The organism is Parabacteroides sp. AF48-14, assembly GCF_003477465.1.
In the GTDB taxonomy this organism is placed as follows: domain Bacteria; phylum Bacteroidota; class Bacteroidia; order Bacteroidales; family Tannerellaceae; genus Parabacteroides; species Parabacteroides acidifaciens.
Genome location: NZ_QUDI01000028.1, coordinates 1 through 57,671 on the forward strand (window position 1 = coordinate 1; position 57,671 = coordinate 57,671).

The following is a 57,671-nucleotide window of genomic DNA, read 5'->3' on the forward strand; positions in this document are numbered from 1 at the left end:
GGGCTTACAGCCCTAAGACAACGTTGCCATTCGGGCGGTTCGCGAACCGCCCCTACGAGGCCTCTGCTGCTCACCGATAAATCTTCATTTATTGGTTCATATTTGCCAAATTATGAAACAACATTTCCTCTGCACTGTCCAACAATTAGACAATTTCATCCTTATCCGGTGAAAAAAGCGGTTGATTGTTTGGGGTGTCCGACAAAAGGGGATAGTTTTGGTTCATTAATCAAGAGATAGTCATGAAAGCAGTTGCACTTAAACTTGTCCTCCGCAGTTGGTGGCGGAACAAGACGTTTTCCATTATTTCAATCGTCAGCCTTGCCATCGGGATTGCCTGTACAAACCTGTTGGCGGCCTTTGTCATTTATGAATTCAATATAGAGGCAAGTAATCCGGATAAGGACAAGATTGTCTATATGGCGCAAGACTCGCCGATGACATCCGGGGAAGAAGTGTCCTACACCGTAGGCTCTATTGCTCCCCAATTGAAGGAACAATATACGGAGGTGGAAAATTACCTGCGGTTCACGACCCTCTCATGTAAATCCGTAACAATCGGCAACAAACAATATGCCCCTCTGCTCATTCTGACAGCCGATACGACTTTTACGGATTTCTTCTCCTACACGGTACTATACGGAGATCTGCGGACAGCTTTATCTGCGCCTGACAAAGCAGCCATAAGCGAAAGTTGCGCACGCAAGCTATTCGGAAAAACAAATGTAACCGGACAAATCATCACGGCAAACCTGTCTTGGGGAACTCCCGCGACCAGAAGTTTCCAAATAGCCGCAGTCTTTAAGGAGTATCCGCAATCTTTTTTAACCTTCGACATGCTGACCGTCAATGAGCCGGATTTCAATGGCGGTCCCACCCTGCTCAAAGTCACGTCCTCTTTTGATAAAAAGAGCTTTCCTGATAAGTTGAAGAAGGATAAGGTCCCGACCCTCCAGATGGAGAAAGGAAGTTACCATTTCTATTCCCTTCAGGAATCTTATTTCCGGAATTATCCGCAGGAAACAATCCCGTTCATCAACCGGGGCAAGCAAATGCTTCTATATGTAGGACAGATCTCGGCGCTGCTCATCCTGCTGATTGCCTGTTTCAACTATATCAACCTGAGCTTCTCGCGCGTCCTGCAACAGATCCGGATGGTACATACGCAAAAGCTGATGGGAGCAGGACGTCGTGACATCAATCTGCAATTGTTTACCGATACATTCCTGACAGTTCTGGCTTCCTTTCTACTATCCTTACTACTCTCGCATGACCTGATGCCGGTTTTCAACCATATCATGTCGAGCCGGCTTTCTTCCGGGTTCTTTCTGAACGGGCAGGTTCTACCCGTTATTGTCGGACTGATATTGCTACTCTCAACCATTCCGGCACTTTATATGAGCCGGAAAATAACGCGGATGACAGACAGCAGTTACCGCCTCTTTTTCACCGGAAACAAAAAAAGAAGAATTGTAACCCTGCTGTCCATTGCTCAATTCATGATTTCGATAAGCCTGATTATTGCCACCTTCACAGTCCATGCACAGGTCGGACTGGTCCAAAAAAACGGTGACCGTTTTCGTAATTTGATCGAGCTGGGCGACTACTCAACGGATTTTAAATACAGCCAACCTATGTTAGAAGAATTAAAAAGAAGCCCGAACATCCGGGAAGCAGCTCCGGCTCTCGGTTCTATCTACCATGCCATGCTACGGCAAATCATTATCCATAATCCGGACGGCACCGAGAGTTACCAATCCGATATACAGTATATGGGAGATGAGCATCTGCTCCAAACCTTGCAAGTGGACATCAAACAGGGAATGGATCCGCACGAAGCCGTAGAGAAATACGGTACACCGCTTTATATAAACCAGAAGTATGCCGATGTCCTAATCCCGAAAGGAGAAGATCCGGTCGGACAGCCCGCCAGCAAATATGACGAGATGTTTAAAGATACGGATAAGGAAGGAGAAACATCCATCATCTGCGGCATTACGGAGAATATGTATATCAATTCGATGGAAAAAGACGCCTTCCTGACTATTTTCTATCTGGATAACAAAAAGGCGGAAAAGGCTCAATTCATTTATATTCGTCTGGACAATGACCACAAGAAACAAGGATTAGCGGATATAAAAGCGGCATGGGAAAAAGTAAATCCCGGCGAATATTTCACCTACGAGGATGTCTATGCCGGCTTCATGCAACGCAACCGGAAAACCACCGATATGGCGAACCTGCTGTTGATGTATGCCATTATCAGTATATTCCTGACTTGCTTCGGGCTGTTCGGCATGGCGCTGTATGCGACCGAACAACGAACCAAGGAAATAGGAATCCGGAAGGTGAACGGGGCCAGTACAGGAAATATCATGCTGCTGTTGCTCAAACAGTTTGCAGGATGGATTGCGATTGCTTTTGTGATTGCCGTTCCTTTCACCTGGCTTTTGCTGAACCGCTGGCTGGAAGGGTTCGCCAACCGGGTCAGTGTCACGCCGATCCATTTCCTGCTGGGCGGACTGACGGTTCTGGTCATCACTCTGTTGACGGTCGGCTGGCACAGCTACCGGGCGGCATCGGGCAATCCGGTCAAGAGTTTGCGGAGCGAATAGCCTGCCTTAAAATTCGAACCGCACACCGGCCCCGACACCAATCAGTGTCGTATTCTCGGTACGGTAGCTCACCGGCTGGTTGTTGTCGAAATAGTAGGAATAACGCGGTTCCAGGTAAAGGTTCCAATCGCGGTAGACACGGTAAGAGACGCCGATGGAAAGGTTCAGCGATCCTTGCAGGCCGTGGATGCCGGAACGGACTGTTTCCGCTTTGTGTTCATCCAGACGATAAGCTTCCAGGTGGTAAAGGGAACGTAATCCCTTTTCCACCATAAACCTCCGGATACATATATATTCCAATTCGGATTGTCCCACAACTTGACCACCAGGTTAACCGGAATACCTAAATAGTGCAATCCCAACGTAGCCTTATAGCTGACAGCCCCGCTCTCGTTCATCTTGGAATACAGGTAGGTATAGACAAGCCCGCTCTCGAGTGCGATACGGTTGTTCAGGTTCTTCCGGACAGTAAAACCAAATGATAACGGCGGTGCACAATCGACATTGGAGAACGATTCCGGCCCGCGGTCCATATTCCAGTCCGGTTTCTCTTCGATAGGAGGAAAAGGATAGCCGGGATTCGGGTCATTACTGTCTATTCCACCTTGAGATTCGTCCCCCTGCAGGTTCAACCCTAAAGAGACATGTCCGCCCGTTCCCATATTCGCCCCGACTTGCCATTTGCCGCCTTTTGCCTTCGGCTTGTCCACTACAGCAATCAAGTCTCTTGTCCGGCGCCTTTCCGGCTCCGGTCCCTGATGGCGCACGGAAGGCGTTTTAGCAGCCGGCTTCGAAACCGCTGCTTCTGCCGGAAGCCCGACTTCCGCCTCATCGACAGAAGTATCTTCCCAGGCAATCGTGTCTATACGGGCTATCACATCCATCTTCTTCATCGGACGAGCCACCCGTTCCCGCGCCTGACGCGGGATCGCATCTACTCCTGCCGTATCCGGTAAATCTACTTTGCCCGGTTCGGCTTGTTCCACTTCCGACTCAACCTTATCCGCCACTAATCCGTTCGCTTGCGATCCCGCGTCAGGCGCGGGAACGGGTGAGCCAAGACGGATCAGAAGCAGCAATGCAATAACAGCGGCAGCAGCAGTCGCCCAGCCCCCGATCCGCCACAAAGAACGGCGTGGACGTTCGGACACCTTCGCTTCGATCTGTTCCCAGCACCCGCTGTCGACAGGCAGCCGGTGATCTTCCAGTTTTTGCTTCACCTTCAAACTGAACAGGTCTAATTGCTCCTTATGTTCTGTTTCTGCTGACATCGTCTTGCGTTATTAAAGATTGAACCATTTCCTGTAAAGCTTTCCGCGCCCGTGTAAACTGCGAACGGGAAGTGATCTCCTGGATATTCAGCATGGCTGCTATTTCCTTATGCGTATATCCTTCGATAGCATACAGGTTGAAGACTGTCCGGTAGCCGTTAGGCAGCCGGGAGATACATTCCAGCAAATCATCTGCCGAAAGGCGATCCAATACGGATGCATCCGCGTCTTCAACCTGTTCGCCATATTCATCAATCGGGGCACTCAACCGGAGAGCATCGTATTTACGGAGATATTCGAGTGCCGTCGTTACAAAGATCCTTCGCACCCAGGCGCCAAAAGGACCTGTGGCCGAATAGGTCTGTATCTTGGTGAATATTTTGATAAATCCATCCTGAAGCAAGTCACGGGCCGTTTCCCTGTCACGGACGTACCGGGCACATACGCTCATCATGGCAGGTGCGTACAGCTCGTATAATTCTTTACGAGCCGATGTTTCGCCACGCTTACATCCGTCGATTAACAGTTGTTCGTCCATAAATACTTGCTACTCTCTGATTGTATGATGAAAAAGGTTTTCGAATAGTTGCACCAATCTCGATTATTTATACACAAATATCTAAATTTATTTTTATCTTCGCATTATTAAAAGAGTTGATGTATGAAGCGGGGAATAAGTTTAATCATATTATTATTGTGCGCATTCTCTATGCAGGCACAATCGGATCTGACCTGGATCAGAACCGCTGAAGGGAGAATGGTGGTAGTGCCCAAACGGGCGGTATTCGACCTGAACCTGCCCAAGTTCGCATACAGGAATTTCACGCCTTCGGACAGGCAACTGATCGAAGCCAAGTTGCGTGAGTTCATTCCCGACCTGCCGACTTCATCTGTCTTCGACCAGGAACGGCCAATGGATATGATCATTTCATCTTCGGCCTACCAACCTTTTTTCAATCCCTACACGCCGATGCTGCGACGGGTATCGCCGATGGCGCTCGATTTCCACGAGGTATCGGTTGTCCCTGTCAGCGAGCAGTTGGCATTCATCACGAGCGGACAACAATACACATGGCCGGGCGTAGGCGGTCTGACCCGCATTAATACGGAATTGTTATGGACTCACGACCGCTTCTCCCTCTCTGGAGGAGCTTTTGCCGGGCGCTATTTTACGCCTTTCAACCCTTCCCCGCAATTTATGGGCGGCTTCAATGCGATGGCAAGTTACGACGTAACGGACTGGATGACGGTCAGGGGATGGGGGCAATATACCTTCTATGAATCCAAAGAGAAAAACAACCCGCACCTGATGTTGAACCCGTTCTACAACCACACGAATGTGGGCGGAGCGTTCGAATTTAAAGTGAACGACAACGGTTTCAGGGTCGGAGTAGGAATCAACTACGAATACAATCCGATTCGCGGAAAGATGGAACGCCAGTTCATGTTCTATCCGGCAGGTAAAATCGGTACCTTCCGGATCGGCAACTAAAAAGAGGCATAATTAAACAAATAAACACACAATCAACATGAGAAAAGACAATCTCAGAGCAACATTCCTGTTGCTCCTGATGCTGGTTTTCGGGCTGTCATCCTGCCAGAAAACAGAAACATTCAAAGTATTACAGTTTAACATCTGGCAAGAGGGCACCGTCGTAAAAGGCGGTTTCGACGCACTGGCGGACGAGATTGTCCGCAGCGATGCCGATTTCGTGACCCTGAGTGAGGTACGCAATTACCACAACACCCGCTTTTGCGACCGGATCGTGGAAGCTTTAAAGGAGAGAGGACAGACGTATTATTCTTTCTACACGGAAGATTCGGGACTGCTCAGCCGTTACCCGATTTCGGACAGTACGACCATTTATCCTTTAAACGATGACCGGGGAAGCATGTACCGCCTGGTCACGAAAAAAGGGGAGCAGGAGTTCGCCGTCTACACCACCCACCTGGATTACCGCAACTGCGCTTACTATGACGTTCGCGGCTACAACGGGAATACTTGGGAGAAAGAGGAAGCGGTGACAGACATAGACTCCATCCTGTTCTTGAATCGGGCTTCCGTACGCGATGACGCCATTGCCAAATTCCTGGTCGAAGCAAAAAAAGACCGCGAAGCAGGCCGTATCGTTATCTTGGGCGGCGACTTCAACGAACCTTCGCACCTCGACTGGACGGAAGCGACAAAAGATATGTTCGACCATCACGGCGTTGTCGTTCCCTGGGACTGTTCCATGATGCTGGCAAAAGCAGGTTTCAAGGATTCATATCGCGAAATGTACCCGGACCCGGTCCGCTATCCGGGATTCACCTGCCCGGCAGCCTGCCCGGATGTCGACCTCAAGCGTCTGGTCTGGTCGCCGGAAGCAGACGACCGCGACCGCATAGACTTCATCATGTATGCGCCGTTTGAAGGCCTGTCGCTCACAAACGTTAGCATCATCGGCCCGAAAGGCGATATCCTTCGGGCCGAACGGGTAACGGAAGAAACTTCCGATCCGATCATCGAGCCCCTTGCCATCTGGCCGACCGACCATAAAGCCGTATTGGCGACTTTCACCCTGACCAAATAACACATATAAGCCACGAACAAAATGGACAGACTTAGAAACATCCTCCTTTTCTGCTTTATCTCAGTAGCAGGATTTTCTTGTAAAGAGGCGCAGCAACCCGACTGCAAGATCGACATCCGCTGGAATGACGAGAAACAGGTGATAGACGGTTTCGGCATTGCACAGGCCGGCTGGTCGGACAAGCTCTACGCCCACTTCAAGCGGGAAGAGGTGTTGCAAAAAATGTTCGGGAACGACGGCCTTCGCCTGAGTATCCTACGGGGAGAAATCTTCCCCCATTACTGGGAAAACCGACAGGATAAAGATTTCAACATCGATGACAACATCGACCTTCCCTTGACGGACGGCTTCTTCACGGAAGAATCGGACGATATAAAGCGGCGCGGACAATTATGGATCAGTCGTTATGTCAAAGAAAAATGTAAAACAGATAAGCTGTTCTTTTCCGTCTGGAGCGCTCCGGCTTATATGAAAAGTAACGGAGAGGTTTCACAAGGCGAACTGAATCCGGCCTATAATCAGGCATTTGCCGATTACCTGGTGGCTTTCTATGAAGCCTACAAATCGGTCGGACTGGAACCGTATGCGATCTCGCCCGCCAATGAACCGGGCTATGCCGCCCCCTGGAACTCTTCTTTGTGGACACCCGGCAAGATGGGCGAGTTCATTATGGACTATCTGGGGCCGACTTTCCAAAAGAAAGGCATAGCGGCACATATCGTATTCGGCGAGAATCCTTTCTGGTCAGCCGTCAGCTCACAAGCCGCTTTTATTTCTTCCCGGCATTTCACCGATGCGATCATCAATCGGTATCCTGACATCACCCGCTTCCCGGTAATTGCCGCCGGACACGGATACACGCTACCGGATTCCTATCCGGCACCGAAAGACAGCCTGAAAACACCTATCGAGCCGCTCACAGAAGCCTCAAAAGCAGGCATTCCGGTCTGGCTGACGGAAATCAGTGACACGGAAGCGCTGGACACCACTATCCAAGACGGTATTAAGTGGGCCATCACGTTCCATAAATATCTGACAACGGCAGGTGCAAGCGCCTGTATCTGGTGGGCGGGCGCTCTTCCGGCCGATAATAACGAAGGACTGATCGTACTGAACCCCGACCGGCAGAATTACCGGATGACCAAGCGTTTCTATACATTCGGCAATTTCTCCCGTTACATTCCGGTCGGCAGCAAGCGTATCGGCGTAGAAACGGACCATGCGGCGGACAGCCTGTTCGTCTCCGCCTATAAAAACGGAAACGACTTCACAGTTGTAGCCATTAACCCGACAGCGAGCGACAGACAAACCTGCCTGCAAATGGATAATCGGACATGGAACGGCCAAGTATCCTGCGCCCTCACGGATGAAAAGAACAACTGGAGCAGTTACGAAGCAACAGGAAACCGGATAAAGATACCGGCAAACAGCATATTAACAATCACAGGTTCAATCAAACAATAAATGAAAAAACAACTTTATCTTATCTACGCTCTGCTACTGTCCTTGTTATTTCCGGCCGTAAGCAACGGACAAAGCTCCGGAAAAGAGAAAATGCGGGTTATCTCGTATAATATATGGAACGGTTTCGAGAAAGACGCTTCCCGACGGGAGAACTTCATCAAGTGGGTGAAAGGACAGCAACCGGATATCCTGGCTATGACCGAACTGGTCGGGTTTACGGAAAAAGACCTCGGAGAACTGGCAGCCCAATACGGCCATCCGTATTATGCGATCGTCAAGGAAGAGGGATACCCCGTTGGTGTCACCTCCAACGAACCGATCACGGTTATCAAGAAGCAGGTGGAAGGATTCTGGCATGGCATGCTGCACGTAAAAACACACGGACTGGATATAATCGTAACCCACCTCAGCCCGCATGACTGGAAATTCCGCCTGAAAGAGGCAGGAATGCTAACAAAGTATATACAGGATAACCAACTGGACAATTGCATGGTCATGGGGGATTTCAATTCCTACTCCCCTTTCGATGCCGATTGGGTGGAAACACATACACAACTGATCGAGAATATGCAAAAATGGGATGCCGAACAGGAAACATACCGGAATATGCGTGACGGACGTTTCGATTATTCCGTCCTGTCCAAGTTGCTCTCGACCGGGCTTACCGATGTTTGCCGTATGTATGTCCCGGCAGACAAACGGACGACCTTTCCGGCTGCATTTCTTTACGGATGGCAGCATGGTGACACCCGTCTGCGCGGAATAGGCGAACGGTTGGATTACATTCTGGTTTCTCCGTCCCTTGTTTCCCGATGCATTCATGCGGCTATCCACAACGGGATAGAGGCGGAAGGTATTTCCGACCACTATCCGGTAAGCGTGGATTTGCGAAACAGTAAATAATAAATTGGCGGCTACTCTCCTTCGAACTCTTGAGAATACAGGTAGCCGCCACCCAGAATACCGGTACCGCCTTCCACATTCGAATAGATACGGATCGGTTCGGCAAAGCCAATTTCCGCCAGATCACCGGTGAAGCCGCTTTCGTAGAGGTCGTTCAAGCTCTTCATATAGTTATAGTAGGAGCGGGAGATGGAGTAGACGTAACAGCGATACCTGTAAGGACGGTAGACCACACTCTCGGAATAGCTAAGACTTGTATTCCAGGGAATATTGAGCTGATAACTCTTCCCCTCAAACAATTCATCCGAAAAGACAATTCCGTTATAGCCCCCGACACCGTCATACCCAAGTATCTGGTCGAAGGCGGAGTGTTGGACGGCAAACAAGGGTTCACTCCCGTAGTCCGGGAAGAAAGAATGCCAGACATAAGTCGTATCTTCATCCCCTCCATAGACATTCCCCTGGCGGAGATAGAGCAGGTAATAGTTCTCCTCGCCCGGTTCATCCCGAAGGGTAAACTGCATCTTGTTCGTCTGAGAAACATAAATATAGGTGTAGTCGTCCCCCCAAGAAGAAGTATCCCTCACCGTTTCCTGGATCAGGCGACAGTCCGAGACGGCACAGGGCCGGGGAATCTCCGTAACAGCCTCGGCAGTCTTAAAACCTTCCTTCGAGGCAACAATACGAATCCGGTCGCCGGTGGCCGGGAGATAAAAAAGCGATTTATACCGGATGGTCTCATCCACCGGGTAGCCCCCTTCATTCTTCGTCTCGGTCAGCCGTTCGCGGAACACATCGTTCACATACAGTTCCACATCGGCACCGGAGACATAAACATCCGGAATATCCTCGGTATAAAACCAGGTGCGCGAAAGCTCCACAGCCAACGTATCGCCTTGCAACGCCAGACAATTCAACACCAGTTTCGGGTCCGGCCGCAGGTGTTCCAGGTTGATCTCCCGCTCGCAACCGTAAAAGACGAACGACATTAAAGCCAACAGGCTGATACTATATCTCAGATTCATATTCATCATCATTTAAAACTTATAGGTGTATGAAACCGACGGGATAATCGGGAAGATACCGACCGACTTGAATGCATTCCGATAGGTCGTCCCATTCTCTGACGTCTTATCTTTCACATCACCCTTGTAAACCATAATCGGATTCATCCGGCAATAGACATTATAAATGCTGACATTCCAGATCCCCATCCGTCCCTTTTTCTTAGGACGGTAGATATTAATACCCAGATCCAGGCGGTGATAAGCAGGGAGCTGATAGTTATTGCGCTTGTCGTAATAATCCTCGCCGACCGTCCCCCAGGAAGACGTTTCACCCGGCAGGTGCAGGTGATCGTTGGGCCGGAAGTTCTCGAGCGACAGCGTCGTATAGTTGCCGGACGAATAGGTCCAGGCAGCCGACAGCTCCACCTTGTCCGACAGCTTGTGCATCGCCACGATGTTCAGCTTATGCCGGTTGTCATAGCGGGAAGGATAGCGCAGGCCTTCGTTGATCTCGTCGAAGCGGCGGTCCGCCCAGGCCAGCGAATAGCCCACCCAGCCGGTCGTCCGTCCCGTCTGCTTGCGGACCATGAATTCGAGTCCGTAGGCACGTCCTTCGCCGACAGCCATCTTATCCTCCCACGAGACGGACGAGGGGATCAGGCTATAGCCATCCTTATATTCCAGCAGGTTGTTCATCTTCTTATAATAGCCTTCGACGGAGAAGTCCAGCAACCGGTTCCAGTTATAGTAGGCACCCAATGAAACCTGGTCGCTGACAAGCGGCTTCAGGCGACTGGTCACCGGCATCCAGGAGTCGGTCGGGAGATCCATAAAGCTATTACTGATCAGGTGTACATACTGGTTCATCCGGGAATAGGAAGCCTTCAAGCTGAGATCCCGCGAAAGCAACCAGCGCAGGGAGACACGCGGTTCGAGTCCCGTATAGGTCTTGCCCTCCACATTGAACAGGCTGAAGCGCAAACCGGCATTCAGGCGGAAGGCATCGGATATCTCCCAGTCGTCCTCGGCATAGGCAGCTGCTTCATGCGCCCACAGATGCTCGTCGGTGAAGGTCTGGCCGATCTGCATCGAGTCGGGCTTATCGCTGTCTAACGCCTTCAACCGGTTATATTCCGGCTCGAAATAGTGTGCCAGATAGTCCGCTCCGAAGCGGATATGATGCGCTGCCACCGGCTGATAGTCGAAAGCGGTCCGGACACCGAAATCGGTGATGCCGGTCCGGTTCATCGTCTGGTCCAACGCATGCCGGTAGTATTCTTCACCCTCATAGCCGGAGATTTTCTCCTCGCTATAGCTGATCTTGGAACGGTAACGAGTATAGAAACCGGAGAGCTTTCCGAACAGCTTGTTACTGAACGCATAGGTCCATCCGGCGGACGCGACCAGGTTTCCCCAGCGCATATAGGAGTCCTGTGTATTCAGATAGCCCTCCCAGTCGTCCTTATTCTTCGCCTTCAGCACATCATTCCCGTTGTAGAGGCTCAGATACATCCGGCTCTTCTCACTGAAACGGTGGTCGATGCGGGCGTTCAGGTCATGAAAAGCATACCGGACTTTCAGGGTGTTCCCGTCCTTCTTCTTATGGTTAATGATCGCCATTGCCGGAGTCGTCAACACATCCAGCCAGGTACGGCGGAGAGCGATATTGAAAGAGGTATGATCTTTCCAGATCGGACCTTCCAGATTCAGGTTGCCGGAGATAAGCCCCAACGAGGCGCTACCGTGAAACTCCTTCATATTCCCCTCCTTCGTCTGTACATCGACGACAGAGGACAGGCGCCCGCCGTAGCGAGCCGGGAATCCCGCCTTGAAGAAGTTCATCCCCTTGATCGCTTCATTGTTGAAGGCGGAGAAAAAGCCGCCGATATGGTTCACCTGATAAACCGGGTTGCCGTCGATCAGGAACAGGTTCTCATCCGAATTACCGCCCCGGACATACAATCCGGAGATGCCTTCCGTCCCAACAGACACACCGGGTGTCAGTTGCAGGGTACGGATGATATCGGCCTCGCCCATTAAGGTCGGGGTTGCACGTATCGTGGCATGGCTGACTTCCATTGCCCCCATCTGCGTGTTGCGGACCGTCTGCCGATTCGTTTCCGAAGCGGTCACCAGTACTTCCTTAATCGCCGCATTAGGTTGGAGCACGATGGCCAGCACCGTATCTTGTATCAGGGAAGGAATTGTAAACGAACGGCTTTCGTAGCCGATATACGATGTTTGCAGACGAACGGGAATGCCGTTGCTGCCCGACGGGATTGTCAACGAGAGGCTAAAGAAGCCGTAGGCATTGGTCGCCACCCCGCTCAGGCTGTTCACATCATAGACAGAAGCCCCGACCAGGGATTCCGATGAGGTCTGATCCCTCACAAAACCGCTGATCGTGACTTGTCTGGGTTTCCGTTTCAGAACGACAATGTTTCCTGTCCTCTTGTACACGATCGGATAGGCCCGGAAAAGCTGCTCCAGGCAATCGTCAAGTGCTGCATCCTCTACTTTGAAACTTGTCTTCTGAAACTCCTTCAACAAAGATGATTCATACGAAAAAGTCACTCCGGCCTGCTTCCCGACCTCCGTCAGAACATCTTTCAGAGGCACTTTCTGCATATTCAATGTAACCGTTCGAACATCATCTCCACTGTTTGCCTGCGCCATCAACTTCCCCGACATGGATAAACAAATCAACCACACAAAAACGCAGGCAAACCATCCTCTCTTCATAAACTTCTTCATTCACTCTTTATTGATCTTTCAAAGATAAGACAGGAAAGTGGGAAAAACCCCTATCCTGTCCGGGGAAAAATGTCGCGTGTACTGTGACTATGGCCAAAAAGGATTGTCGAAGGGAGTCCAAGGTTCCGTATCTCCGAAGGGCATCGTGAAGCGGTGGTGGTAGAGCTGGCAACCGGCGACGATGCCGAAACCGTCCTTTACATTCGTATAGGTAGCAGTCGGTTCGACCAACCCGTCCAGATAGGCATCGCCCAGCGAGATGGATAAATTACGGACGACGGTCAAGTACTGATAATAATCGGACGAGACGGTCATCAGCCGGACATCGTAGTGCACAATAGTCGTGACCGAATCTCCTTTATATGAATCGTAGACGGGATAAAAGGACGACCGGACGGTATATTCTTCGCCATCGAACGTATCGTCGGGGAAAGTCCCCCGGCAGGTGTAACCGTCCAACTGCTCTATCGTCGGATTCGTGGTAGTCAAACGAAAGACGGGGTCTTCATATTTCAAGTTGAACTGCTCCACGATGTACATGTCGGTCTGGTACATGGAGCTGCTGACGATGACGCTGTCCCCCTTGATATACTCGGTCTGCTTCTCGACAATCAGGCGATAATAATTCCGCTTACCCGCCTCATCCCGGAAACGGATGTAGAGGCGTAAATGGGGCATCATACCCCAATAGTGCTCGGGAGCAATATAGCGGACCGTATCGACCGACAATACCTCCGGCCGGCCAGGCATGACAGTTTCTCCTTCCACCGGATCGAAACCAGGCGCAGAAGCAACTAACCTCAAGCGGTCACCCACCCCCGCACGGCATCCGGGCAAGACATACTGTCCCGCAAATTTAGTGTCGGTAACCGGCTGCATCGTCCCCTTTAAGCGGTCGTTGATATAGACCTGGATATTCCCGCCGGTAACGCCGTCATTCGTAACCGTGTCGAGGATAAACCAGCTTTTAGACAGAAAGGCAGTCACATCCGCATCCGATGTAACAGAAGCGTTCAACACTAAACGTGGAGGTACGCGCGGCAAATCCAACGGCACATCCCGGGTACAGGAGGCCAGCAAAACCAGAAGGGGTATGAACAATATATTTCTCATCTTCATCAGAATTTATAGGTGTATGACAGAGAAGGAACGAAGAGGAACAGCAAGGTCTGCTCCAGGACTGCCTCCCGGCCATTCTCGGTAGTATAGAAACGGGGACGGACAGAGAACGGGTTCGGCTTGAAGTAAGCATTACAGAGGCTCAGGTTCCAGATTCCCATCCGCCCGTTTTTCTTGTAGCGATAGAAGTTCGCGCCCAGGTCCAGGCGATGGTAGGGTGAAAGCTGGTAATTGTTACGCGAACTGGCACTCGTGCCCTCGCCTGTGCCGCCATACCACCAGAATTCCTGCCGGTATCCGTTTTCGGTGTAATCCGGCGAAGAGCGGTAATACATATCCTGGATCGTGACGTGATTGCCGGACTTGTACATCCAGGCAGCCGTCAGCTCCACCTTTCGGGAAAGTTTGTAGGACGCAACGATATCGATCTTATGCCGGTTGTCATATTTGGAGGGGAAACGGACACCTTTGTTCACCGATCCATCCGGGAACCAGCGGTCGGACCAGGAAAGCGTATAACCGATCCAGCCGTTAAACCGCCCGGTCTTCTTCTGCGCCATCAGCTCCAGCCCGTAGGAACGGCCTTTGCCCACTCCTACCCGGTCTTCCCAACCGGAAAAAGCCGGCACGACCAAGCTGTTGTCTTTATATTCCACCAGATTATTCATCCGCTTGTAATAACCCTCCGCCGAAAAGTCGAACCCTTTATAATGCCAGAACAGGCCGCCGGTCACCTGGTGCGCACTCATCGGACGGATCTGCCCCGTCACCGGAACCCAGATGTCCGTAGGCTGGCTGATATAGCTGTTGGACAGCAGATGGATATACTGGTTCATCTTCGTATAGGAGGCCTTGACCGACACCCGCCGTCCTAACAGGTAACGGGCGGAAAAACGGGGTTGTAAGGACTGATAGGTTTCGCCCTGCACGTGGAAGAGCGTGAGCCGCAGGCCGGCATTCACCCGGAGGCGGTCGGTCAGTGTCATCTCGTCTTCTGCGTACGCCGAGACTTCATGCCCGTGAATCAGGGAGTGGGAAAAGACGGTGTTGTTCTTTTGCGTGATGACCGAATCTTTGTACCAGGAACTCATGTTGCTTTGTTCCGGGCGGAAGATATGGAAAAGGTAGTCACCTCCCATCCGGATCCGGTGGTCGGCGTTGGGGCGATAGTCGAAGGAAGCGCGGAGGCTGACGTCCTCCATTGCCGAACGGTAATGCCCTTCCTGGAAATACACCTGGTCTCCCCTGTCGTGGAAGGCCATAAACGTATTTTGTTTCTGGATGATATGGGAGCGATAGCGGGTGTAGCCTCCCGTGAATGTGGCAAACAGCTTCTTATTGATCACGTAGTTCCATCCGGCAGACCCGATCAGGTTTCCCCAGCGCCAGCGGAAATCGCGGTCTTCCCCATGTATGTCTTTCGAATCCTCCCCGTTCCGGTAGCTGTCGCTGCCCATATAGAAACTGAGGTAGGCACGGCTCTTGTCCGAGAAAGAATAGTCCACTTTGGCATTCATATCATAGAAATGGTAGCCGCCTTTCAGGTCGGTATCCGAACTGCTGGGCACCGCCTTCATGAGAGGCCAGGTGATCAGTTCCATCCAGGTACGGCGCACGGAGACGTTGAAAGAAGAACGGTCTTTAATGATCGGCCCTTCCAGGTTGGCACGCGCGGCCAGCAGTCCAATCGAGACATTCCCGTGATACTCCTTCCGGTTTCCCTCGTTTGTACGGACGTCTATAACGGAAGAAAGTCTCCCGCCGTATTCCGCCGGAAAACTTCCCTTGTAAAAAGTCGTATTCTTCACCGCATCCGGATTGAAAGCCGAGAAGAATCCGAGTACATGATTCGTATGGTAAATCGGGTTCCCGTCCAGCAGGTAGAGGTTATCATCCCCATCGCCTCCCCGCACAAACAGCCCGCTCATTCCTTCCGTCCCGACTGTCGTCCCCGGCAATCGCTGCAAGGTTTTGACAACATCCGCCTCACCTAAAAGCGCCGGCAGCGACTTCACCCGGCTGACCGGAATATCGACCACCCCTACCCGGCTGTTCAGTACGTCAGACCTCGGCAGGATTCCTTGCACGACTACTTCACCCAAGGTCCCCGCCGCTTTCAAAGGCAGGTCGACCAGCGTATCTTTAGTCAGTTCAAAAGTGACGGTATAACGCTCATACCCGACATAGGAAGAGGACAACTCCACTTTTCCGGGTGGCAGCGTGATACTATAGAAACCGTAGTTATTGGAGACAGAACCTTTCCCGGAAACCCGCTCGATCACGGTTGCAGAGATCAAGCTCTCGTAGGAAGCGGAATCACGGATAAAACCGCTGATCGTGTACAGGCGGGGTTTCTGCTTCAGGATCACATATTGCCCTGTCACCCGGTAGACAAGCGGCAGCGGGTCAAACAGCCGTTTCAGGCAATAGGACAGAGATTCTTCGTGCACCGTCAGCGAAACCTTCTGATATTCTTTCAGCATGGACGATTCATATGAAAAGAAGATCCCGGTCTGCTTCTCTATCTCCAACAGGATGTCCTGGAGCGGTACATTCCGCATATCCAGTGTCACAGCGGGAGTCGGATCGACAGACAGAGCCGGAAAACCTGTTGCCCGAAGCAACGGACAGCAGATACAAAGCCCTATAACAAATAGGTAAACACGATACATACTTATTTTCTTTTATCTGCCCGGGAGACAAGACGGATATCCAATGTCTGATTAATTACCATCAGAACTTCGTCGAGGGGCAGGTCATTGAATGTAGCAGTCAATCTGGAATCCGGAGAATCCACCTTATTCGTAATCTCCACATGGTAATAATCATTCAGGTCCTCGATCACCTTATCCAAAGGGGTATCGTTGAAGCGCAACTGCTTCGTCTTCCAGGAAAGATTATTAGGGTTTTCCTCCGTCAGTATCTCGATCTCCTTCTTTTCGTTGGAATAAGAGGCCGACATTCCGGCGGTCAGGACGACCGGATCGGGCTCTTTTCCGGCGGTAAAACGGACTTTACCGGTAACGACATTCACTTCCGTGCTGCCCGGCTGTTCGTTCACCTGGAAACTGGTTCCCAACACCGTTACCTCCGTCAGAGCCGTATGGACAGAAAAGGGGCGTGCCTCATTCCGCATCACCTGGAAAAAAGCTTTTCCAGTCATCTCCACCACACGCCGTTCCTTTCCATATATCTTTGCATCATACCGGAGCGTCGAGCCTCCCGCCATCGCCACCAACGTGCTGTCCGGCAGATAGACATCCTTCAGCTGTCCCGGTGCGGTTACGACAGACACCCATTCGGGTTTGCTCCGTTCCGTCATATAAAGCGTACCGAATCCAACCAGCAAGAGCATGACAGAGGCTGCCGCCATCCAGTAACGGCGGAAAGACACCTTGCGGCGAATACCTTGCCGGGCGGCGAACCGCTCCCAGGCTTTATCCGTATCCAGGCTTCCCTCTTTGTAGCGCCGGGCTACAAAACGGAGGCGTTTTTCAAATCTGTCATCTTGCTCGTTATTCATCTTCCTACTGTTATTTGCCTAACTTAAACTTATACCCGACAGACAGGCTGAGGGTGTGATACTTCGCTCCGCACTTGTCATATTCGAACTCCTTCCCCAGATCGAGTTCATAACCGGCATTCATCACCCACTGTTTTGCCTCTATCCCCACCTGAAACGAGACGCCCCAGTCAAAAGGATGATCATTCATCTCCGCAGAGGTATAACCGGTACCCACTCCGCTCCAACCTTCGCCATAATGGCCTCCGGAAGCCGTCTCACCTGGTCGGTAATGCATCTGGGACACCTCCCATCTATCCGTCATCGAGCAGGCGATGTAAGGACCGGCTGCCAGATTCAGGCTGACGTCATCCGCCAGGCGGATCGAGAGGTTCGCCATCACCGGCATCTGCAGGAAGTGGCGGTTACTCTTGACACTGTACTCTCCGAACATCGCGTTTTCAGGAGCCGATACCCCTTCGATCACACTAACCTGTCCGAACAACAGACCCTTGTAAGAAAATCCCCGCTGCGTATAATACAAACCCGATTTCACGGAGAACCATCCCGGTATCACGTCATATCCGACTCCTATACCGACTTTCCAACGGCTGTCCCAAGGTTTATTCACCAAAGAAGCGTCAACCCGGTTTATAGCCGTCATTCCCACTTCCGGTGTCAGCGACCAACGTTGTGCATTCACTGATACTGCACACATCATCAACATCACAAATAATACGAATTTCTTCATCTCTCTTTTTCAGCTTTAGTGATACAAACATTTTAAACTTTCTAACACTAAGACTAAGAAATCTGAAAAAACCCCTATCCACTCAGGAAAAAAAGAAACAATAAATCCGTACGGCAGTCTCCCGCAACGTCTTCAACGCTTTGCCTATCTGGTTCTCGACTGTTTTAATCGATATATTCAGCTCCTCCGCAATCTCCTGGTATTTCAATCCGTCCCGTTTGGAAAGCAGAAATATCTTTTTCCGCTCGGGAGGCAATTCGTCGATAGCCGCCCAGAGACGGGCGTCGCGCTCGGACTGGTACATCTGTTCCTCCTCCGACGTGTCTTCCATATCGGCAAGGAACTCTGTCGTCTGTCCGGTATCGGCGGACTGGGCGATAAGTGTGAGGGAACGGTTTCGTACAGCCTGGTACAGATAAGATTTAAAGTTGGCAATCGCCACGTTATGGCTACATTTATCCCAAACATCGGCAAATGCTTGCTGCACGACATCTTCGGCATCTTCCGTCTTTTCGGTAAAACGAAGTGCAAACATGCATAAGGGCCTGTAAAGGTCCTTGAAAATACGTTCAAATTCTCCCGCAGATATTGCCGCCATACGTTTGTTACTTGTCTCTATTCACTGCAAAGTAAAGCAGTTTTCCATTTAACAATCCGATTTTCAGGTTATTTATTATGATTTTAATAAAATATATCGTATTCCGGAGAGGTATAGGTATTTTATACAAAAAGACATGAAAAAGGGCAGGTTAAACACCTACCCTTCCAATTATCTTCTTATTAAGAATGGACTTATCCTCTGAAGCCGATAATCTCGCGAACCTCACGCAAGGTCTTCGCTGCGCTTTCGCTGGCTCTTTCAGCACCCATGCGGGCTACCTTTTCCATATATTCCTCATTGGAACGGATGTCCAGGATACGTTCGCGTATCGGAGCGCAGAAATTGGCGATGTCTTCAGCCAACTGCTTCTTCAAGTCTCCATAGCGGATCTCGCAATTGTTATATTTCTCGTTGAAGAAATCGTATGTGTCCTTTGTCGATACAATCTCCATCATCGTGAACAGATTGGCGATCGGTTCGGGCTTCACGCTGTTCGGCTCCGTTGGGCCGGCATCGGTCACTGCCTTCATCACCTTCTTTTTGATCGTCTTCTCGTCGTCGATCAGGTAGATTGCATTTCCCTCGCTCTTTCCCATCTTGCCGGAACCGTCCAGGCCGGGCACCTTGATCGCCTTATGCGAATAGTAGAAAGAGGCGGGTTCCGGGAAAAACTCGACTCCGAACGTAGAATTGAAACGGCGGGCAAAACGGCGGGCCATCTCCATATTCTGTTCCTGGTCTTTTCCGACCGGCACTTTTACTGCCTTATGAATAATAATGTCGGCAGCCATCAGAGTCGGATAGGTCAGCAAGCCAGCGCTTACGCTGTGCTTGTTGCTTTCGTTGAAGATTTCCTTTTCCACATCGCCTTCCGTTGTTTCCACCCGGTCGATATGCAGCTGTTGGCGTGCCTTGTCTTTAAACGAAGTCGTACGCATCAGTTCACCGATCCCGGCATTCATATTCAGATACAGATACAACTCGGCCACCTCACGCACATCGCTCTGGATATAAATTGTCGCTTTTTCCGGATCGATGCCGCAGGCCAGATATTCGGCCAGGATCGTTTTCACGCTGTTACGGATATTATCGGGATGCGGATGTGTAGTCAACGAGTGCCAATCTGCAATGAAGAAAAAGCAATTATACTCATTTTGCATTTGCAAAAATCCTTTTACTGCTCCGAAGTAATTCCCCAGATGCAAATTACCGGTTGGGCGGATGCCACTTACTACTGTTTCCATTTTCTTTCTAAATCAATTTGTTTATTCAAGTGGGGCAAAGATAGTAATTATTTTCCAGAGTTATAATTCTCTAACTTCGATCCGCAGTACTTGCAATACTCCGCCAGCTCTTCGTGCCCGTCCTGATGGCAATTCGGACATTTATAACGGCTTCTTTTCCGCTGTTCCCCGACCATCGTCGCCGACACGATCCCTGTCGGGACCGCAATAATCGTGTAGCCGATCAGCATCACGATAGCCGAAAGAAAACGTCCGGCAGGCGTAACGGGTGTTATATCGCCATACCCGACAGTCGTCATCGTCACAATCGCCCAATAGATACTGTTCGGTATGTTATTAAACTGCGTTCCGGGTTGGTTCCCTTCTATCATATACATGATCGTCCCGATCGAAGTGACCAGGATCAGCACGAAAAAGAAAAAGACGAAAATCTTGGGTGCACTGATCCGGAGCGATTTCAACAACAGATTCCCTTCCTTCAGGAAATTAAACAGCTTGAACACACGGAAGACCCGAATCAACCGGAATGCCCGGATCACAATCAGATAGCGCGTACCGGCAAAGAAAAAACTGAGGTAGACCGGTAGTGTCGCCAGTAAATCGACAATCCCGAAGAAGCTGAAAATATACTTTTTAGGCCGTGGCGAACAATAGATCCGGACCAGGTATTCAAAAGTAAAGAAAGCGGTAAACACATATTCCAAAATACGCAATGCAAACGTGTAATGATAAGAAAACGACTGTATGCTCTCCAATATCACCACCACCACACTTGCAATAATAAACCCGATCAAACAAGTATCAAACAGTTTTCCCTTCGGTGTATCCGACTCGAATATAATCACATACAACTTCCTCTTCAAGTCCTCATCATGAAGAAAAGCATCCACACGCTCCCGCAATTTCGTAAAAAGTCCCATAATCAGAATCTTTATCTTATAGTTGGTTCCACTAAGTTCCTTACCATCTCTTACCTTACTTCTATTTCTGGCATTTGCCTTTTCAAAAATTCAATTATTTTATCAATCACTTCCGGATTTTGCTTTATCAGCTCACTACTATGCCCATTTTCCACAAGATATAATTCCGCTTTGATTTGCTTCTCGGTCAAGAGTGTGTAAAAGTCATTTACCTGTTGCAAATCGACCAAACGGTCATTTTTAGCATGAATAATCAAAGTCGGCGGAAAATTAGGTTTTACATTGCTGGCCAATGTATATCTTTCTAACTTTTCCGGTTCCTTTGCAGGATCAAAACCAAAAATCTCATACAATGCTAACCGGTTTTTCCCAAGAAATCTCCATAACTCCATCCTACTATCATAATTTCCGTACGAAACCACAGAATCCTTGACAATGTCATACGGTCCGGGGCGGTTTAACACATCTAAATCCCCCATCTGAATATTTGCCGTGGAAAATCCGGTCGGCGTTGAAATAGCGACAATAGCATCCGGCATCAGATCTCCGTCAAAACCGGAAGAGAGAGCCAGATATCCCCCCGAAGATCCTCCTGCTACTGCAACCTTAGCGGTATCAATATTATATTTTTGTTGCCCGTTTAGCTTAATCCACTTAATAACATCACTCACATCCTTAAGCATTTCATCAAGTTTTGTTTCCGGAGCTAATCTATAATCAGCCGCCACAACTGCATAACCATTGGCAAGGAGATTTTCCTTAAGAGGAATATCCAATCCCTGGTCTCTGTTTCCAAACATAAACCCGCCACCGTGAAAATACACCAAAACAGGATGCTTTTCCTGCGAAACAGGCAAGAATATATTTGCCTTTATAGCATGTCCTTTAACCGTTTTATATACAAACTCCTGTTTTTCATATTGAACATTCCGGGAAAATGCATTTGTATAATAAATTAGTAATAATCCGGTTAGCAGAAATAAATGTCTTAATTTCATATCGTCAATAATTTAATTTGAAGTACGATCTTCTTTACATACATTACAAATATAGCAAATATTTGAGAAACAGGCGTTACAAATCTTTAAGCTACCCGGTGCAACAGACTCTATTTTTCCAAAAATCCATATTACCCAAAGAGCATTGTCATTTTTGTTGCAATTATGGCTAATTTTAAGCCTCTCGCAAATCGGGGAAATTGACAATAACCCCTTTTTGACGTCCAAAAAGCGGATTAACATTTGTTTTATTTCGGATGTCTTTCGAACCGAAAAAATACGTTTTATACAATAAGCCCCCCAGAAATAGTTGAAAATTAAGAGTTGAAAATTGAAAGTTAAAAGAGGCCGTTCCGTTATAGCAAACAATACTTGCATCAATAATAATGAATAACTAACACAGCAGGCTTGCTTGTGAAAGTTGGCCTGCTTACTTTTGTACCCGCATTTAAACTGAGAAAAGACAAAAGAATGGAAAAAGAGACTATGACAGACAGGGAAGTGTTGTTGCTGCGCAGAAAACTGGATTTATTGCTTCGTACCGGGAAATTATTGATGGAGAGTGCTGCCGACACGAACCGTATCGAGCGAAACATGAAACGGGTGGCTGCTTTTATGGGGATTCCGGAAGAGAAACTTCATCTGGATATCCGGTGGACGATGATAATGGTGAACGTGAGTGATGAGAAGCATTCATTTTCCAAATTCCAGAAATGCGAGAAACATGGTATCAATATGACGACCATTACGGAGATCAGCCATTTGTCGTGGAATGCGATCGAGCAGGACTATTCGCTGGACAGATATGAAGAGGAACTGGAAAAGATTGCGGCCAAACCGCGTAATTATGTGCCTTACCTTATTGCCATAGGCGCCGGATTTGCTTGTGGCGGCTTCTGTAAGCTGTTCGGTTGCGACTGGATTGCGTTTTTGTTTGCTTCGATTTGTGCTTTCATCGGGTTCCGGGTCCGGGCGCGTTGCATCGAATTTGGAATTAATGTATATATGAGCATCGCGCTTGCGGCGTTTGTTTCGACCTGCTTAGCCTACGCTTCTTCCTTTTCGGGTTTGTCGGCAACACCTTACCATCCGCTCTTGGCCTGTGCCCTGTTTATCGTGCCGGGTGTGCCGTTGATTAATTTCGTGGATGATATGATCGACAATCATTTGCTTGTCGGCATCACACGGGCGGCTAATACGATGATGATGGTCGGGGCGATGACTTTCGGTATTGCTTTCGCCATGCGGGTGTTAGTGATGAATGATGTGGCGATCGACCATAAGTTCAGTGAATTGAGCATGGTACCCCATGATCCGTATTATGTCTATGCCATTGCCGCCGCGATTGCAGCAATGGGATTCTCCATGATCTTCAATATCCAGCGTCGCCTGCTGTGGGTCGTAGCTTTAGGGGGTATTTTGGCAGTGTGTACCCGTAACTTTGTGAACTTCGAATTGGGTTACGGCCCGGTGATCGGTTCGTTTATGGGCAGTTTTGTCGTGAGTCTGATTGCGGTAAAAGCGGTTCATTGGTTTGATGTGCCCAACCACGTCCTAACAATTCCTTCTGTGATTCCGATGATTCCAGGAGTTCTGATGTATCGCTCGATGTTAGGATTTATCAATCTGCACGGAGTGATCGGCGAAGTGACGAATGCTTTTGCCAATGGTATGAATTCGGCCCTGATTATCCTTTGTATTTCATTGGGAGTTGCAGTTCCGAACATCTTTGCCCGCCGTTACATAGCCAAAGACCGCCAGCGTTACCTCGAGGAAGAACTGGAGAAACGCCGGCAGCGTGGGAAGTTTATTGAATGGTAAGAAATTTACAATCCATAATTCAATTCCACGCAAACAACTTTCTTCGCTTTCAGGGAGGCTTTTACGTCGATCAGACGCTGGTTGCTGCTGCCCCGGAAGAGGAGGCTTTCGTCGCGAAGGGTTTGTTTAAATTTGCCGTCTACTAACACGTCGATATAGTTGAGCAGTTCTGCTTGTTTCGGATTATTCAGAAGACGTTCGAACGTGTAGCCGGTGTAACACCAGATGTTTTTCCGGCTTTTTTCTTTGATAGCCCGCGCCAGCTCGGTAAAACCTTCGGGCTGGAACATCGGATCGCCCCCGCTGAAGGTGACGTTGGCGAAGTCGTCGGCCAGGACCTTTTCCAGGATATGCTCCGTCGGAACTTGTTTCCCTTTCTTTATATCCCACGATTCGGGATTATGACAACCCGGGCAGGCGTTCGGGCAGCCTGCCGCATAGATCGCGGTCCGGAAACCCGGACCGTCGACGGTTGTATCTTCTATGATGTCGATAATGGAAAGCATCTTTATAATTGAAAATTGAGAATTGAAAATTAGTTTGTTGCATTTCAATTCTCAATGGCTTGTTATTAATTGGGTTTTCAACTATGAACGACGCGGTCGTTCAACTCCGCCAGTTTGGCATTGTTCCAGCGGTCTGTCGTGCCGACCAGGTAACCGGTGATGCGCTGTAGCTTGTCGAGATGGGTGCTGCCGCATTTCGGACAGGCCTCGAGGTTGGTTTCCGCATTCTCATAACCGCAGTCCAGGCAGCGGTTACGGTTATGGTTGACTGAGCCGTAACCGATGTTGTAGCGGTCCATCATGTCGACTACCTGCATGATCACTTCCGGGTTGTGGGTGGCGTCTCCGTCCATCTCTACATAGAAGATGTGTCCGCCACGCGTCAGGTCGTGATAAGGCGCCTCCACTTCCGCTTTATGGCGGGCGCTGCATTTGTAGTAAACCGGGACATGGTTGGAGTTCGTATAATAGTCACGGTCTGTAATACCGAGCAATAAACCGAACTTTTTGCGGTCACGGCCGGTAAACTTGCCTGACAGGCCTTCTGCCGGAGTCGCCAGTACGCTGTAGTTATGCTGGTATTCTTCGGAGAACTGGTTTACGCGGTCACGCATATAAGTGACGATTCTCAATCCTAACTCCTGCGATGCTGCATCCTCCCCATGATGTTTGCCGGTGAGGGCGACGAGGCATTCTGCCAGGCCGATGAAGCCGATACCCAATGTGCCCTGGTTGATAACCGGTGCGATCGTGTCGTTCGGTTTCAGCTTTTCGCTGCCGAGCCAAAGGGAAGACATCAGTAACGGGAATTGCTTCGCATAGGCTGTTTTCTGAAATTCCATCCGTTCGTGCAGCTGACGGGCTGTCACTTCCAGCATATGGTCGAACTTGGCAAAGAACAGGGCGATCCGTTCTTCCTGATTCTCGACCTGCATACATTCGATAGCCAGACGCACGATGTTGATTGTCGAGAAAGATATATTCCCGCGGCCGATGGAAGTCTTCGGCCCGAAGCGGTTTTCGAATACACGCGTACGACATCCCATCGTAGCCACTTCATGGATATAACGTTGCGGATCGTCCGCCCGCCATTCTTCACTTTGGTTGAAAGTAGCATCCAGGTTGAGGAAGTTCGGGAAGAAACGGCGTGCCGTCACCTTGCAGGCAAGTTGGTAGAGGTCGTAGTTGCGGTCTTCCGGCAAGTAGCTCACGCCGCGTTTCTTTTTCCATATCTGGATCGGGAAGATAGCCGTTTCACCGTTACCGACACCGCGGTATGTGCTTTTCAGTATCTCGCGGATGATGCAGCGGCCTTCGGCCGAAGTGTCCGTCCCATAGTTGATGGAGCTGAAAACCACCTGATTGCCACCCCGTGAATGGATCGTGTTCATATTGTGGATAAACGCTTCCATCGACTGGTGCACGCGGCTGACAGTCTTGTTCACGGCATGCTGTATGATGCGGTCGTCTCCGCTCAGTCCATCCAGCGGACGGGTGATATAGTCGTCCAGCTCTTTTTCATATAGATGGGAATAATCTTGCCCGTTGAGGTCTTCCAGATTCTTCAATTCCTCAATAAAACTGTTGCGCACGTATGGGGCGAGATAGAAGTCGAACGCCGGGATCGCCTGTCCGCCGTGCATTTCGTTCTGGGCTGTTTCAAGCGAGATACACCCCAAGATGCTGGCCGTTTCGATTCGTTTTGCCGGGCGTGATTCGCCGTGTCCGGCGGAAAAACCGTATTTCAGAATGCGGTCAAGCGGATGCTGTACGCACGTGAGGCTCTTAGTCGGATAATAGTCCTTATCATGGATATGCAAATAGTTATTTTCCACAGCTTCCTTGACCTCTTCACTCAACAGGTAATCGTCTACGAACGGTTTGGTCGTCTCGCTGGAAAACTTCATCATCATACCAGCAGGCGTGTCGGCATTCATATTGGCATTCTCGCGGGTAATATCGTTAGACTTGATGTTTATGATTTCCAGGAACATATCGCGCGTCTTTGCTTTACGAGCGATGCTTCGCTGGTTACGGTAGGCGATGTATTTTTGTGCAACATCCTTGCGGCTACTGTTCATCAGTTCCAGTTCGACAGCATCCTGGATGGCTTCGACTGTCATTTGCGTGTTACCTTTAAATGAAATGTGATCGGTGATCTGGCGTACTAACTCCCGGTCTTCTCCGATTTCAGTGTGCAACATGGCTTTACGGATGGCTGTCGCGATCTTTTCTTCGTTAAACCCGACGATGCGTCCGTCCCGTTTGATAACTGTTTGAATCATGATAATTGCTATTGAGGATTATATGTTTTATTTGCTGCAAAAGTATACAGTATAAGTATGCGGTGAACTTTTTGGAAAACTTTTGTGTGGTTAAATAATGTCAATACACTGATATACAGTGACGGTTATTATTAAAATGGAAAACTTTTATGTTTTGAAGATTTATTTGTTTGTCAAAATGGTTTATTTATTGTGGACTACTGTTCCCGCGCTTGACGCGGGATCGCATTAAAACCGACCATATAAACAACTGATAGATAAGGCCTGTTCTTCTGCGGCCCCGCGTCAAGCGCGGGGACAAGGGACTTTTGACATATTCCCCCACGGAGGCTGTTATTCTGGTTTGAAAACTGGGGGAGGGAATCGGGTTTATTGCCCGCTTCCTCCCATGATATCCAGCAGCTCGTTGGTGATGGCTTGCTGGCGTGTTTTGTTATATTGGAGAGTCAGGTCCTGGATCAGGTCGTTCGCGTTGTCGTTGGCGGTCTGCATGGCCATCATGCGGGCGGCGTGTTCAGAAGTTACCGTGTCGAGCAGTGTCGTATAGACTGTCAGGTTCAGTAACTTCGGGAAGAGCAAGGCTTGCAAGTTTTCCGGAGACGGTTCCAGAAGGTAATCGGTTACAGAAGCATCGGTTGTCGCTTCCGGAAGGGTAATCGGCAGGTACACTTTATGAGTCAAAACCTGTGTCGCCGTGTTTTTGAAATGATGGTAAAGCAATTCCACCCGGTCTACTTTGCCGGAGGTAAACAATTCCATCAAGTCTCCCGCCAGGCTGATAGCTCCATCGTAAGACGGTTTTTCTCCTAAATGCAGGAAGTTGTCTTCGGTTGTATAACCGGCCTTATGCAGTTCGTCCGCAATCTTCTTTCCGATGGGATAGAGGCGTACCTCGATCTGCTGTGCCTTGTATTCATGCAGCCGGGCGGATAGTTCTTTCCAGACGTTGACATTGAAAGTGCCGCATAGCCCACTGCTGGATGAGAATACGGCTATTGCGACCCGCTTCACCTCACGCTGTTCAGTGTAAGGTGATTCCAGGTCACATTCCGCACCTAAAAGACCGTTTAAAATGGCGGACAGCTTATTCGCATAAAGGAGTGTATGTTCGGTCAGCATCTGTGTATGGTGGAGCTTGGCAGAAGAAACCATTTTCATGGCAGCCGTAATCTTCTGCGTGCTCCGGATAGATGCAATCCGGACTTTTATTTCTTTTAATGATGACATAGACTCTATTTAATTGAAAGTTGCTTCGCTGTTTCTTCCAGTTTCTTCCGGATATCGTCGTCGATAGTTCCGGTTTTCAAGACATCCAGGACGTCGTGTCGGTGCGATGTGCGTAATTCGTGCAGGAATTCCTTTTCGAATTCGTGTACTTTGTCCAACGGGACATCTTTCAGCAGGCCTTGCGTGCCGCAATAGAGGATCGCGATCTGCTCTTCAACGGGCATCGGGCTGTATTGGGGCTGGATCAGCAGGCGCGTGTTCTTTTGTCCTTTGTCGATCGTGAAGGCCGTTACGGCATCCATATCTCCGCCGAATTTGGAGAATGATTCCAGTTCTCGGAACTGCGCTTGGTCGATCTTCAGCGTTCCGGCCACTTTCTTCATCGCCTTCAACTGCGCGTTACCACCTACACGGGAAACGGAAATACCGACATTGATAGCCGGACGGTTTCCCTGGTTGAACAGGTCTGTCTCGAGGAAGATCTGTCCGTCGGTGATGGAGATCACATTGGTCGGGATATAAGCCGAAACGTCGCCGGCCTGTGTCTCGATGATCGGCAGGGCCGTCAGGGAACCGCCGCCTTTCACTTTATCTTTCATGCTCTCCGGCAGGTCGTTCATCTGGCTTGCCACTTCCGGCTGGTTGATGATCTTGGCTGCCCGTTCGAGCAGGCGGGAATGCAGGTAGAAGATATCGCCCGGATAGGCCTCACGTCCGGAAGGACGGCGCAGGATCAGGGATACTTCACGATAGGCGACAGCCTGTTTCGAGAGGTCGTCGTAGACCACTAAGGCATGGCGTCCGCTATCCCGGAAATATTCGCCGATAGCGGCTCCGGCAAAAGGTGCGAAGTATTGCATGGCTGCCGGATCGGAAGCTGTCGCACTAACAACAACCGTATAGTCCATCGCACCCTTTTCCTGCAACGTGTTGACAAGCGAAGCGACAGTCGAACCTTTCTGTCCGATCGCCACATAGATACAATAAACCGGATTGCCCGCTTCATAATTGCTGCGCTGGTTGATGATCGTGTCGATCGCGATGGAAGTCTTTCCGGTCTGGCGGTCGCCGATGATCAGTTCACGCTGTCCGCGTCCGATCGGTATCATGGCGTCGACAGCCTTGATGCCGGTCTGCAACGGTTCATTCACAGGTTGGCGGAAGATTACGCCCGGAGCTTTGCGTTCAAGCGGCATCTCGCAGGTCTCGCCTGTGATTTGTCCTTTTCCGTCGATCGGGTTTCCGAGCGGGTCGATTACACGTCCGATCATGTTTTCGCTAACGTCGATAGAGGCGATACGTCCTGTCCGTTTGACCGTGTCGCCCTCTTTTACGAGGTCGGTCGGCCCCAGCAAGACGGCTCCCACATTGTCTTCTTCGAGGTTCATCACGATCGCTTCCATTCCGTTGTCGAACTGCAACAGTTCGTTCGCTTCGGCATTGTCGAGGCCGTATATGCGTGCCACACCATCACTCACCTGAAGTACGGTACCCACTTCTTCCGTATGGATGCTGGTACTGATACCTTCCAACTGCTGGCGCAGGATGGCGGAAACTTCACTCACTTTTATCTGATCTGTCATACTTCTTTCTTTTTTATCTGTTTTCGAGTAACCGGCTACGGATGTCACGCAACTGTGTCGCATAGCTGGCATCTATCCGGTAGTTTCCGATACGCAGGCGGAAACCGCCGATCAGTTCCGGCTGTATAAGCCCGGTAAATTCGATGGTGCTGCCTGTCTCTTCCTTGAGCTTCTTCTGGAGATGCTCCTTCACCTCATCGCTTACCGGAGTAGCGGTACTGAATTGTACGCGGGTGATATGCTTGTCTCTCCGGTAAAAATGGATATAGATGTGGGCCATGAAGAGCAGTTCGTTTTCCCGTTTGTGTTGCAAGACCAGCCGGATAAAACGCACATACAAGTCCGAGACCTCTATGCCGCCGGCCGCTATCAACAGCTTGACTTTCTCCTCTTTGGGAATGATCGGGTTGCTAACGGCAACCCGCAACTCCGGTTCGAGCGAGAAACTGTCTGCCAGCATCTTCATGTCGTCATATACCCGGGTCTCCAGCCCTTTCTCCTTTGCAAGCGAGAAAAGCGCTTTCGCATACCGGGAAGAGATTGTTCCTATATCCATACGCTACGATTTATAAAGCGATACCTCATCTAACAGCCGGTCGATGATTTGTTGCTGTTCACCGTCACGGCTGATCTTTTCTTTCATCACCTTCTCTGCTATGGCGATCGAAAGGTCGGCAATCTCCGAACGGACTTCGCGGATTGCTTTCTCCTTTTCTTCGCGGATACGCCGGGCAGCCTCTTCCACCTGTAAACGGGTTTCGGCGGCAGCCTTCTGACGAGCTTCGTCGATGATTTGTTCCTTTTCGGCAAAGGCTTCTTTCAGGATCGCATTCTGTTTTTCTTTCGCTTCGGCAAGTATCCGGGCACCTTCGGCCTGGATATTGGCAAGCTGTTCATTCGCCTGGCGTGCCGTCTCCAAAGAATCGTCGATGTAGGCTTTCCGTTGTTCCACCGCCTTGATAATGACGGGGAAACCATATTTGGAAAGGATGACAAAGACAATCCCGAATGAAACGATCATCCAGAACAGAAGTCCCGAATCCGGTGTTAATAATGACATAGCTTGTTACTTTTTTATTGGAACAAAGCCAGGAAACATACTACAATAGCAAACAGTGCCACACCTTCCACCAAAGCGCCCATGATCAACATGGAAGTACGGATCTCACCGGCTGCCGACGGCTGGCGTCCGATAGCCTCGACGGCACCTTTTCCGATCAAACCGATACCTATACCTGCACCGATAGCGGCGAATCCCGCTCCGATTGTTGCTCCCATCTTCGCTATGCCCATTCCGGCAGCTGCTTGTAATAAAATAGTCGATAACATAGTGTTTTAAACTTTTAATTAGTACCTCAAATATATTTAATCTTTAACCTTGGCCAAACCTATATAGTTTGCTGAAAGCAAGGTGAATATGTATGCCTGCAAGCAAGCGACCAACAGTTCCAGGCAGTTCATGAACGCGCAGAACAGAACTGAAACGACCGTCATCCCCATATTCACAACCATCCCCATCGACACCGTGATGAATATCAGACAAGTGAGCGCCAGGATAATCGTATGTCCCGCCATGATGTTGGCAAACAGACGAATCATCAGAGCAAACGGTTTTGTGAACACGCCGAAGAACTCCACGAAAGGCATGATCGGCAGCGGCAACTTCAGATAGATCGGCGCTTTCGGCCAGAATATCTCTTTCCAGTATCCCTTTGTCGCGAACAGGTTGACGGCGATAAACGTACATCCTGCCAGGACTGCCGTTACGGCAATGTTGCCTGTGATGTTGGCGCCGCCCGGAAAGATCGGTATGATGCCGATCAGGTTATTGATCAGAATAAAGAAAAAGACCGTCAGCAGATAAGATGAAAACGGCTTGTATTCTTCTTTGCCGATCGACTCCTTGATGACACCGTCCTCGATATAGGAAATAGCCATCTCCATCAACCCGGTAAATCCGCCCGGGACCTGGTTCGGATGTTTCTTATACCAGCGTGCCGTCCTGAGGACCACAAACAGCAGAATGCCGCAACTCAGGAACAGTCCGCAGACATTTTTGGTCAATGAGAAGTCGAGCGGGCGGACCTCTTCGCCCCGGCTGTTCTTTTCGACCACCTTGCCGGCATGTTCGCCTTCGGCCGCGATGTAATAGTTATGATGCGTCTGTCCGTGATGCAAATGGTGGGAAAGGAACATATCCCATCCCCGCTCTTCGCTTTTGACCAATACCGGCAGCGAGACGGCGATCTCTTTCCCATTCCATTCGGTAATGTGCCAGGTGTAGGCATCCTGAATATGTGAGAAAACGATCTCCTGCACATCGATGCCTTCCTCTTTGGTATCTGCCTGGGCCGGGCCCAACGCGCAGAACCACAGCAGTAGCGCTATCCATATAAATCTGTTATCTATGAGATTGTTCTTCATCTTCTCTTTTTTCTCTTTTCATTCTTTTTTTCTCGTACAGATAAATCGTATATGTTTCCATGGCCAGGTAAATAAAGAAAAAGAGCATCAGTGTAAAACCGAATGTCTTCAAGTGGTCATTCACCAGTGCGGCATAAAGCCATAAGAAAACGATCGCAAGGGTAAACTTGCAGAACCGCACCAGCATATAAGCGGTAATGGTCACATCGCCTCTCTTCTTTTTCATCCGGTCGAGAACATATGTCATTGCCAATGACATCAACCAGTAGAAGATCGGGATGGAAGGATACCATGTGAAATAATGTTCCGGCCAGATTGTGTATAACAAACCGCCTAATGTCAGACCAATAGCAAAGTTGACAAAAGTAATCAACCCCATCAGCTTAATTTTTAACCACCCTGTCATTGTCGTGTACTTTTTATTTATTCGATACAAACAGATATATGATCCCCTTTCACCTCCACGAATCCGCTCCTGATGGCTTGCTCCCCTTTTTTGCCATCGTTTTCAAAGACGATGGTTCCTTCTCCGAGAGCGGCGATCATCGGAGCATGATGAGGAAGAATATCAAATGAACCGGCTGCACCCGGAAACGAAACCTGCTGGGTCTCGCCTTCGTAAAGAATACCGTCCGGTGATATAATTTCCAGTCTCATATCTGTTTAGTTTGCTTGTTCTGCCAATCGTTTCGCCTTTTCCATCACATCCTCGATCGTTCCTACGTTCAGGAAGGCCTGTTCGGGGATATTGTCGGTCTCGCCGTCCATGATCATCTTGAATCCGCGTATCGTATCTTCGATGGAGACCATCACGCCCGGTATGCCGGTGAACTGTTCGGCAACGGAGAACGGCTGCGAAAGGAAACGCTGCACGCGACGGGCGCGGTTGACGGTCTGGCGGTCTTCGTCGGAAAGCTCTTCCATACCGAGGATCGAGATGATGTCTTGCAATTCCTTGTTGCGTTGCAGTATCTGTTTGACACGTTGTGCTGTCTCGTAATGCTCATTGCCGACGATCAGCGGGTCCAGAATGCGTGAAGTCGATTCCAGCGGGTCGACAGCCGGATAGATACCGAGTTCGGTGATCTTACGGCTCAACACCGTCGTCGCATCCAAGTGCGTGAATGTAGTCGCCGGAGCCGGGTCCGTCAAGTCGTCTGCGGGCACATAAACTGCCTGGACAGAGGTGATGGAACCTTTCTTGGTCGACGTGATACGTTCCTGCATGGCGCCCATCTCGGTTGCCAGCGTCGGCTGGTAGCCGACGGCCGACGGCATACGTCCTAACAAGGCGGAAACTTCCGAACCGGCCTGTGTGAAACGGAAGATATTATCGATAAAGAAGAGGATGTCTCTCGTCTCTCCTTCCGGCGCCAGGTCACGGAAAGACTCGGCAATCGTCAGCCCCGAGAGGGCTACGGAAGAACGCGCTCCCGGCGGTTCGTTCATCTGCCCGAACACTAATGTCGCCTGCGATTTGGCCAGTTCGTCATAGTCGATCTTCGACAAATCCCAATGGCCTGCTTCCATGCTCTTCTTGAATTCTTCACCGTAACGGATCACACCGGACTGGATCATCTCGCGCAGCAGGTCGTTCCCCTCACGCGTACGTTCGCCGACACCTGCAAAGACGGAAAATCCATTGTTCTTCTTTGCAATGTTGTTGATCAGCTCCATGATCAGAACCGTCTTACCTACACCGGCACCGCCAAAAAGACCGATCTTGCCACCTTTTGAATAAGGTTCCAGCAGGTCGATCACCTTGATACCTGTGTACAACACTTCGCGGCTGGTGGTCAGATCCTCGAACTTGGGCGGTTCGCGGTGGATCGGGAGAGCGCCTTTGCGGTCGAGTTCCGTTATCCCGTCGATCGGGTTGCCTGTCACGTTCATCAAGCGTCCTTTCACCTGGTCGCCGACCGGCATCGTAATAGGTGAGCCGTATGACAGGGCTTCCATTCCTCTCTTCAGTCCGTCTGTCGTATCCATTGCTACGGTGCGGACCGTGTTTTCCCCGATGTGTTGCTGAACTTCTACAATCAGTATTTTTCCATTAGGGCGGGTTATCTCCATTGCGTCGTGGATACGTGGAAGTGTTATCTTTTCTTCCTTTTCATTGTCAAAATGAATGTCCACAACCGGACCGATAACCTGTGATATATAACCTTTTATTTCTCCCATACAATCTCTTTTTTTCCTTAGACCTATTCAACTCTTCGGCTGCAATATTACGAATTATGATTGTCTGATATTCGGAAATATTACTTTTTAATTCTTTTTGTACTTAGTTAAATATTCAACTAATTTCATTCTATTCTGAAATAAACCAATAGAGTTCGGATATGGACCAAAATGCAGGAAAAAGCTTATTTTGTAAATCATAGAGAAAGAGGTTCCTAAGCGGTATGTGACGTTTTGCAGGTAAAGAAAAGGCAAAATGTTTTGCATTGTTAAATAAAAAGGAATAAACCATTCCTGTCCCCGCGCTTCGACGCGGGATCGCAAAGAAGCATACACGAAAATTACAATATCCCCCCCTTTGGGCCGTTTTTCTATTTCGTCCGAAATCTTGATCGATTTTGGATTGACTCTTTTCATGGTTTAAGCTCCCCTTTTTGACAATAGGAAAAAAGAGGTGCGCAGTCCGTTTCGAAAAGCGTGCAAATTGATTACCGAAAGATGGAAACACCGACAAAGTGATAAACCTTAACTCCCGGAGAATCGAATATTTGAAAACAAAACGGACGGCGTTCCAAATATCGCAAGGAAATTCAGGTGCTTTTTTGCCCTTAAGACGGTCCTCTTTTCAATTACGACCGTCCTAATTGCCATTACGACCGTGCTAATCTTCGCGAGGTGCCGAGTGCACTACACATTAGCACGGTCGCAATGGCAAAGAAGACGGTCGTAATTGTTGGAAACGCTCAAAAAAGCGGAAAGAGTCCCTTTTTGAGGGCAAAAAAGTGGATTAACATTTGTTTGCATCAAGGCTTCTTCCGAGCTTGAAAAATCCGTTTTATACAATAAGTACCCTTTTCCGAATCTCCGCAAATCGATAAAATCACGAGACAATTAAGCTACGAACCATTCGTAACCAAAATATATTCGTATATTTGCGTTATGTCAGCATCCTAAAACAATAAAGTCATGAACAAATTGTTATACCTTTTACTAATTATATCCTGCTGGAGCTGTAGCCGGGATTCTGAAACCGAGAAATATCAAAGTAAGCGGGATCATGTGATTAACGTGCGGGACAAAATGAAAGAGTTCTCGACACAAGACGTTTTAATCGGTCGAATTTCGAGAGTATACTTGCTCAGCGATTATCTAATTATCACCGAATATAATGTGCCAGACAAACTTATACACCTATTTGACAAAAATAATTTCAACCATTTAGCCAGCACCACTTATCAGGGACAAGGCCCCGGAGAAATTACGATTATCGGCCACGTGGGAACTGATGAAGCACACCGCAGGTTTTTCGTCTCGGATCACGGTAAACTGAAAATATTCAGTTACGACCTCGATAGCGTTTTAGCCAACCCTGATTATCAGCCGGAAGTTAAAATAAATATGAAAGAAAGACAGTTTCCCGACCGATATTTATATTTGAATGACACACTTTGTATTGCCAGAATTATAGAACCGATCGGAAACAGCGACTATCGCCCATCTGTTGCCAGATGGAACATGACCACCGAAGAGATAGTGCCAATGAAGTACGAATATCCTGATCTGAAAAGAGTCCGATTCATATACGCCGCATCCGCAGAGCATAAACGGTATGTTCAATGTTATAGCCAATACGACCTGATGACAATCTGCGACTTCGACGGGAATTTAATCTGTAACATCCATGGCCCTAAATGGAATGCTGAAATAACACAGACACAGCACTATGCTCTCAGCGCTACATTTTGCAAAGATAAGATAGTGGCACTTTATTCGGGTAGTGACCATCGTACAGATGCCTATTATCCCACAAAATTTTTGGTTTTCGATTTAAATGGCAATTATCTCAAAACCCTGGAAACCGGATATATGATAACCGATTTTTGTTATGACAAAGAAAACAACAGGCTCATTATAAATTTAAACGACGAGATACAGTTCGCTTATTTAGATTTAACAGATATAATATAGCAGCCCAACAGACTGACATTAAAGAAACATTACTATCTTTGTTGTATTACGGACCGAATGCATCATTCCGGCAAACAACAAAAAAGACAGCTATGAGCAACAAGATTTATCCTATCGGAATACAGAACTTTGAAAAGCTTCGCAGTAGCGGTTATTTCTACATTGATAAAACCGAACTGATCTACCGTATTGTCAAAACCGGTAGCTACTATTTTCTGAGCCGCCCGCGCCGCTTTGGTAAAAGCTTGCTCATATCTACGCTCGAAGCTTACTTTCAAGGCAAAAAAGAGCTGTTCGAGGGGCTTGCCATGGAAAAGCTGGAAAAAGACTGGATCAAGTATCCCATCCTGCATTTAGACCTGAATGCTAAAAAATTTGATACAACAGACGATTTGCTTCGCCTTATAGATCGCCAGTTTCTCATCTATGAAGAGAAATATGGATCTTCCCCATCAGACGAAACGATAGATGACCGTTTTGTCACACTCATCCGGAAGGCTTATGAAAAGACGGGGCAAAAAGTGGTCATTCTGGTAGACGAATATGATAAACCTTTGCTGCAAACCATAGAGAATACGGCTTTACAAAATGAATATCGTGAAACTTTAAAAGCTTTCTATGGCGTAATGAAATCAATGGACGGCTACATCCAGTTCGCCATGTTAACAGGAGTAACCAAATTCGGCAAAATCAGTGTATTCAGCGACCTGAATAATCTGGACGATATCTCCATGCGCGAGCCTTATGTCAACATCTGCGGCGTCTCCGAACAGGAGATACACGACAATCTGGAAGAAGAGCTTCATGAGTTGGCAAATGCGCAAGCAATGACATATGAAGAAACATGTGCCAAACTCAAAGAGTATTACGATGGCTATCACTTTGCAGAAAACACAATAGGTATCTACAATCCGTTCAGCCTGCTCAATACATTCAAATATAATAAGTTCAGCAACTATTGGTTTGAGACAGGCACACCCACCTATTTGGTAGAACTGTTAAAACGGAGCCATTACAATCTGGAGCGCATGGCTAATGAAGAGACCAGTGCAGATGTATTAAACAGTATTTATGCAGATTCATCGAATCCCATTCCTGTCATTTACCAGAGCGGATATCTGACGATCAAAAGTTATGACGAAAGATTTGGCATATACCAATTAGGTTTCCCTAACTTAGAGGTAGAAGAAGGCTTTGTACGATACCTGATGCCCTTCTATACAAATGTCAATAAAATAGAGTCTCCTTTCGAAATTCAAAATTTTGTCCGTGAAATAGAATTAGGCCAGCCAGATGCTTTTTTGCGTCGTCTGCAAAGTTTCTTTGCCGATACGCCTTATGAACTGGTCCGCCAATTGGAGCTGCATTACCAGAATGTACTTTTCATTGTCTTCAAATTAGTCGGCCTTTATACCCAAGTAGAGTACCACACCAATATGGGGCGTATCGATTTAGTATTGAAAACCAATGACTACATTTATGTCATGGAGTTCAAATTAGAAGGAACAGCAGAAGAGGCTTTACAACAGATAAATGAGAAGCATTACGCACTGCCATTCGCAACCGATCCTCGGAAACTATTCAAGATAGGCGTGAATTTCAGCAATCAGTTACGGAATATTGAACAGTGGATAATTGAAGAGAACTAACACATAAAATATTATATTCAAAACAAAGAGGTACATACTCATCTCCACAAAATTAATCATATGAAAAGTCTTATTTATTCATTATTCTTATTTTTATCTTTCTATTGTAGTGCTCAAGACAGTATCAAAGTTGCCGGATATGGTTCCATGTCAAGCCTTCCGTTTCAACCGACTGAGAAAGAAAATATTGCTCATTTCGAATTTAGTCACTTCTCTAAGAGTACGACTTTGGAAGTTATGTTATGGAGCTTTCAAGATGACATTAAAAATATAAATAAGACTGTTATTTTTCATGAGTCATTGGATATAAAAGAAAATCCGAGGGTCGATCTTATAATCAAACAAAATGAGAATAGCCAGATAGAGATATGTTGCAATTTCATTGGAAAGTTTTTTTCAGTTCATCCTTTGAAATCAAATACTCAAATCGCCCCCTATATAATTAAATCCCTTCCCAAAATGAAGGAGAAAGTTGCTCCCATCATATTATTTGCACCAAAAGAAGATTATATAGGACAAAAGACATTGGATAAAATAACAACTCTACAAGAATTTGACATAAAAAAAGAAGAGGCGATTCTGAAAGAATTATTATCCCAAACAACTTCTTTCAAAATACTAACTTACCAATTAAAAGAGAAATGAGAATAAGATTCTATATAGCAATTCTTCCGATCTTATTAATATGCTCTTGCAAAAAAGAGTCCGGAACAGTCAAGGAAACAGTCCTCTTCACGAAAGATGATTTTAAGCAAACGACTTCTTTGAAAGGTGAAATATTGAGTATAGATACTCTTTGGAAACCCATTCGAATTTGGGTATGCGATTCCTCTTTAGTGAGTGTTGATATGTATTGTGACTATTTTGCACAAATCTATGATAAGAAGAGTGGTCGTAAAACAACTGAAAACATTCCACGAGGAATCGGCCCAGGGGAATTACTAAATTGTTGGTCTTTACAATTTTATCCGGATAAGGTTTGGGCGTTCGATATGCAACAGGCTAAAATGGAGGCATATAGTATTCCCGATTTCCTCAATAGAAAACATATTTCACCAATTCAATCGGTTAAATTTAAAAATGGTGCGCCAACCAGTGTTGCCGTATTGCCCGATGGATCTTTTTTATGCTCGGATTTAAGCGATTCAAATAATTTGGTGACACGTTTTGATGCCTCTGGAAATAAAGACAATCAATTACAAACGAAATTCCCGGAAGTGTCGACAAACAATATACCGGATAATCTAAAAAAACGTTTTTGGGAAAACAGGATATATTATAACCCTCACAATGATAAAATCGTTATTTTTTATACTTATTCCGATCTCATTGAAATATACAATTCTGATATGCAGCTTATACAGCGTATACAAGGACCTGATAATTTTATCCCTGTTTTAGGAAACCGAAAAGTAGATGATCATGATTTCGCATACATTATTCCTGAACAGACCAAATTTTCATATCTATTCGGCGTATTGACTGATTCTGAAATCTGGGCTTTATATTATGGCATATCCCCCCAAAAAGGAGAAGAAATGCAGCGTACCCTATTCGTTTTTGACTATCAGGGAACACCGCTACGACATTACGAATTAGACACACCGATTACTTTCTTTTCTGTAGATCCAGTAGAAAAGTGTATTTATGGGCTTTCCGAGCAACCGGACCCGGTGATTATCAGGTTTCAATATTAAGCTGATAGCCTGAATTAGGTATATTGTCAATAGACAACTCCGGGAAATCCTTCAAATCATCTCGCAAACGCTGTATTGTTTGCGTCATAGATTTCTTTATCGCTTGGTTCAAATCCTTATTTTTTTCGTTCGATTCATCTTCGTTCAAAGGTCGCTCCAACACATTTTTACAAAAATCAGAGTAACTGATAGTATGATCCGAAGCTCCTAAAAAACGAGAAAAAGCGCGTAAACGATTTCTTTTCAGGCAGACCTCATGATCCTGTTTCTTCAATACTCCTGTTTTCTCATTAAAAAAGATGCCCGATGCTATCTCTTTCCACTCTGATGCATCCGAGGAAATCAGAGCCGATATGGGTGGAACAGGATTAATGACGTCCTTATATTCTACCTTTTTACGCCGTAGCCATATATACATTAATATACCAGGAACAATCCACAATATAATCAGCCCCCAGATTAAAGGCATCTGACTAATTAAATAGGAACGGGAGAACGAGACATACGCCTGTAATTTTATTTGTTTCGGATCATGCTCTACTCCAAAAACAACAGGGTCCAAAGCTATTCCTGCTTGGCATAATGATTTATTCGAACAACTCACAAGACTGTCGCCCTGGAAAAAAGAGACAGCAGTTTGAGCAACTATGTTCTCACTTTTAAGTTCCTCTTGAAAAAGACTGTCGAGAGTAAAGGCGCGATTGGGATTTTTAAAGGCTAAGTACATCTGGAAATTCCACTCTCTTCTATGGGACAAAGTAAGACTATCCACCTTCTTATCTCTTTTATATATAGCTTTCCCTTTTTCGGTTTCAATAATAGTAGAATCAGAAGAAATACTAACATCAAATTTCGGATAAGAAACAAACTCTGGTTGCATAAGTGCCTTTTCTTTATCAATAGCATAACTGAATATATAAACTGCCTTAAGAATCTGCTCTTTTTTAATTTGAGAAAAGTAACAGCAAGCTAAAAACACAATCAATGTTGTCAAAATCAGTATAACCCCAAAGAATATAATAAATCTGTGTTTTCCCATTTTCAGTTCATTTATTACTACAAAAGTAACAAAATCAACAATCCAAATCAACACTTTGGAAACATTTCATTGGAAACATCAAAGTGTTTCCACTTTTAGTTGACAATCTTAAACCAGGAGATTACTTTTGCTGAAAAAAGAAAGATGAAAAAGCAAACACTATTAAAATTAATTTTTACAGCGAGCTGCCTATTTGCTGCATACTGTCTGTTTTATAATAATGAAACAAGCACATTGAACAGGCTGGCATTTCAGAACATTGAAGCATTAGCAAGTGGAGAAAACGATGATAATGCTTTTTGCTTAGGTTATGGTTCTATAGATTGCAGAACTTACAAAGTAGAATACAAAGCTACAAACTTCAACTTAGATTAAAAACTAATCGTGAAACGTTTTGCATATATATTATTAATAGGTATCAGTGCGATAATCTCCTGTACCGATTCCCCCGGTACTCGCTATCCCCGCTATTCAACTTTTCCCAATGAAAAGGCAATAAGTGCGCGGGTTATCGACCTGGATACTGTTTTTTTCCGCTACCCATTCCGGGTAGCGGTCAAAGACAGTATAGCTATTGTAATGGATTTGCATAACACTGACTATTTTTTTCACGCGTTCACCTATCCCAACTGGAAACATATCGTTTCTTTCGGCAAGCGCGGGGAAGGACCGGAAGAGATGCTTTCAGCGGAAACATTCCGGTTTAACTCGCCTGATTCGATATATGCCCTCGATGCAAACAAAATGCAAATATCGCGTTGGGCTGTCTCTGCTGAAAATTATTCGGCAACAAGACAAGAGGTGATACAATTGGATAAAAGCCTGGTCCGCTCTTTAGATTTCTATGCGACGGATTCCTGTTTTCTAATCCCTGATTATTTAGGAGAACATCGCTATTGGCAAGTCGACTACAGCGGTAAACCAATCAAAAGCATTGGTAAAATCCCTTCTGAAACAGATTTCACACAAGAAATCCGTCCAGCATTGGCCCAAGCATGGCGTAGTTTTATCGATTACAACCCGCATAATGGCATATTTGCAATGGTCACTCAATTAGGAGAATCCATTGAAATCTATAACACCAAAGAGAACACCCATACCGTATTATACGGTCCGAATGGTGAACCTCAATTTAAAAATGTAAAAGGAGAAGGTTTTCCCACCGGAATTATGGGATTCAGCGACATCGTTATCACCGACGAACATATCTACAGCGTATTCCAGGGCGTCCGGTTCAAAGACAAATTAGCATCTTACCAACAAGGCAAAAAACCGGAAGACGGAGGACGTTACATTTATGTATTCGATCTGAAAGGCAATCCCATACAAAAATACACCTTAGATAAACCCATATACGGTATTGATGTAAACGAAAAAACAAAAACGATCATCGCCACTTGTGTAGAAAGCGATGAACCAATCATGGAATTTAAAATATAACGATAGATGAAATCACTGTTATACCTATTATCTATACTCTTTTTGTTAACCTCTTGCAAAGAAAACAAAAAAGAAGAAGTTGCCCGACTGGTACAGGAATGGCAAGGGAAAGAGATTGTTTTTCCGAGAAATATCACTTTCACCCGGTTTGTAACTGATACTGTAGATTATCAGATCCCGCAATCCGATTACAAAGTACTGATTTATGTCGATTCAACAGGTTGCACAAGTTGCAAACTGCAACTGCCTAAGTGGAAAGAATTGATTGCTTATACAGATTCGGTTACAGGAAATAATATTCCATTCTTATTCTTTTTCCAATCGAAAGACGACAAAGAATTGCGTTATATTCTGAAACGGGATAATTTTAACCGTCCGGTATGCATTGATCGGAATAGCAAATTGGACAAGCTAAATCGCTTTCCTCAAAATATCACTTTCCAGACATTTCTATTAGATAAGAAAAATAGAATAGTGGTGATTGGAAATCCAATACACAATTTAGCGGTAAAGGACCTTTACCTAAAACAGATCACAGGAATGCAAAACAAAGAAACATTTACGGTAACAACTCTTGAGCCGGAGAAAACCGAGTATGATTTAGGAACAGTTCTAAACGGAACAACCAAAGAACAAACGATCACAATACGGAATATGGGAACAAACGCTTTTAAACTGAAAGGTTTTACCACCTCTTGTGATTGCACAGAAGCAACTTGCGAATGGAAAGAGTTACAACCAGGAGAAAACGGAATAATTACAGTCAGCTATAAAGCAGAGCAACTGGGAGATTTTCTACGGACAGTCGATATTTATGGAAATATACCAAATAAATCACTGACTCTGAATTTTATCGGGACAGTGACCGAGAAATAATAACGGGAAAAGAAAGGAGTTCCTGCACACAGCCTCACAAACTTTAGCAGAAACTCCCCAACTTTTCCTCATTCAATAATAAATAAAGAAGGAGGTAACCGCACAAAAGTAGTAAATTTGAAGCAAACGAAAAAGGGTTTGGTATCACCTGATATCAGGAAAACATCCTGAACAAAGATTCACAAACTAATAAAAGTCTATAAATCCCTAAACATAATACGAAAATGGGAAAGAAAATTATCGGCGTTATCGCTTTTGCTGCAATCGCCGTAGCGGCTGGCTGGAATTATCAGCAAAATAAACAAGAGGTTAAATTATCTGATTTGGCATTGGAAAATGTTGAAGCTCTTGCTTGGGATGAAAGCAAATCATATTATCATTTATTTCCATGCTCATCAAGCTCTGGTAATGAATGCCGATTCAAAGATAGTGAACGTCCCGAATGTTATGGACCAACATATTGTAGATAGATATGAAAAAATTACTATTTTATTACATATGTATAGTTTTGGTGTTTGTCTCTTGTTCTAAAAAGAAAAAAGAGCCGAGAACTACAAATAATAATTTAGTTGAATTACAAAGGGAGGAAATGAATTTCCTCCCCTCCGATGTATTGCAACTAAAGTCATATTATTTATCATCTCCGGTAGAGACTGATTCCGTTCATATATTGGTAGGTTACAATTATAAAGAACACGCATTAGACTGTATGGATCTTTTGAACAAAAAAATTTCTCAGATACCATTGCAAATAGAAGGCCCAAACGCAATCACACGCTTAACAGGCATTTTTGCATACAAAAAAGATTCAATCTGGATTTCTGATGAATCGGAATCTGTTTTTTTAGTCAATCATGAAGGCCTTACCATGAAACGTATACACGTGCGAGATTATTTACAGGAGGAAGAAGAGTTAATCATAAATACCAACCATGCGATGTCTACGATCCATTTGTATTACAACGCAGCACATCAATCGCTGCTATGTACAGTAAAAGACAGATCCACATCGCCTGTCCGTTTCAAGGTAAAAGAGATTTTTATTGAAGAGAACAAAGAAGCAAAAACTTTTGATTTGTTACCATCCGTCGTAGAACCGGATATAAGCAAAGGATATGCGAATATGAGCGAGCCGAATGTCAATTTCCGGGACGGTTATATTTTATATAATTATCCAATAGAATCGCATCTTTATAGAGCGAATTTAACTACAGGAATCAGTGAAATATACCCAGCTGATAGTGAATACACGACAAATCAGGCAGAAAAGTGTAAATCTAAAACCGATTACTCAGAATGGGAAAAACATGGATTTGAAAATCCTCATTTTTTTGATCTCATGTATATTCCAAGATATGATATGTATGCCCGTTTACACATAGGGCCTATTGATTTCAAAGAAGATGAAAATCCAGAAATAATTGCCCACAAACGAGACCTCTATTTATGTTTATTCGATAATAAGTTTAATAAAATAAAAGAAGCCAAGTTACCCTCAAATACATTCAGTCCTTATACAGGTTGGAGTCAGACAGATTCAGGGATTCTTCTTTTTGTGGACAAGATTACAGATCAAGACAATTCCGAAGATCTCGAATTAAATATCTTTCATCCTATTTTTATAAATCTTTGATTATAAGAAATATAAACGCTTGGTATCCATTAAATAGTATGACATGAGACAGTTGCATAAAAGAAAAACGACAAGGAAATTATCTTCATTTCTGATCTTTTTACTTCTGCTTCTTTCGGCTTGCCATTCGCAAAATCAGGAAATAGAATTTGCACTTTCCTATGAAGAAGAAATAAAGAATTACTATCGGGCCGTTGATTCTGTTATTGCATTGAAGGAATATGAAAATGTTAAAGATTTTTTCGATAATTTACATAAGAGGTCTTATGCCTATGGTATTTATAGTTTTATAAGAAATGAACGATTCGAAAGCTTCAAGAACGATTTTGTCGGAACTGTTGAACGGAAAAAAGAAAGAAGTTTCTGCACATAGTCTTACAAACTTTAGCAGAAACTCCCCGACTTTTCCTCATTTAATAATAAATAAAGAAGGAGGTAACCGCACAAAAGTAGTAAATTTGAAGCAAACGAAAAAGGGTTTGGTATCACCTGATATCAGGAAAGCATTCTGAACAAAGATCCACAAATTAATAAAAGTCTATAAATCCCTAAACATAATACGAAAATGGGAAAGAAAATTATCGGCGTTATCGTTTTTATTGCGATCACCGTAGCAGCAAGTTGGAACAACCAACAGAATATAAATAAGTTTAAACTATCTGACTTGGCTTTGGAAAATGTCGAAGCTTTGGCGCAAGGAGAATGGGGGCAAGGAGGAATATGTTATCAAAATATTCAATATGATCATGTTTTCCCCAATAATTATATTCTATATTGTGGAGAATGTAGATATATTTTAGGTTTTTCTTATTGGAACACAAACTTTTGTTTACAATTTTAAATATAAGAACCATGAAAAAAATATTTTTATCAGCAATTATAATTATTAGTTGCTTTATTAATTTTCATATAAACGAGAATAGATACAATGATTTAACCTTGGCTAATATAGAAGCATTAGCACAAGGAGAATCTGGGGATATTACTACACACTGCTACAAATATATATCAAGCAGTGAACCTGGAGTAGGAAAGTTTATAAAGTATTGTGGAGGATGCCAATCACTTTATGCAACCAATTGGTCTAATGAAAGTTTTTGTTTATAATTCCCATAATTAATGCAGATGAAATATTTATGCTATTTATCGATATTTATCCTATTTTCTTGTCATTATCAAAAAGTTGAAGACAAGCAGAAAAAGGAGTTGAAGGGAGACACAAGCTTGTTGCATGCTAAAATTTTCTATCCCAATGAAATATTTGATGTTGCCATGATAAGCTCCGCGGGTGATTTTTTTGTTATCGCAAGTGTAAAAGCAGAGACTTTGATCCATATTTATGGCGGTGATCCTTTAACTTTAAAATCAAGTTTCGGTAAAAAAGGGGAAGGCCCTCAGGATCTGATGTTGCCGATTTTATGTAAGACAACTCTGAACAAGGCTATTATCGGAGGTTTCGACCGGCTTTCAACATTTATCACTTACACGTTTGACGGAGAAGATTTTGTCATGCGTGAAAAATACAAAATACCACAAAAGGGAAATCCAATGAATGATATTGCATTTATTGATTCGACCCGGCTTATATTTAATGATATTTTTGATCTACAAATAAAGAGTCTTGACTTGAATAATAATAAGCAAAAACTTTTAAGAGAATTCGAAAAAGATGACCACCGTGAAAGCTTTTTTTATTCAAACAAAGGTAATTTGGCTGTTTCTTCAAAAAGCATGGCTTATGCTTATTCATATAAAGGCCAAATAGACTTCATGGATTTAAACGGGAAGGTTATCCATGTCGTAAAAAAGGATGACAGGAAGCCGAGCATAACAATTGGGCCAAATGCGGATAATAAGTATTATTATGCAAATATTTTTGCAACAAAGAATTTTTATTATGCCCTATATCGTAATAAAACAACAAATGAGTTTGTAAAGGGGCAATATAAAGGGGATGTAATAGAGGTCTATAACAATGAAGGAACTTTAATCAGGACTTATTCGTTTGATATTTCACCTATTATCTATGCCGTGGATCAAAACGACAGACGAATGGTCGGATTTAATGCCCAAAAAGAGGCCCTATTAATATATGATCTTCCATAAACAATTTGACTTCACTATATTTCATTGGAGTATCAAACAATAAATGTCTGGAAAAGAAAGGAGTCTCAGCCTTTAGGTCTCACAATCTTTAGCAGAAACTCCTTGACTTTTCCTCAGCCAATAGCAGATAAAGAAGGAGGTAACGTGCAAAAGCAGTAAATTTGAAGTAAACAAAAAAAGTTAGAAATCACCTGATCTAGGAAAATGATACTGGATAAAGATCCAAAAATTAATATAAATCTATAAATTCATTAAAATAAGACTACAATGGGAGAGCAAATTTTTTATTTATGTCTATTTGATAGGAAACTCAATAAAATAAAAGAGATCAAACTCTCTTCAAATACATCCAATCTTTATACTGGCTGGTGCCAAATACATGATGGTGTTCTTCTTTTTGTAGATGATATTACGGATCAGGAAATTTCCAAGAATTTAGAATTAAATATCTTTCATTCTTGCAAGATGAAAGATAAGTTAAAAACTGTTAAAAAAGATATTACTAATATACAATCATGAGATTATATCTTGTATTTTTAATCTATTTACTCAGTTCATGCTCCATCTCTAAGACTGACAAAGTCAACATAGAACAAGTTTTGTCCATGTCAGGAGAAAACAGAAGTGAATTGGAAAAAGTACTTGAGTATTATAAAAATGATACTTTAAAATTGAAGGCAGCCCAATATTTGATACTCAATATGCCATTTCACTTTTCAAAGGTGGAATACTTCCTGTCTCCAGAAGGAGAACAATATAGGTTAGATACCCGGAAGTTCCCAAATGAACATGCAGTGAAAAGGCATTGCGACTCCTTGAGGGCAAAAGGATACAGGATCGAGCGGAAGATCATTTACGACAATAAAGCCTTACGAAGTGATTTTCTGATACAAAACATAGAATTGGCTTTTGACGCTTGGAAGAAGCCATGGGCAAGAGAAACCTCTTTCAATGATTTCTGTCGCTACATTCTCCCCTATCGCTCACAAAATGAGGAAATTTCAAACCTGCGAGAAAAACTCATGCACAAATATATGCCATTGTTAGATTCCGCAAAAGTGTGGAACTCACTGGATGCATGTATGATCATCAACAAACTTTTGGAAGAAAAGCTGCATAGCAAAGAAACTGGCAGCCCGTTACAGCCCACTATTAATGAAACAGATCAAACCGGTATTGGGAATTGCGAAGTTCTTTCTAACTACACAGCCTTTCTAATGAGAGCTGTAGGCATCCCTGTTGCCATTTATCAAACGACGTGGACCCGGATCGATTTCGGACACAATTGGTGTGGAGTTCTATACGATGGAAAATTTCATGATTTCAATCCTGGTGATCCTGACAATTATAGAGAGTTGATGGGGACAGATTATTTTTTGCAACCAGCAAAAATTTATCGCCGGCATTTTGATTCCAGCCTGCCGAATTTATCTAATGACGACGGGTATGTCACCTTTCTTAAAAACCCACAGTTTGTGGATGTCACTAAAGAAGAAATGCTGCCAACCTACACGCTCCGTATTCCAACAAATAAAAAAGGGATAAACAAAAGTAATTTAGTTTACCTTTGTACTTACAATGATAAACAATGGCGACCGATCGCAATAGGGAAACGGGAAGGGGATATTTGTCAGTTCGACCATGTGGCAGGACGAAGTTTCTTTATCGTGGCAGAGGCTGTCAACAAATATGACTTACGATATATCAGTGCTCCTGTCCTCACTGACCTGAATGGAAAAATCCGTTCTTTGGTGCCAAACTTGTCCCATAGGGTTCCACTGACCTACAAACGGAAAGCCGGAACAAGTTCGCTACCTTTGTATTATTGGGATACAAAAAGTGAGCATTTCGAAGAAATACCATACAAAAAATTAACTGACAGCACACAAGTCTACGACAACATTCCGGATAATGCACTTCTGTTATGTACGATAAAAAATAGCACTACATGGTTAAAAACCGGTATCGCTATTAATGGTGAATTTTTAGATAATACCAAATTCTAATCTTATGAAAAAATGTATTGATATATTCTTGAATCTTGTCATCGGAGCGGCATGCCTTGTTATACTTTGGATATTTGCACAAGTCTTCCTCTTCACCTCTTTTCGCATCCCCAGCGACTCGATGGAACCGGAACTAATAGAAGGAGATGCCATATTGATCTGGAAACCGGTATTGGGAGCACGGCTTTTTAACCTGCAAGCGACCATGCAGCTTAAACAGGTCGATATTCACCGTGTGCCCGGATTCCGGAAAGTTAAAAGGAATGATGTGCTGGTTTTCAATTTTCCTCATCCTAACGGATGGGATAAGATCGAGATGCACATCATGAAATATTATATTAAACGGTGCATCGGATTACCGGGAGACACTTTGTCGATCCGGAACGGGATGTTCCAAGTCGGCGGGGTCAATACGCCATTAGGGAACATTGACTCGCAACGAAGAGTCGGACAGACTTTGCCGGGAGAATTTCCCGACGGGGTGTATAAAAGTTTTCCGTTCGACTCCATTATCGGCTGGAACATTCAAAACTTCGGTCCGCTCTATATCCCGAAAACGGGTGACGAGTTGCCGATGAACCGGACAAACTATCTCTTATATCGCAAACTGATCGAATGGGAACAGAAAGGTTCGCTTAAATACCGGGATTCGGCTGTCTTTCTAAACGGGAAGACGATTGAATCATATCGTTTCCAAAAGAACTATTACTTTATGGCAGGGGATAAAGGTGCAAATTCGCAAGATTCACGCTACTGGGGTTTGTTGCCGGAAGAGTATATCGTTGGGAAAGCCGCACGCATTTGGAAGTCAGTCGACCCCTATACAAATAAGTTCAGATGGGACCGTTTTCTGAAAAAGATCGAATAAAAAACGGACTTGCATGAAAATAAAATACATGAGCATGAAACTGAAATTCCATAGGCATGAAATTCCGATTGCACTGGCATCCGTTTGTGGAGCGATGCTGTTGTGTACGCCATTGGTTGCCGACGGCGGACTGGCAAACGGGTTGGTGATGGGAAAAGTGTTCTGGTTTCATCTTGTTATGCTGTTTATGGCGGTTTGTACGATCGGAACGGTTTGGATAAAAAGCAAAAAAGCGCTTTCGTTCTCATTGCCGGACGAACTGCTGATCGTTTTTGCAGGAATAACGTTAGCGACATACGACTGGCAACTGAATCCCGAACCGGAGAAGTTGCTCTTTGGCGCGCAGTTATTGGTCTTGTGGTTCCTGTTGCGTTATTTTCTGACGGAATATTCTTCCTTGAAATTCTATTTTTTGTTTGTACTGATGCTTACCGGATTGACCGAAGCGGTCTGGGGAATGCAGCAATTGCACGGTTACAGCTATTCCAATCATTCGCTTTTCCGGCTGACTGGTTCTTTCTTTAATCCGGGTCCCTACTCCGGGTATATCACTGTCGTATTGCCGGTTTGCCTGTGGGCGGCATTGCGGTTTCAACGGCTGATGCACTATTTTGCCTGGATATGTGTCGGAGCGATCTTGATTGTTTTGCCTGCCGGAATGAGCCGGTCGGCGTGGATGGCGGCGATTGTGGCATGTGGATGGGTTTATTGGGTGGAACGGATCGGATGGGAAAAGACAAAAGCCGTATATATAACATATCGAAAGGCGGCTGTTCCATTCATTATAATTGTTGCCATCCTGGCCGGCAGTGCTGTGATTGGCGTTTACGGGATGAAACAGGACTCGGCGAACGGGCGGTTATTGATGTGGAAAATAACAGGGAAAACGATAGCCGAACATCCGGGCGGCACGGGATTGGGCAGCTTCCCGGCGGCTTATGCCGGGACACAGGCGGAATATTTCGGGACGGGAGCAGCGACAGACAAAGAGAAACTGGTGGCCGGATGTCCGGAATATGCGTTCAACGAGTATTTGCAGATCGGACTGGAACAGGGGATCGGGGGATTGATCGTGTTTGTGTTATTGCTGGGAAGTATTTGCTATTGCGGGATAAAAAGCGGACAAAACGGGGCGGTCGGCGGGATACTCGCGCTGGCGGTATTTGCGGTGTCGTCGTATCCGTTGCAGTTGCCGTCGTTTTGGATAGCGATGGTGTTCTTGGGGGCGATATGTGCGACAAAAGATAACACACGCCCTGCTCCTTCTCGAGAGGGAAAAAGATACAACCAAATGCTATTGACAAAAGTGGGAATCGTGATTATAGCATTGACGGGTATCATTATTTTCTCCATACAAAAGGGACAATACGAAGTTTACAAACAATGGAGACGGATGCAGATGCTTTACAATAATAGAGTATACGAATCGGTGGCAGAAGATTATGCGGCCTTGCATGACAGACTGAAGCATAAGCCGGAATTTCTGTTTGAGGAGGCGCAATGCCTGAATAAGACGGGGCAATATGCAGCTGCCGTACAGGTGTTGGAACGGGCGAAGCAACTTAGCGGAGATCCGATGATACGCTATATGATCGCGAAAAACAGGCAGGCGGCCAAAGAGTTCCAAGAGGCTGAAAAAGAGCTGCTGCACGCAATCGAAATACTGCCCGAAAGGCTGTATCCATACTATCTGCTGGCCAAGTTATATGCAGAACCGGATTTCTATCGACCGGACAAACTTCAGGCTGCCGCCTACGCCGTTCTGACCAAAGAACCGAAGGTCGAAAGCAGGGCAATTATGGAGATGAGAGAAGAAATAAAAAAGATATTAGAAAAAAAGTAATTACGAATCGCTCGTAATTAAAATATGTTTGTATATTTGCGAAACGACAACTTTGATAAAAACGAGAAGATATATGAAATACTACAAATTGTTTGCGATACTGATTCTGGCCGGAATGATGGCTTGCTCCGGTGAAAAGAAAGAAAAGGATGCCGGAGAAAACGTGGAAACGGTTTTGCCGGACGAGCCGAACGAAGTAACCGTGATGCCGCTGAAAACGACCGATTTCAACCACGAGCTGATCAGTAACGGCAAACTGTCCGCACGCGGCTTTGTCGACCTGAAATTCGAATCGGCGGAACCGATCGCTGCCATCTATGTGAAGAATGGCGACCGCGTAACCAAAGGGCAAAAGTTGGCGGAACTGTCGACCTTCCGTCTCGCAAACAAAACAGCACAGGCCAAAGACGCACTCGAACGTGCCAAACTGGAACTGCAGGACGTATTGATCGGGCAGGGATACAAGTTGGAAGATTCTACCAAAGTGCCGCCTGCAACCATGCAGCTGGTCAGGGTGAAAAGCGGATATGACCAGGCCTTGATCAGTTATCAGCTTGCCGAATATGAACAGCGCAATGCTGTCTTGACCGCTCCGTTCGACGGTATTGTGGCCAATCTGTTCGCCAAACAATTCAATACGGCTTCGACATCCGATGTTTTCTGCTCCATTATAGACACCCGCACACTGGAAGCGGCCTTCACCGTTCTGGAAAGCGAACTGCCGCTTATCAAAGCGGGCGACCGGGTGGAAGTCGTACCTTTTGCCCTGTCCGAAATCATGGCGGAAGGACGTATTTCCGAGATAAATCCGTTGGTGGATAAAGACGGAATGGTACAGGTGAAAGCTGCCGTAAGCGACAAAGGTAAACTGTTCGAAGGGATGAATGTACGGGTGAGCATTCATCGCTCGTTAGGGAAACAGCTGGTTGTTCCGAAAAGCGCCGTAGTACTCCGCTCCGGAAAACAGGTCGTATTCACATTGACTGACAACAAGGCGTATTGGAATTATGTACATACCGGTTTGGAAAATGCTGACAGCTACACGATAGTTGACGGGCTGAAAGAGGGCGATATCGTAATCACAAGCGGAAATATCAACTTGGCGCACGAGGCACCGGTGAAGGTGGTCGACAATTGAGAGTTGAAAGTTGAAAGTTCATAATCTACAATTCATAATTCTAATACATGATAAAGTTTCTACTACAACGTCCTATCGCGGTACTGATGGCTTTCACGGCTTGCTTTATCGTGGGGTTGGTTACCTACTTCACCATTCCGGTGTCGTTGTTGCCTGATATTGCAATCCCGGAAATTACCGTACAGGTATCCGGACAGAATACATCGGCACGCGAGTTGGAAAACACAGTAGTAAAAACCATCCGCCAACAGTTGATGCAGGTTGCCAGCCTGCGCGATATCCACAGTGAGACACGCGACGGAGCTGCCATCATACGCCTCAACTTCGATTTCGGGACCAATACGGATCTGGCTTTTATCGAGGTAAACGAAAAGATAGACGCTGCCATGAACTACCTGCCGCGTGAAGTGGAACGTCCGCGGGTAATCAAGGCAAGTGCAACCGATATTCCGGTGTTCTGCCTGAACCTGACTTTAAAAGGGGAAAGTGGAAAGGTGAAAGGTGAAAATGAACAAGCTTTCCTCGATCTCTGCCAGTTTGCTGAAACGGTTATCAAACGGCGGATCGAGCAGTTGCCCGAAGTGGCGATGGTCGATGTGACCGGTATCCTGAAACGGCAGTTGCAGATCGTACCGGATATGAAGCTGCTGAAAATGTCAGAGATCACACTTGACGACCTGGAGACTGCGTTGACTTCCAATAATATCGAACCGGGCAGCATGACCGTACGTGACGGGTATTACGAATACAACATTAAATTCTCGACCCTGCTGCGTACACCCGAAGATGTGGAAAACATCTATATACGCAAGAACAACCATATTTACCAGCTAAAAGACCTGGCACGTATATCTGTCGTTCCGGAGAAAGAGACCGGCGCATCCCTTTCCAACGGGAAACGGGCGGTTACGCTGGCTGTGATCAAACAGGCGGACGAGAATATGGACAATATGAAAGAGGCGCTGAAAGAGGTGACGGATTATTTTGCTACGGTCTATCCGGATATCGAATTCAATGTGAGCCGTAACCAGACGGAACTGTTGGACTATACCATCTCGAACCTGAAGCAGAACTTATCATTAGGTTTCCTGTTCATTTGTATCGTGGCAATCCTGTTCCTGGGGGACATCAAGAGTCCGGCGGTAATCGGGTTGAGTATGGTCGTGAGTTTGATTATCAGTTTCCTGTTCTTCTATCTGTGCAAGATGTCCCTGAATATCATCTCCATTTCCGGTCTGATCCTGGCTTTGGGTATGATGATCGACAGTTCGATTATTGTAACCGAGAATATCATGCAGTACAGGGCACGCGGAGATTCGCTGGAAGAAGCTTGCCAAAAAGGAACGACTGAAGTGATCACGCCGATGCTGAGTTCGACCTTTACGACAATCGCCGTATTCGTCCCGTTGGTTTTTATGAGCGGAATAGCCGGAGCGATCTTCTTCGACCAGGCTTTTGCCGTAACAGTCGGACTGATGGTTTCCTATTTTACGGGAATCATGTTGTTGCCGGTGCTTTACAAACTGGTATATAGTATCCCGGATATCAAACACAAGGGATTCAATATGCGGATCAACAACCTGGTCAAAGAACATACATTGGACCGCTTCTATGACGGCGGAGTCGATTTCATATTCCGCCACAAGCAGGTTGCCCTGATTCTTACTGCCATTACAATACCGCTTTGCGGCCTCCTGTTCTACGAAATTCCCAAAAGCCGTATGCCGGAGATCGACCAGAACGAATTGATCGCCCATGTGGAATGGAACGAAAACATCCATATTGACGAAAACAGGAGCCGGATAAACCAGTTGACGTCATCCGTCAATGACAGGGTGACAGAACATACTGCCTACGTGGGACAACAGCAATTCCTGTTGAACCGTGACCAGGAAATGTCGGCTTCGGAAAGCGAAATGTATTTCAAGACGGAAAAACCGGAAGGGATCGCTCCCTTGCAGAAATCCGTCGAACAATGGATCAAGACGCATTATCCGATGGCGGTAATCTCGTTCTCCCCGCCTGTCACGGTCTTTGAAAAGCTATTTGTCACCGGGGAAGCGGATATTGTTGCCGAGCTTTATTCACACAACAAGACTGAAGCTCCGGACGCATCCGTGCTCCGTAAGATAGAACGGCAGATAGAGGCAAGAACCGGACATGCTCCTGTCGGTATTGCTTTTGACAACCAGCTGAACATCACGATAGACCGACAAAAGCTCTTGCTTTACAATGTCGATTATAATGAGGTGTACCGGTTACTGAAGACAGCATTCAAAGAGAATGAGGTGGCGACGCTCCGCTCCTACCAGCAATATCTGCCGATCGCACTCGCCGGAGAGGGACAGACGGTAAACGAGGTTTTGCAAAAAACACTGGTCCACACGGTTCCCGATGCGGATGGAAATGTAAGATACGTACCGTTGCAATCATTGGTACACGTCACTCCGGGTGAAGATTTGAAAACAATCACTGCCGGAAAGAACGGGGAATATATTCCGTTCAGTTTCTATGATGTCAATAAGGCAGACCAACTGATGGACGGTGTCAAGAAAGAAGTTGAGAAAAACTGGGATATAGACTTCTCCGGAAGTTTCTTCTCCAACCAGCAGATGTTGAACGAGTTGGTGGTAATCCTTTTCATCTCGATCCTCCTGATGTATTTTATCCTGGCGGCGCAGTTCGAAAGTTTCCTGCAACCACTGATCGTATTGCTGGAAATTCCGATCGACGTGGCCGCATCCTTGCTGGTGCTCTGGATATGCGGGCATACCATGAACCTGATGAGTGCCATCGGTATCGTTGTTACCTGCGGTATCATCATCAACGACTCTATCCTGAAACTGGATGCCATCAACGAGCTCAGGAAAGGCGGGGTTCCGCTCATGGAGGCCATACATGAGGCCGGGCGTCGACGTTTGCGTCCCATCATCATGACATCATTAACAACCATATTCGGAATGGTACCGCTGCTCTTCACCTTCGATATGGGTAGCGAACTGCAAAAGCCGCTCTCCATTGCCATGATCTCGGCCATGTTCATCGGTACGGCAGTCAGCCTTTTCGTTATCCCGTTAATCTATTGGTTCATTTACCGCAAACACGATGTGAGAACAGTTGAAAGTTGAAAATTGAAAATTAAAAGTTATGAACAACAAGTTTGTACACAGGTATAAATACATAATCACATTGTTAATGCTTTTATGTATGCTTCCGGGAAAGGCACAGCTCACGCTGACACTGGAACGGACAATAACGTTGGCGGCAGACAGTTCGCTGGATGCTTTCCGCTATAAGAACATGTATCTGGCAGGGTACTGGCAATACCGGACCTATAAGGCGGGACGTTTGCCGAGTCTTACCCTGAACCTGACACCGGCACAGTACCGGCGGTATTTTACACAACGATACGATTCGGAAAACGATATCGACGTGTATAGAAAACAGCAATCGCTCTACGCCGGCGGCCAATTGGAGGTTCAACAGAACTTCGACCTCCTGGGCGGTACGTTCTACCTGGATACGGACCTGGATTATATGCGTTATTTCGGTAACGAAACTTATAACCAGTTCTCGACTGTCCCCGTACGCTTAGGTTACCAACAAGACTTGTTAGGCTACAACGCCTTCAAGTGGGAACGGAAAATCGAGCCGCTGAAATACGAGAAAGTAAAGAAAGAACTTCTTTATAACGTGGAACAGATGAGCGAGCAAGCTACAACCTATTTCTTCGCCTTAGCATGGCGCAAGTAGAATACGACCTGGCCAAAGAGAACGTTGCCACTACGGATACGCTGTACCGGACAGGGCAGGAACGCCACAAAATCGCTTCCATCAGCCAGGCGGACCTGCTGACATTGAAACTCGATGCCGTAAATGCCCGCAATACCTTGAAAAATGCTGAAATTGCATTGAAGCGCGCCATGTTCAGCCTGGCGTCTTATCTGAACTTCGACAAGAACACGGAAATACGCCTGCGCCTGCCGAGCCGCCCGCGCGATATGGAAATATCGGTAGACAAGGCGCTTGAACTGGCACGTGAGAACAACCCGACTTTCCTGGACCTCCGCCAACAGATACTGGAAGCACAGCAACAGGTCGACAAGACCAAGAAAGAGGCGATGTTCAACGCCCAGATCAACGCCAGTGTCGGCTTCAACCAGGTTTCCAGCAAAATTCAGGATGCATACAAAAACCTGCAACAACAGGAGATCGTCTCGCTTTCCGTTTCGATTCCTCTCGTGGACTGGGGTGTCAGGAAAGGGAAACATAATGTTGCCAAAAACAACCTGCTTGTGACGGAAACCTCCGCCAAGCAGCAAGAACTGACCGTCGAGGAAGATGTGATCATGACCGTCGGCGACTTCAATATCCAGCAAGCCTGATCGCAAGCGCCGAAGAAGCGGTGGATCTGGCCGAAACGGCTTATAGCGAAACCAAACAGCGTTTTATGATCGGGAAGGCGGATATAAACAGCCTCACCCTTTCACTGAACCGCCAGCAGGAAGCACAGCGCAATTACATTTCAGCTTTGCAAAACTACTGGTTGAGCTATTATAAGATCAGAAAGCTGACCTTGCATGATTTTGAGACGGGCATTTCGCTTGCGAACGAGTTCGACTATAAGAATGGGTTGTAAATAAAAGAAAAGAATGAGCGCATCTCCTAAAATATCCTCTTTTACCATTATTGTCACCTTCCTTTGTGTGGCTATGGCGGGGATTGCCTTTATACCACTATTGCCGATCAAGCTGTCGCCATCGCGCACCTTGCCGCAATTGACCATCAGCTACAATATGCCGGGAAACTCGGCACGCGTGATAGAGATGGAGGTGACTTCACGTCTGGAAGCCATGCTGGCGCGTATCAAAGGGATCAAGGAGATCAATTCCACATCCGGAAACGGTTGGGGATATGTCACGCTCGAACTGGACAAACACACCAATATAGACGCCGCCCGTTTCGAGGCGTCGACCATCATCCGCCAGACATGGCCCAGCCTGCCTGATGGATTGAGCTATCCGGTCTTGGAGATGAGTCGTCCGGACGATAAGGAAGTGCGCCCGTTTATGAGCTATACGCTAAACGCCGCTGCCACTCCTATTTTCATCCAGCGTTTTGCGGAAGACCAGATAAAACCCCGCCTCAGCGGTATTCCCGGTATTTACCGGATAGACGTCAGCGGGGCCACGCCCATGGAATGGAGACTTGAATATGACAGTCGCCAGCTGGCAACATTAGGCATCAGTATTGCTGATATACAAAGGGCTATCAGCCAGTATTACCAAAAAGAATTCTTAGGGACCGGCAACGTAAAAACCGAATTGATGACCTCATGGATTCGCCTCGCCTTGATCCCGGAGAGCGAAAAGGACGGGTTCGAGCCGTCGCTTATCACTGTCATGAATAAAGACGGCAAACTGATCCGTCTGGACCAACTCCTGAAAGTAACCCGCCAGGAAGAGGCTCCACAAAGATACTACCGTATTAACGGGCTGAACTCCATCTACCTGTCCATCCGGGCCGAAGAGACAGCCAACCAGCTCGAACTGGCCAAACAGGTCAAAGCGGAAATGGAGCACATCCGCGCCCTGCTACCTCCCGGATATGAAATACATACCAGCTATGACGCAACCGAATTTATCCAGGACGAGTTGAA

General features: G+C 46.3%; 52 protein-coding genes and 2 pseudogenes (1 of these 54 running past the window's edge). 28 read left to right on the forward strand and 26 right to left on the reverse strand.

Going from position 1 to position 57,671, the window contains the following annotated elements; translation table 11 throughout:
- Positions 1-240, forward strand: a 240-nt coding sequence (locus DW083_RS22935) for a hypothetical protein (RefSeq protein WP_233552209.1), incomplete at its 5' end; no start/stop codon positions are given.
- A 2-nt stretch (positions 241-242) separates the two neighbouring features.
- Complete coding sequence (locus DW083_RS13710; RefSeq protein ID WP_122332745.1) at positions 243-2,615, forward strand: ABC transporter permease; 2,373 nt, start codon at positions 243-245, stop codon at positions 2,613-2,615.
- Between the two features lie 6 nt (positions 2,616-2,621).
- Here the strand turns inward: DW083_RS13710 and DW083_RS22940 are convergent, their stop codons facing one another.
- The 3 genes from DW083_RS22940 to DW083_RS13720 are packed head-to-tail and all read right to left on the reverse strand — an operon-like array spanning position 2,622 to position 4,424.
- Complete coding sequence (locus DW083_RS22940; RefSeq protein ID WP_233552210.1) at positions 2,622-2,888, reverse strand: hypothetical protein; 267 nt, start codon at positions 2,886-2,888, stop codon at positions 2,622-2,624.
- Positions 2,780-3,886 (reverse strand): PorT family protein, encoded by a 1,107-nt coding sequence (locus DW083_RS13715; protein WP_233552211.1) that lies wholly within the window; start codon positions 3,884-3,886, stop codon positions 2,780-2,782. Before DW083_RS13715 ends, DW083_RS22940 begins: the two co-directional genes overlap by 109 nt.
- Positions 3,864-4,424: an RNA polymerase sigma factor gene (locus tag DW083_RS13720; RefSeq protein ID WP_115500065.1), complete on the reverse strand. Its 561-nt coding sequence runs from the start codon at positions 4,422-4,424 to the stop codon at positions 3,864-3,866. The genes DW083_RS13715 and DW083_RS13720 overlap by 23 nt, the downstream gene beginning before the upstream one ends.
- 123 nt (positions 4,425-4,547) lie before the next feature.
- Between DW083_RS13720 and DW083_RS13725 the strand changes: the two genes are divergently transcribed.
- Genes DW083_RS13725 through DW083_RS13740 form a run of 4 tightly spaced genes read left to right on the forward strand, consistent with a single transcriptional unit; the run spans position 4,548 to position 8,826 of the window.
- The gene (locus DW083_RS13725; RefSeq protein ID WP_122332746.1) at positions 4,548-5,378 is read left to right on the forward strand and encodes a hypothetical protein; all 831 of its coding nucleotides are present in this window, start codon (positions 4,548-4,550) and stop codon (positions 5,376-5,378) included.
- A gap of 37 nt (positions 5,379-5,415) precedes the next feature.
- Positions 5,416-6,459, forward strand: a complete 1,044-nt coding sequence (locus DW083_RS13730; RefSeq protein WP_122332747.1) for an endonuclease/exonuclease/phosphatase family protein — start codon at positions 5,416-5,418, stop codon at positions 6,457-6,459.
- Between the two features lie 21 nt (positions 6,460-6,480).
- A complete protein-coding gene (locus DW083_RS13735; protein WP_122332748.1) occupies positions 6,481-7,923 on the forward strand; it encodes a glycoside hydrolase in 1,443 nt (480 codons plus the stop codon).
- Positions 7,924-8,826: an endonuclease/exonuclease/phosphatase family protein gene (locus tag DW083_RS13740; protein ID WP_122332749.1), complete on the forward strand. Its 903-nt coding sequence runs from the start codon at positions 7,924-7,926 to the stop codon at positions 8,824-8,826.
- A gap of 11 nt (positions 8,827-8,837) precedes the next feature.
- Here the strand turns inward: DW083_RS13740 and DW083_RS13745 are convergent, their stop codons facing one another.
- The 10 genes from DW083_RS13745 to DW083_RS13790 all read right to left on the reverse strand — a co-directional run bounded on the left by DW083_RS13745 (position 8,838) and on the right by DW083_RS13790 (position 21,722).
- Positions 8,838-9,851 (reverse strand): DUF4249 domain-containing protein, encoded by a 1,014-nt coding sequence (locus tag DW083_RS13745; RefSeq protein ID WP_233552212.1) that lies wholly within the window; start codon positions 9,849-9,851, stop codon positions 8,838-8,840.
- 12 nt (positions 9,852-9,863) lie between these two features.
- Positions 9,864-12,587, reverse strand: coding sequence for a TonB-dependent receptor (locus tag DW083_RS13750; protein ID WP_122332750.1), 2,724 nt, complete (start codon positions 12,585-12,587; stop codon positions 9,864-9,866).
- Positions 12,588-12,674: 87 nt separating this feature from the next.
- Positions 12,675-13,700: a DUF4249 domain-containing protein gene (locus DW083_RS13755; protein WP_122332789.1), complete on the reverse strand. Its 1,026-nt coding sequence runs from the start codon at positions 13,698-13,700 to the stop codon at positions 12,675-12,677.
- 5 nt (positions 13,701-13,705) lie between these two features.
- Complete coding sequence (locus tag DW083_RS13760) at positions 13,706-16,378, reverse strand: TonB-dependent receptor (RefSeq protein WP_122332751.1); 2,673 nt, start codon at positions 16,376-16,378, stop codon at positions 13,706-13,708.
- A gap of 2 nt (positions 16,379-16,380) precedes the next feature.
- Entirely contained in the window at positions 16,381-17,229 is an 849-nt protein-coding gene (locus DW083_RS13765) for a FecR family protein (protein ID WP_122332752.1), read from the reverse strand.
- A gap of 10 nt (positions 17,230-17,239) precedes the next feature.
- Entirely contained in the window at positions 17,240-17,959 is a 720-nt protein-coding gene (locus tag DW083_RS13770; RefSeq protein ID WP_115500057.1) for an outer membrane beta-barrel protein, read from the reverse strand.
- Between the two features lie 82 nt (positions 17,960-18,041).
- Complete coding sequence (locus DW083_RS13775; RefSeq protein ID WP_115500056.1) at positions 18,042-18,557, reverse strand: RNA polymerase sigma-70 factor; 516 nt, start codon at positions 18,555-18,557, stop codon at positions 18,042-18,044.
- A gap of 194 nt (positions 18,558-18,751) precedes the next feature.
- On the reverse strand, positions 18,752-19,804 hold the full coding sequence (trpS, locus tag DW083_RS13780) for a tryptophan--tRNA ligase (RefSeq protein ID WP_115500055.1): 1,053 nt from the start codon (positions 19,802-19,804) through the stop codon (positions 18,752-18,754).
- Positions 19,805-19,851: 47 nt separating this feature from the next.
- Entirely contained in the window at positions 19,852-20,724 is an 873-nt protein-coding gene (locus tag DW083_RS13785) for an ion transporter (protein ID WP_115500054.1), read from the reverse strand.
- Between the two features lie 50 nt (positions 20,725-20,774).
- Positions 20,775-21,722, reverse strand: a complete 948-nt coding sequence (locus DW083_RS13790) for an alpha/beta hydrolase (protein ID WP_122332753.1) — start codon at positions 21,720-21,722, stop codon at positions 20,775-20,777.
- 471 nt (positions 21,723-22,193) lie between these two features.
- On the opposite strand from DW083_RS13790, the gene DW083_RS13795 reads away from it, so the two are divergent.
- Entirely contained in the window at positions 22,194-23,543 is a 1,350-nt protein-coding gene (locus DW083_RS13795) for a threonine/serine exporter ThrE family protein (RefSeq protein WP_122332754.1), read from the forward strand.
- Between the two features lie 5 nt (positions 23,544-23,548).
- On the opposite strand, the gene nrdG is transcribed toward DW083_RS13795, so the two are convergent.
- The 12 genes from nrdG to DW083_RS13855 form a co-directional block, all read right to left on the reverse strand.
- On the reverse strand, positions 23,549-24,049 hold the full coding sequence (nrdG, locus tag DW083_RS13800; RefSeq protein ID WP_122332755.1) for an anaerobic ribonucleoside-triphosphate reductase activating protein: 501 nt from the start codon (positions 24,047-24,049) through the stop codon (positions 23,549-23,551).
- Positions 24,050-24,126: 77 nt separating this feature from the next.
- Positions 24,127-26,334, reverse strand: coding sequence for an anaerobic ribonucleoside triphosphate reductase (locus DW083_RS13805; RefSeq protein WP_122332756.1), 2,208 nt, complete (start codon positions 26,332-26,334; stop codon positions 24,127-24,129).
- A gap of 369 nt (positions 26,335-26,703) precedes the next feature.
- Complete coding sequence (locus tag DW083_RS13810) at positions 26,704-27,561, reverse strand: F0F1 ATP synthase subunit gamma (RefSeq protein ID WP_122332757.1); 858 nt, start codon at positions 27,559-27,561, stop codon at positions 26,704-26,706.
- Positions 27,562-27,566: 5 nt separating this feature from the next.
- On the reverse strand, positions 27,567-29,144 hold the full coding sequence (gene atpA / locus DW083_RS13815) for a F0F1 ATP synthase subunit alpha (RefSeq protein WP_122332758.1): 1,578 nt from the start codon (positions 29,142-29,144) through the stop codon (positions 27,567-27,569).
- A gap of 13 nt (positions 29,145-29,157) precedes the next feature.
- Positions 29,158-29,700: a F0F1 ATP synthase subunit delta gene (locus tag DW083_RS13820; RefSeq protein ID WP_122332759.1), complete on the reverse strand. Its 543-nt coding sequence runs from the start codon at positions 29,698-29,700 to the stop codon at positions 29,158-29,160.
- A 3-nt stretch (positions 29,701-29,703) separates the two neighbouring features.
- The gene (gene atpF, locus DW083_RS13825) at positions 29,704-30,204 is read right to left on the reverse strand and encodes a F0F1 ATP synthase subunit B (RefSeq protein ID WP_115500042.1); all 501 of its coding nucleotides are present in this window, start codon (positions 30,202-30,204) and stop codon (positions 29,704-29,706) included.
- Positions 30,205-30,218: 14 nt separating this feature from the next.
- The gene (gene atpE, locus DW083_RS13830; protein ID WP_005633044.1) at positions 30,219-30,473 is read right to left on the reverse strand and encodes an ATP synthase F0 subunit C; all 255 of its coding nucleotides are present in this window, start codon (positions 30,471-30,473) and stop codon (positions 30,219-30,221) included.
- 36 nt (positions 30,474-30,509) lie between these two features.
- Positions 30,510-31,568, reverse strand: a complete 1,059-nt coding sequence (atpB, locus tag DW083_RS13835; protein WP_122332760.1) for a F0F1 ATP synthase subunit A — start codon at positions 31,566-31,568, stop codon at positions 30,510-30,512.
- On the reverse strand, positions 31,546-31,974 hold the full coding sequence (locus DW083_RS13840) for a hypothetical protein (RefSeq protein WP_122332761.1): 429 nt from the start codon (positions 31,972-31,974) through the stop codon (positions 31,546-31,548). The genes atpB and DW083_RS13840 overlap by 23 nt, the downstream gene beginning before the upstream one ends.
- A 17-nt stretch (positions 31,975-31,991) precedes the next feature.
- Positions 31,992-32,225, reverse strand: a complete 234-nt coding sequence (locus tag DW083_RS13845; RefSeq protein WP_122332762.1) for a F0F1 ATP synthase subunit epsilon — start codon at positions 32,223-32,225, stop codon at positions 31,992-31,994.
- Between the two features lie 6 nt (positions 32,226-32,231).
- Positions 32,232-33,749, reverse strand: coding sequence for a F0F1 ATP synthase subunit beta (atpD, locus tag DW083_RS13850; RefSeq protein ID WP_122332763.1), 1,518 nt, complete (start codon positions 33,747-33,749; stop codon positions 32,232-32,234).
- A gap of 87 nt (positions 33,750-33,836) precedes the next feature.
- Complete coding sequence (locus DW083_RS13855; RefSeq protein ID WP_122332764.1) at positions 33,837-34,166, reverse strand: hypothetical protein; 330 nt, start codon at positions 34,164-34,166, stop codon at positions 33,837-33,839.
- 549 nt (positions 34,167-34,715) lie between these two features.
- On the opposite strand from DW083_RS13855, the gene DW083_RS13860 reads away from it, so the two are divergent.
- From DW083_RS13860 to DW083_RS13875, 4 genes are all read left to right on the forward strand, one after another.
- On the forward strand, positions 34,716-35,717 hold the full coding sequence (locus DW083_RS13860) for a 6-bladed beta-propeller (RefSeq protein ID WP_122332765.1): 1,002 nt from the start codon (positions 34,716-34,718) through the stop codon (positions 35,715-35,717).
- 92 nt (positions 35,718-35,809) lie between these two features.
- Positions 35,810-37,366, forward strand: coding sequence for an ATP-binding protein (locus tag DW083_RS13865; protein WP_122332790.1), 1,557 nt, complete (start codon positions 35,810-35,812; stop codon positions 37,364-37,366).
- A 60-nt stretch (positions 37,367-37,426) separates the two neighbouring features.
- Entirely contained in the window at positions 37,427-38,011 is a 585-nt protein-coding gene (locus DW083_RS13870; RefSeq protein ID WP_122332766.1) for a hypothetical protein, read from the forward strand.
- Complete coding sequence (locus DW083_RS13875) at positions 38,008-39,063, forward strand: BF3164 family lipoprotein (protein WP_115499707.1); 1,056 nt, start codon at positions 38,008-38,010, stop codon at positions 39,061-39,063. Before DW083_RS13870 ends, DW083_RS13875 begins: the two co-directional genes overlap by 4 nt.
- Here DW083_RS13875 and DW083_RS13880 read toward each other — a convergent pair.
- Entirely contained in the window at positions 39,047-40,102 is a 1,056-nt protein-coding gene (locus tag DW083_RS13880) for a hypothetical protein (RefSeq protein WP_233552213.1), read from the reverse strand. The two genes, DW083_RS13875 and DW083_RS13880, sit on opposite strands and share 17 nt — an antisense overlap.
- A 144-nt stretch (positions 40,103-40,246) precedes the next feature.
- Between DW083_RS13880 and DW083_RS13885 the strand changes: the two genes are divergently transcribed.
- The 17 genes and pseudogenes from DW083_RS13885 to DW083_RS13965 all read left to right on the forward strand — a co-directional run.
- Positions 40,247-40,477 (forward strand): NVEALA domain-containing protein, encoded by a 231-nt coding sequence (locus DW083_RS13885; RefSeq protein ID WP_122332792.1) that lies wholly within the window; start codon positions 40,247-40,249, stop codon positions 40,475-40,477.
- A 9-nt stretch (positions 40,478-40,486) separates the two neighbouring features.
- On the forward strand, positions 40,487-41,542 hold the full coding sequence (locus tag DW083_RS13890; protein ID WP_122332767.1) for a BF3164 family lipoprotein: 1,056 nt from the start codon (positions 40,487-40,489) through the stop codon (positions 41,540-41,542).
- 6 nt (positions 41,543-41,548) lie between these two features.
- Positions 41,549-42,418 carry a DUF1573 domain-containing protein gene (locus DW083_RS13895; RefSeq protein WP_122332768.1) on the forward strand — a complete coding sequence of 290 codons (870 nt, stop codon included), beginning with the start codon at positions 41,549-41,551 and terminating at the stop codon, positions 42,416-42,418.
- A 224-nt stretch (positions 42,419-42,642) separates the two neighbouring features.
- Entirely contained in the window at positions 42,643-42,888 is a 246-nt protein-coding gene (locus DW083_RS13900; protein WP_122332769.1) for an NVEALA domain-containing protein, read from the forward strand.
- A 2-nt stretch (positions 42,889-42,890) separates the two neighbouring features.
- Entirely contained in the window at positions 42,891-44,051 is a 1,161-nt protein-coding gene (locus DW083_RS13905) for a DUF4221 family protein (RefSeq protein WP_122332770.1), read from the forward strand.
- 43 nt (positions 44,052-44,094) lie between these two features.
- A complete protein-coding gene (locus DW083_RS13910; RefSeq protein WP_122332771.1) occupies positions 44,095-44,424 on the forward strand; it encodes a hypothetical protein in 330 nt (109 codons plus the stop codon).
- Between the two features lie 192 nt (positions 44,425-44,616).
- The gene (locus tag DW083_RS13915; protein WP_122332772.1) at positions 44,617-44,892 is read left to right on the forward strand and encodes an NVEALA domain-containing protein; all 276 of its coding nucleotides are present in this window, start codon (positions 44,617-44,619) and stop codon (positions 44,890-44,892) included.
- An 11-nt stretch (positions 44,893-44,903) separates the two neighbouring features.
- Entirely contained in the window at positions 44,904-45,158 is a 255-nt protein-coding gene (locus DW083_RS13920; RefSeq protein WP_122332773.1) for an NVEALA domain-containing protein, read from the forward strand.
- A gap of 12 nt (positions 45,159-45,170) precedes the next feature.
- Positions 45,171-46,157 (forward strand): hypothetical protein, encoded by a 987-nt coding sequence (locus DW083_RS13925; RefSeq protein WP_122332774.1) that lies wholly within the window; start codon positions 45,171-45,173, stop codon positions 46,155-46,157.
- A gap of 267 nt (positions 46,158-46,424) precedes the next feature.
- Entirely contained in the window at positions 46,425-46,676 is a 252-nt protein-coding gene (locus tag DW083_RS13930; protein WP_122332775.1) for a hypothetical protein, read from the forward strand.
- An 86-nt stretch (positions 46,677-46,762) separates the two neighbouring features.
- A complete protein-coding gene (locus DW083_RS13935; RefSeq protein WP_233552214.1) occupies positions 46,763-48,163 on the forward strand; it encodes a transglutaminase domain-containing protein in 1,401 nt (466 codons plus the stop codon).
- Positions 48,164-48,167: 4 nt separating this feature from the next.
- Entirely contained in the window at positions 48,168-49,031 is an 864-nt protein-coding gene (gene lepB, locus DW083_RS13940) for a signal peptidase I (RefSeq protein WP_122332776.1), read from the forward strand.
- Positions 49,032-49,044: 13 nt separating this feature from the next.
- Positions 49,045-50,874: an O-antigen ligase family protein gene (locus tag DW083_RS13945; protein WP_122332777.1), complete on the forward strand. Its 1,830-nt coding sequence runs from the start codon at positions 49,045-49,047 to the stop codon at positions 50,872-50,874.
- Between the two features lie 73 nt (positions 50,875-50,947).
- The gene (locus DW083_RS13950; protein WP_122332778.1) at positions 50,948-52,012 is read left to right on the forward strand and encodes an efflux RND transporter periplasmic adaptor subunit; all 1,065 of its coding nucleotides are present in this window, start codon (positions 50,948-50,950) and stop codon (positions 52,010-52,012) included.
- A 47-nt stretch (positions 52,013-52,059) separates the two neighbouring features.
- Positions 52,060-55,140, forward strand: a complete 3,081-nt coding sequence (locus DW083_RS13955) for an efflux RND transporter permease subunit (protein WP_122332779.1) — start codon at positions 52,060-52,062, stop codon at positions 55,138-55,140.
- A gap of 19 nt (positions 55,141-55,159) precedes the next feature.
- A pseudogene (locus DW083_RS23390) lies at positions 55,160-56,651 on the forward strand (TolC family protein).
- A 13-nt stretch (positions 56,652-56,664) separates the two neighbouring features.
- Positions 56,665-57,671 (forward strand): annotated as a pseudogene (locus DW083_RS13965) (efflux RND transporter permease subunit) (it continues 2,250 nt past the right edge of the window).

Excerpts from the sequence above, each read along its gene's own strand:
- DW083_RS13855 (WP_122332764.1), bottom strand. The coding sequence starts at position 34,166 with ATGAAAAGAGTCAATCCAAAATCGATCAAGATTTCGGACGAAATAGAA.
- DW083_RS13935 (WP_233552214.1), top strand. The coding sequence starts at position 46,763 with ATGTCAGGAGAAAACAGAAGTGAATTGGAAAAAGTACTTGAGTATTAT.
- DW083_RS13955 (WP_122332779.1), top strand. The coding sequence starts at position 52,060 with ATGATAAAGTTTCTACTACAACGTCCTATCGCGGTACTGATGGCTTTC.
- atpE (WP_005633044.1), bottom strand. The coding sequence starts at position 30,473 with ATGTTATCGACTATTTTATTACAAGCAGCTGCCGGAATGGGCATAGCG.
- DW083_RS13805 (WP_122332756.1), bottom strand. The coding sequence starts at position 26,334 with ATGATTCAAACAGTTATCAAACGGGACGGACGCATCGTCGGGTTTAAC.
- DW083_RS13930 (WP_122332775.1), top strand. The coding sequence starts at position 46,425 with ATGGGAGAGCAAATTTTTTATTTATGTCTATTTGATAGGAAACTCAAT.
- lepB (WP_122332776.1), top strand. The coding sequence starts at position 48,168 with ATGAAAAAATGTATTGATATATTCTTGAATCTTGTCATCGGAGCGGCA.
- DW083_RS13910 (WP_122332771.1), top strand. The coding sequence starts at position 44,095 with ATGAGACAGTTGCATAAAAGAAAAACGACAAGGAAATTATCTTCATTT.
- DW083_RS13915 (WP_122332772.1), top strand. The coding sequence starts at position 44,617 with ATGGGAAAGAAAATTATCGGCGTTATCGTTTTTATTGCGATCACCGTA.
- DW083_RS13950 (WP_122332778.1), top strand. The coding sequence starts at position 50,948 with ATGAAATACTACAAATTGTTTGCGATACTGATTCTGGCCGGAATGATG.
- atpA (WP_122332758.1), bottom strand. The coding sequence starts at position 29,144 with ATGACAGATCAGATAAAAGTGAGTGAAGTTTCCGCCATCCTGCGCCAG.
- DW083_RS13920 (WP_122332773.1), top strand. The coding sequence starts at position 44,904 with ATGAAAAAAATATTTTTATCAGCAATTATAATTATTAGTTGCTTTATT.
- DW083_RS13860 (WP_122332765.1), top strand. The coding sequence starts at position 34,716 with ATGAACAAATTGTTATACCTTTTACTAATTATATCCTGCTGGAGCTGT.
- nrdG (WP_122332755.1), bottom strand. The coding sequence starts at position 24,049 with ATGCTTTCCATTATCGACATCATAGAAGATACAACCGTCGACGGTCCG.
- atpB (WP_122332760.1), bottom strand. The coding sequence starts at position 31,568 with ATGAAGAACAATCTCATAGATAACAGATTTATATGGATAGCGCTACTG.
- DW083_RS13745 (WP_233552212.1), bottom strand. The coding sequence starts at position 9,851 with ATGAATCTGAGATATAGTATCAGCCTGTTGGCTTTAATGTCGTTCGTC.
- DW083_RS13840 (WP_122332761.1), bottom strand. The coding sequence starts at position 31,974 with ATGACAGGGTGGTTAAAAATTAAGCTGATGGGGTTGATTACTTTTGTC.
- DW083_RS13750 (WP_122332750.1), bottom strand. The coding sequence starts at position 12,587 with ATGAAGAAGTTTATGAAGAGAGGATGGTTTGCCTGCGTTTTTGTGTGG.
- DW083_RS13715 (WP_233552211.1), bottom strand. The coding sequence starts at position 3,886 with ATGTCAGCAGAAACAGAACATAAGGAGCAATTAGACCTGTTCAGTTTG.
- trpS (WP_115500055.1), bottom strand. The coding sequence starts at position 19,804 with ATGGAAACAGTAGTAAGTGGCATCCGCCCAACCGGTAATTTGCATCTG.
- DW083_RS13775 (WP_115500056.1), bottom strand. The coding sequence starts at position 18,557 with ATGGCGGCAATATCTGCGGGAGAATTTGAACGTATTTTCAAGGACCTT.
- DW083_RS13735 (WP_122332748.1), top strand. The coding sequence starts at position 6,481 with ATGGACAGACTTAGAAACATCCTCCTTTTCTGCTTTATCTCAGTAGCA.
- DW083_RS13790 (WP_122332753.1), bottom strand. The coding sequence starts at position 21,722 with ATGAAATTAAGACATTTATTTCTGCTAACCGGATTATTACTAATTTAT.
- DW083_RS13820 (WP_122332759.1), bottom strand. The coding sequence starts at position 29,700 with ATGGATATAGGAACAATCTCTTCCCGGTATGCGAAAGCGCTTTTCTCG.
- DW083_RS22940 (WP_233552210.1), bottom strand. The coding sequence starts at position 2,888 with ATGGTGGAAAAGGGATTACGTTCCCTTTACCACCTGGAAGCTTATCGT.
- DW083_RS13795 (WP_122332754.1), top strand. The coding sequence starts at position 22,194 with ATGGAAAAAGAGACTATGACAGACAGGGAAGTGTTGTTGCTGCGCAGA.
- atpD (WP_122332763.1), bottom strand. The coding sequence starts at position 33,749 with ATGGGAGAAATAAAAGGTTATATATCACAGGTTATCGGTCCGGTTGTG.
- DW083_RS13760 (WP_122332751.1), bottom strand. The coding sequence starts at position 16,378 with ATGTATCGTGTTTACCTATTTGTTATAGGGCTTTGTATCTGCTGTCCG.
- DW083_RS13945 (WP_122332777.1), top strand. The coding sequence starts at position 49,045 with ATGAAAATAAAATACATGAGCATGAAACTGAAATTCCATAGGCATGAA.
- DW083_RS13730 (WP_122332747.1), top strand. The coding sequence starts at position 5,416 with ATGAGAAAAGACAATCTCAGAGCAACATTCCTGTTGCTCCTGATGCTG.
- DW083_RS13870 (WP_122332766.1), top strand. The coding sequence starts at position 37,427 with ATGAAAAGTCTTATTTATTCATTATTCTTATTTTTATCTTTCTATTGT.
- DW083_RS13785 (WP_115500054.1), bottom strand. The coding sequence starts at position 20,724 with ATGGGACTTTTTACGAAATTGCGGGAGCGTGTGGATGCTTTTCTTCAT.
- DW083_RS13905 (WP_122332770.1), top strand. The coding sequence starts at position 42,891 with ATGAAAAAATTACTATTTTATTACATATGTATAGTTTTGGTGTTTGTC.
- DW083_RS13725 (WP_122332746.1), top strand. The coding sequence starts at position 4,548 with ATGAAGCGGGGAATAAGTTTAATCATATTATTATTGTGCGCATTCTCT.
- DW083_RS13810 (WP_122332757.1), bottom strand. The coding sequence starts at position 27,561 with ATGTCATCATTAAAAGAAATAAAAGTCCGGATTGCATCTATCCGGAGC.
- DW083_RS13880 (WP_233552213.1), bottom strand. The coding sequence starts at position 40,102 with ATGGGAAAACACAGATTTATTATATTCTTTGGGGTTATACTGATTTTG.
- DW083_RS13740 (WP_122332749.1), top strand. The coding sequence starts at position 7,924 with ATGAAAAAACAACTTTATCTTATCTACGCTCTGCTACTGTCCTTGTTA.
- atpF (WP_115500042.1), bottom strand. The coding sequence starts at position 30,204 with ATGTCATTATTAACACCGGATTCGGGACTTCTGTTCTGGATGATCGTT.
- DW083_RS13885 (WP_122332792.1), top strand. The coding sequence starts at position 40,247 with ATGAAAAAGCAAACACTATTAAAATTAATTTTTACAGCGAGCTGCCTA.
- DW083_RS13755 (WP_122332789.1), bottom strand. The coding sequence starts at position 13,700 with ATGAGAAATATATTGTTCATACCCCTTCTGGTTTTGCTGGCCTCCTGT.
- DW083_RS13865 (WP_122332790.1), top strand. The coding sequence starts at position 35,810 with ATGAGCAACAAGATTTATCCTATCGGAATACAGAACTTTGAAAAGCTT.
- DW083_RS13900 (WP_122332769.1), top strand. The coding sequence starts at position 42,643 with ATGGGAAAGAAAATTATCGGCGTTATCGCTTTTGCTGCAATCGCCGTA.
- DW083_RS13875 (WP_115499707.1), top strand. The coding sequence starts at position 38,008 with ATGAGAATAAGATTCTATATAGCAATTCTTCCGATCTTATTAATATGC.
- DW083_RS13770 (WP_115500057.1), bottom strand. The coding sequence starts at position 17,959 with ATGAAGAAATTCGTATTATTTGTGATGTTGATGATGTGTGCAGTATCA.
- DW083_RS13710 (WP_122332745.1), top strand. The coding sequence starts at position 243 with ATGAAAGCAGTTGCACTTAAACTTGTCCTCCGCAGTTGGTGGCGGAAC.
- DW083_RS13845 (WP_122332762.1), bottom strand. The coding sequence starts at position 32,225 with ATGAGACTGGAAATTATATCACCGGACGGTATTCTTTACGAAGGCGAG.
- DW083_RS13895 (WP_122332768.1), top strand. The coding sequence starts at position 41,549 with ATGAAATCACTGTTATACCTATTATCTATACTCTTTTTGTTAACCTCT.
- DW083_RS13765 (WP_122332752.1), bottom strand. The coding sequence starts at position 17,229 with ATGAATAACGAGCAAGATGACAGATTTGAAAAACGCCTCCGTTTTGTA.
- DW083_RS13925 (WP_122332774.1), top strand. The coding sequence starts at position 45,171 with ATGCAGATGAAATATTTATGCTATTTATCGATATTTATCCTATTTTCT.
- DW083_RS13720 (WP_115500065.1), bottom strand. The coding sequence starts at position 4,424 with ATGGACGAACAACTGTTAATCGACGGATGTAAGCGTGGCGAAACATCG.